Annotated in this window: 50 protein-coding genes, 1 tRNA gene and 1 pseudogene (1 of these 52 running past the window's edge); 30 read left to right on the top strand and 22 right to left on the bottom strand. The window is 73.5% G+C overall.

Annotated features, from left to right (window positions below):
• Window positions 1-168 carry the 3' end of a bifunctional lysylphosphatidylglycerol flippase/synthetase MprF gene (locus ACIGG8_RS16265; RefSeq protein ID WP_396548716.1) on the top strand. Its footprint begins 1,965 nt before the window's first position, so only the last 168 of its 2,133 coding nucleotides appear in the window; the start codon falls outside the window, past its left edge; it ends in the stop codon at window positions 166-168.
• A 77-nt stretch (window positions 169-245) separates the two neighbouring features.
• Here ACIGG8_RS16265 and ACIGG8_RS16260 read toward each other — a convergent pair whose 3' ends face one another.
• The 7 genes and pseudogenes from ACIGG8_RS16260 to ACIGG8_RS16230 form a co-directional block, all read right to left on the bottom strand.
• Window positions 246-665 (bottom strand): arsenate reductase ArsC, encoded by a 420-nt coding sequence (locus ACIGG8_RS16260; RefSeq protein ID WP_396548550.1) that lies wholly within the window; start codon window positions 663-665, stop codon window positions 246-248.
• A gap of 67 nt (window positions 666-732) precedes the next feature.
• Entirely contained in the window at window positions 733-1,476 is a 744-nt protein-coding gene (locus ACIGG8_RS16255) for an aquaporin (RefSeq protein WP_396548548.1), read from the bottom strand.
• A pseudogene (locus ACIGG8_RS16250) lies at window positions 1,473-1,694 on the bottom strand (ArsR/SmtB family transcription factor); the annotation flags it as partial. The pseudogene ACIGG8_RS16250 and the gene ACIGG8_RS16255, both read right to left, overlap by 4 nt.
• A gap of 259 nt (window positions 1,695-1,953) precedes the next feature.
• The gene (locus ACIGG8_RS16245; protein WP_396548546.1) at window positions 1,954-2,274 is read right to left on the bottom strand and encodes a hypothetical protein; all 321 of its coding nucleotides are present in this window, start codon (window positions 2,272-2,274) and stop codon (window positions 1,954-1,956) included.
• A gap of 142 nt (window positions 2,275-2,416) precedes the next feature.
• A complete protein-coding gene (locus tag ACIGG8_RS16240) occupies window positions 2,417-3,136 on the bottom strand; it encodes a hypothetical protein (protein WP_396548545.1) in 720 nt (239 codons plus the stop codon).
• 582 nt (window positions 3,137-3,718) lie between these two features.
• Window positions 3,719-3,892 carry an HIT domain-containing protein gene (locus ACIGG8_RS16235; protein WP_396548543.1) on the bottom strand — a complete coding sequence of 58 codons (174 nt, stop codon included), beginning with the start codon at window positions 3,890-3,892 and terminating at the stop codon, window positions 3,719-3,721.
• 284 nt (window positions 3,893-4,176) lie between these two features.
• Window positions 4,177-4,253 (bottom strand) — tRNA-Met (locus ACIGG8_RS16230).
• A gap of 453 nt (window positions 4,254-4,706) precedes the next feature.
• Between ACIGG8_RS16230 and ACIGG8_RS16225 the strand changes: the two genes are divergently transcribed.
• The 3 genes from ACIGG8_RS16225 (at window position 4,707) to ACIGG8_RS16215 (ending at window position 7,578) form a co-directional block, all read left to right on the top strand.
• Window positions 4,707-5,912 (top strand): hypothetical protein, encoded by a 1,206-nt coding sequence (locus tag ACIGG8_RS16225; RefSeq protein WP_396548541.1) that lies wholly within the window; start codon window positions 4,707-4,709, stop codon window positions 5,910-5,912.
• Window positions 5,913-5,934: 22 nt separating this feature from the next.
• On the top strand, window positions 5,935-6,120 hold the full coding sequence (locus tag ACIGG8_RS16220) for a hypothetical protein (protein WP_396548539.1): 186 nt from the start codon (window positions 5,935-5,937) through the stop codon (window positions 6,118-6,120).
• Between the two features lie 102 nt (window positions 6,121-6,222).
• The gene (locus tag ACIGG8_RS16215; RefSeq protein ID WP_396548537.1) at window positions 6,223-7,578 is read left to right on the top strand and encodes a DUF6895 family protein; all 1,356 of its coding nucleotides are present in this window, start codon (window positions 6,223-6,225) and stop codon (window positions 7,576-7,578) included.
• Between the two features lie 176 nt (window positions 7,579-7,754).
• On the opposite strand, the gene aspA is transcribed toward ACIGG8_RS16215, so the two are convergent.
• From aspA to ACIGG8_RS16190, 5 genes are all read right to left on the bottom strand, one after another.
• Window positions 7,755-9,164 carry an aspartate ammonia-lyase gene (aspA, locus tag ACIGG8_RS16210; RefSeq protein ID WP_396548535.1) on the bottom strand — a complete coding sequence of 470 codons (1,410 nt, stop codon included), beginning with the start codon at window positions 9,162-9,164 and terminating at the stop codon, window positions 7,755-7,757.
• 64 nt (window positions 9,165-9,228) lie between these two features.
• Entirely contained in the window at window positions 9,229-10,245 is a 1,017-nt protein-coding gene (locus ACIGG8_RS16205) for an asparaginase (protein WP_396548534.1), read from the bottom strand.
• 109 nt (window positions 10,246-10,354) lie between these two features.
• Window positions 10,355-11,794 carry an amino acid permease gene (locus tag ACIGG8_RS16200; RefSeq protein WP_396548532.1) on the bottom strand — a complete coding sequence of 480 codons (1,440 nt, stop codon included), beginning with the start codon at window positions 11,792-11,794 and terminating at the stop codon, window positions 10,355-10,357.
• Between the two features lie 20 nt (window positions 11,795-11,814).
• On the bottom strand, window positions 11,815-12,522 hold the full coding sequence (locus ACIGG8_RS16195) for a FadR/GntR family transcriptional regulator (protein WP_396548531.1): 708 nt from the start codon (window positions 12,520-12,522) through the stop codon (window positions 11,815-11,817).
• A gap of 32 nt (window positions 12,523-12,554) precedes the next feature.
• A complete protein-coding gene (locus tag ACIGG8_RS16190; protein WP_396548530.1) occupies window positions 12,555-13,340 on the bottom strand; it encodes a gamma-glutamyl-gamma-aminobutyrate hydrolase family protein in 786 nt (261 codons plus the stop codon).
• A 250-nt stretch (window positions 13,341-13,590) separates the two neighbouring features.
• Between ACIGG8_RS16190 and ACIGG8_RS16185 the strand changes: the two genes are divergently transcribed.
• On the top strand, window positions 13,591-14,499 hold the full coding sequence (locus tag ACIGG8_RS16185; RefSeq protein WP_396548528.1) for a LysR substrate-binding domain-containing protein: 909 nt from the start codon (window positions 13,591-13,593) through the stop codon (window positions 14,497-14,499).
• A gap of 73 nt (window positions 14,500-14,572) precedes the next feature.
• Here ACIGG8_RS16185 and ACIGG8_RS16180 read toward each other — a convergent pair whose 3' ends face one another.
• From ACIGG8_RS16180 to ACIGG8_RS16160, 5 genes are all read right to left on the bottom strand, one after another.
• Window positions 14,573-15,835, bottom strand: a complete 1,263-nt coding sequence (locus ACIGG8_RS16180; RefSeq protein WP_396548526.1) for a hypothetical protein — start codon at window positions 15,833-15,835, stop codon at window positions 14,573-14,575.
• Window positions 15,836-16,384: 549 nt separating this feature from the next.
• Complete coding sequence (locus tag ACIGG8_RS16175; protein ID WP_396548524.1) at window positions 16,385-16,783, bottom strand: DUF2267 domain-containing protein; 399 nt, start codon at window positions 16,781-16,783, stop codon at window positions 16,385-16,387.
• 76 nt (window positions 16,784-16,859) lie between these two features.
• Window positions 16,860-17,264 carry a DUF2267 domain-containing protein gene (locus tag ACIGG8_RS16170; RefSeq protein WP_396548523.1) on the bottom strand — a complete coding sequence of 135 codons (405 nt, stop codon included), beginning with the start codon at window positions 17,262-17,264 and terminating at the stop codon, window positions 16,860-16,862.
• A gap of 47 nt (window positions 17,265-17,311) precedes the next feature.
• Window positions 17,312-17,656 (bottom strand): STAS domain-containing protein, encoded by a 345-nt coding sequence (locus tag ACIGG8_RS16165; protein ID WP_396548522.1) that lies wholly within the window; start codon window positions 17,654-17,656, stop codon window positions 17,312-17,314.
• 96 nt (window positions 17,657-17,752) lie between these two features.
• Window positions 17,753-18,187, bottom strand: coding sequence for an Hsp20/alpha crystallin family protein (locus tag ACIGG8_RS16160; RefSeq protein WP_396548520.1), 435 nt, complete (start codon window positions 18,185-18,187; stop codon window positions 17,753-17,755).
• A 108-nt stretch (window positions 18,188-18,295) separates the two neighbouring features.
• Here ACIGG8_RS16160 and ACIGG8_RS16155 point away from each other — a divergent pair, with 108 nt between their 5' ends.
• From ACIGG8_RS16155 to ACIGG8_RS16035, 25 genes are all read left to right on the top strand, one after another.
• Window positions 18,296-18,988 carry a type III effector protein gene (locus ACIGG8_RS16155; protein ID WP_396548519.1) on the top strand — a complete coding sequence of 231 codons (693 nt, stop codon included), beginning with the start codon at window positions 18,296-18,298 and terminating at the stop codon, window positions 18,986-18,988.
• A 1,776-nt stretch (window positions 18,989-20,764) separates the two neighbouring features.
• Window positions 20,765-22,711: a phage tail sheath family protein gene (locus ACIGG8_RS16150; protein ID WP_396548518.1), complete on the top strand. Its 1,947-nt coding sequence runs from the start codon at window positions 20,765-20,767 to the stop codon at window positions 22,709-22,711.
• A 13-nt stretch (window positions 22,712-22,724) separates the two neighbouring features.
• Window positions 22,725-23,243 (top strand): phage tail protein, encoded by a 519-nt coding sequence (locus tag ACIGG8_RS16145; RefSeq protein ID WP_097239622.1) that lies wholly within the window; start codon window positions 22,725-22,727, stop codon window positions 23,241-23,243.
• Window positions 23,240-24,067, top strand: a complete 828-nt coding sequence (locus tag ACIGG8_RS16140) for a hypothetical protein (protein ID WP_396548517.1) — start codon at window positions 23,240-23,242, stop codon at window positions 24,065-24,067. Before ACIGG8_RS16145 ends, ACIGG8_RS16140 begins: the two co-directional genes overlap by 4 nt.
• On the top strand, window positions 24,064-25,044 hold the full coding sequence (locus ACIGG8_RS16135; RefSeq protein ID WP_396548515.1) for a hypothetical protein: 981 nt from the start codon (window positions 24,064-24,066) through the stop codon (window positions 25,042-25,044). Before ACIGG8_RS16140 ends, ACIGG8_RS16135 begins: the two co-directional genes overlap by 4 nt.
• Window positions 25,041-26,273, top strand: a complete 1,233-nt coding sequence (locus ACIGG8_RS16130; protein WP_396548513.1) for a Pvc16 family protein — start codon at window positions 25,041-25,043, stop codon at window positions 26,271-26,273. Before ACIGG8_RS16135 ends, ACIGG8_RS16130 begins: the two co-directional genes overlap by 4 nt.
• Entirely contained in the window at window positions 26,270-28,321 is a 2,052-nt protein-coding gene (locus tag ACIGG8_RS16125) for an ATP-binding protein (protein WP_396548512.1), read from the top strand. The genes ACIGG8_RS16130 and ACIGG8_RS16125 overlap by 4 nt, the downstream gene beginning before the upstream one ends.
• Window positions 28,318-28,623 carry a hypothetical protein gene (locus tag ACIGG8_RS16120; protein WP_396548511.1) on the top strand — a complete coding sequence of 102 codons (306 nt, stop codon included), beginning with the start codon at window positions 28,318-28,320 and terminating at the stop codon, window positions 28,621-28,623. The genes ACIGG8_RS16125 and ACIGG8_RS16120 overlap by 4 nt, the downstream gene beginning before the upstream one ends.
• Window positions 28,620-31,814, top strand: a complete 3,195-nt coding sequence (locus ACIGG8_RS16115; protein WP_396548509.1) for a DUF4157 domain-containing protein — start codon at window positions 28,620-28,622, stop codon at window positions 31,812-31,814. Before ACIGG8_RS16120 ends, ACIGG8_RS16115 begins: the two co-directional genes overlap by 4 nt.
• A 22-nt stretch (window positions 31,815-31,836) precedes the next feature.
• The gene (locus tag ACIGG8_RS16110; RefSeq protein ID WP_396548508.1) at window positions 31,837-32,505 is read left to right on the top strand and encodes a hypothetical protein; all 669 of its coding nucleotides are present in this window, start codon (window positions 31,837-31,839) and stop codon (window positions 32,503-32,505) included.
• A gap of 32 nt (window positions 32,506-32,537) precedes the next feature.
• Window positions 32,538-32,843, top strand: coding sequence for a tail protein X (locus tag ACIGG8_RS16105; protein ID WP_396548507.1), 306 nt, complete (start codon window positions 32,538-32,540; stop codon window positions 32,841-32,843).
• Window positions 32,840-33,940, top strand: a complete 1,101-nt coding sequence (locus tag ACIGG8_RS16100) for a phage late control D family protein (RefSeq protein ID WP_396548505.1) — start codon at window positions 32,840-32,842, stop codon at window positions 33,938-33,940. The genes ACIGG8_RS16105 and ACIGG8_RS16100 overlap by 4 nt, the downstream gene beginning before the upstream one ends.
• A 6-nt stretch (window positions 33,941-33,946) precedes the next feature.
• A complete protein-coding gene (locus tag ACIGG8_RS16095) occupies window positions 33,947-34,651 on the top strand; it encodes a phage baseplate assembly protein V (protein WP_396548503.1) in 705 nt (234 codons plus the stop codon).
• A gap of 82 nt (window positions 34,652-34,733) precedes the next feature.
• A complete protein-coding gene (locus ACIGG8_RS16090) occupies window positions 34,734-35,099 on the top strand; it encodes a GPW/gp25 family protein (protein ID WP_396548501.1) in 366 nt (121 codons plus the stop codon).
• On the top strand, window positions 35,096-37,660 hold the full coding sequence (locus ACIGG8_RS16085; RefSeq protein ID WP_396548500.1) for a hypothetical protein: 2,565 nt from the start codon (window positions 35,096-35,098) through the stop codon (window positions 37,658-37,660). Before ACIGG8_RS16090 ends, ACIGG8_RS16085 begins: the two co-directional genes overlap by 4 nt.
• A complete protein-coding gene (locus tag ACIGG8_RS16080; protein ID WP_396548498.1) occupies window positions 37,657-40,347 on the top strand; it encodes a hypothetical protein in 2,691 nt (896 codons plus the stop codon). The genes ACIGG8_RS16085 and ACIGG8_RS16080 overlap by 4 nt, the downstream gene beginning before the upstream one ends.
• A 109-nt stretch (window positions 40,348-40,456) precedes the next feature.
• On the top strand, window positions 40,457-42,709 hold the full coding sequence (locus ACIGG8_RS16075) for a hypothetical protein (RefSeq protein ID WP_396548497.1): 2,253 nt from the start codon (window positions 40,457-40,459) through the stop codon (window positions 42,707-42,709).
• A gap of 164 nt (window positions 42,710-42,873) precedes the next feature.
• Window positions 42,874-46,344 (top strand): DUF6519 domain-containing protein, encoded by a 3,471-nt coding sequence (locus tag ACIGG8_RS16070; RefSeq protein ID WP_396548496.1) that lies wholly within the window; start codon window positions 42,874-42,876, stop codon window positions 46,342-46,344.
• 50 nt (window positions 46,345-46,394) lie between these two features.
• Window positions 46,395-46,772, top strand: coding sequence for a hypothetical protein (locus tag ACIGG8_RS16065; RefSeq protein ID WP_396548494.1), 378 nt, complete (start codon window positions 46,395-46,397; stop codon window positions 46,770-46,772).
• 147 nt (window positions 46,773-46,919) lie between these two features.
• Window positions 46,920-47,672, top strand: coding sequence for a BTAD domain-containing putative transcriptional regulator (locus tag ACIGG8_RS16060; RefSeq protein ID WP_396548492.1), 753 nt, complete (start codon window positions 46,920-46,922; stop codon window positions 47,670-47,672).
• A gap of 94 nt (window positions 47,673-47,766) precedes the next feature.
• Window positions 47,767-48,354 (top strand): DinB family protein, encoded by a 588-nt coding sequence (locus ACIGG8_RS16055; RefSeq protein ID WP_396548490.1) that lies wholly within the window; start codon window positions 47,767-47,769, stop codon window positions 48,352-48,354.
• Between the two features lie 163 nt (window positions 48,355-48,517).
• Complete coding sequence (locus tag ACIGG8_RS16050) at window positions 48,518-50,809, top strand: serine/threonine-protein kinase (protein ID WP_396548488.1); 2,292 nt, start codon at window positions 48,518-48,520, stop codon at window positions 50,807-50,809.
• A gap of 536 nt (window positions 50,810-51,345) precedes the next feature.
• Window positions 51,346-51,675 carry a hypothetical protein gene (locus ACIGG8_RS16045; RefSeq protein ID WP_396548487.1) on the top strand — a complete coding sequence of 110 codons (330 nt, stop codon included), beginning with the start codon at window positions 51,346-51,348 and terminating at the stop codon, window positions 51,673-51,675.
• A gap of 100 nt (window positions 51,676-51,775) precedes the next feature.
• Entirely contained in the window at window positions 51,776-52,453 is a 678-nt protein-coding gene (locus ACIGG8_RS16040; RefSeq protein ID WP_396548485.1) for a VC0807 family protein, read from the top strand.
• A gap of 260 nt (window positions 52,454-52,713) precedes the next feature.
• On the top strand, window positions 52,714-53,823 hold the full coding sequence (locus ACIGG8_RS16035) for a mechanosensitive ion channel family protein (protein WP_396548484.1): 1,110 nt from the start codon (window positions 52,714-52,716) through the stop codon (window positions 53,821-53,823).
• Window positions 53,824-53,974: 151 nt separating this feature from the next.
• On the opposite strand, the gene ACIGG8_RS16030 is transcribed toward ACIGG8_RS16035, so the two are convergent.
• The 5 genes from ACIGG8_RS16030 to ACIGG8_RS16010 form a co-directional block, all read right to left on the bottom strand.
• Entirely contained in the window at window positions 53,975-54,292 is a 318-nt protein-coding gene (locus tag ACIGG8_RS16030) for a hypothetical protein (RefSeq protein WP_396548483.1), read from the bottom strand.
• A gap of 220 nt (window positions 54,293-54,512) precedes the next feature.
• A complete protein-coding gene (locus ACIGG8_RS16025; RefSeq protein WP_396548481.1) occupies window positions 54,513-54,677 on the bottom strand; it encodes a hypothetical protein in 165 nt (54 codons plus the stop codon).
• Window positions 54,678-54,781: 104 nt separating this feature from the next.
• The gene (locus tag ACIGG8_RS16020) at window positions 54,782-55,078 is read right to left on the bottom strand and encodes an Ig-like domain-containing protein (protein WP_396548480.1); all 297 of its coding nucleotides are present in this window, start codon (window positions 55,076-55,078) and stop codon (window positions 54,782-54,784) included.
• Between the two features lie 17 nt (window positions 55,079-55,095).
• A complete protein-coding gene (locus tag ACIGG8_RS16015; protein ID WP_396548478.1) occupies window positions 55,096-55,626 on the bottom strand; it encodes a hypothetical protein in 531 nt (176 codons plus the stop codon).
• A gap of 365 nt (window positions 55,627-55,991) precedes the next feature.
• Entirely contained in the window at window positions 55,992-57,467 is a 1,476-nt protein-coding gene (locus tag ACIGG8_RS16010) for an FAD-dependent monooxygenase (RefSeq protein WP_396548476.1), read from the bottom strand.
• Window positions 57,468-57,671: the final 204 nt, after the last annotated feature.

The following is a 57,671-nucleotide window of genomic DNA, read 5'->3' as shown; positions in this document are numbered from 1 at the left end:
CGCTCGCTCCACGCCTTCAAGGCGAAGTTCCAGCCCCGCCACGAACCCATGTTCCTCCTCTACCGCGACGAGGCCGATCTGCCCCGGATCGGCCTCTCCCTGCTCCGCTGCTACATGCCCTCCGCCACGATGCGCGACCTCCTCAAGCTCCCGGCACACCAGGGCTGACCGACGCACTCGACCAGCGCGAGGGCCGTGTGATGAGACCGCCCTGCGCGGCGGACCACGGCCGACGTCGGAGGTGGTCAGGCGGTGGGCTCGATGCCGAGTTCGGTGAGCAGGTGGCGGATACGCTGCTCGATCCGGTCGCGGATGGGGCGCACGGCGTCCACGCCCCGGCCGGCCGGGTCGTCCAGCGTCCAGTCCAGGTACCGCGTGCCGGGGAAGTACGGACAGGCGTCGCCGCAGCCCATGGTGATCACCACGTCGGACGCCTGCACGGCTTCGACGGTCAGCACCTTCGGCACCTCGGCGGAGATGTCGATCCCGGCCTCGGCCATGGCCTCGACCACGGCCGGGTTCACGGTGTCGGCGGGGGCGGAGCCGGCCGAGCGGACCTCGACCCGGCCGTGGCCGAGGTGGGCCAGGAAGGCGGCCGCCATCTGGGAGCGGCCGGCGTTGTGCACGCAGACGAACAGCACGGACGGGACAGCGGGAGAGCTCACGGGTTCTTCCTTCGAACGGAGGCGGGGCGGGGGGACAGGGCGGGGCGGGACGGTTCAGCGCGCCGGTTCAGCGGCCGGTCGGTGCGCTCTGGTGCTCGCCGTGCGGGATCACGACGTCCTCGGCGGCGGGTGCGGAGCGACCGAAGAGCGCGAGGACCAGGGCGCAGCCGACGACCAGGCCGACCAGCTGGGCGACGACGAAGCCGGGAACGGAGGCGGGCGCGATGCCCGCGAAGGTGTCGGTGAACGCGCGGCCGATCGTGACGGCCGGGTTGGCGAACGAGGTGCTGGAGGTGAACCAGTAGGCGGCGCCGATGTAGGAGGCGACCACGACCGGGGCCAGGTGTGCGCGGCCGACCCGGGCGAGTCCGAGGACCAGCAGCACCAGCCCGGCGGTCGCCACGACCTCGCCCAGCCACAGGTGCGGCGCGGATCGGGTGTGGGCGGACAAGCGCACCAGCGGCTCGGCGAACATCGCGTCCGCCAGCACCGCCCCGCCGATCGCCCCGGCGACCTGGGCCGGAACGTAGGCGGCCACCTCGCGTGCTGTCGGCCCGTCGCCGCGGTGCCCGGCCCACCAGGCGGCCAGCGTGACGACCGGGTTGAAGTGCGCGCCGGAGACCGGGCCGAGCAGCGCGATCAGCACGCCGAGCCCGAACACGGTGGCCAGCGAGTTCGCCAGCAGCTGCAACCCGACGTCCTGGGAGAGCTTGCTCGCCTGGATCCCGGAGCCGACGACGACGGCGACCAGCGCGCCGCTCCCGGTGAACTCCACCGCCGCCCGGCGCCCGAGCGGGGCTGTCGCGCTCATCTCGCACCCCCGGCGTCCGTGCCGCACGGGGCCCGCAGCAGGACGGACAGCTTGGCCAGGGCCGCCGGGAGCACCCAGTAGTAGACCCAGGTCCCGCGCCGCTCGGAGCCCACCAGCCCGGCCTCGCGCAGCACCTTCAGATGGTGGGAGATGGTCGGCTGGGACACGTCGAACGGTCCGGTCAGGTCGCAGACGCACGCCTCCCCGCCCTCGTGTGACAACCTCCACTGCAGATCCGATGCATCGTCAGCGCAGGTACCGCCAACGGGACCTTCCGCTTCCACCGCATCCGCGCCGGCCAGCAATGGCACCATCCGGACCTGGACAAGTACACGCTGGAAAAGATGATCGTCATCGACACGGGCTCACCGAGTTCCTGACCTGACCCGCGGGAGCTCCCACCCTCCCGCCGCGTCGAAGACAGCCGGCCCGGCAAGCCGCAGCCCGAACCCGGTCGGGTCGACCACGCTCGTCCCCTCAGAGGTCCGTTGCCTCCGGATAGCGGCGACGGAGCTCGTCGAGTACACGCTCGTCGACAGCCCGGACGTCCCAGAACGAGCTGTCCACCTCGGCCAGGATGACCACCGGCTCGTCCTCGGCGAAGCCACGTGCTTCGGCGTCGATCAGTTGGAGGAATGGCGTCGTCAGCGACAACAGCGTCAACGTGTCCATCCCGCCCTCGGCGGACCGTCTCTCCATCTCGACACAGCGAGGATCGACGATCTCGTCGCATGCGACCCGCCACGTCAGGTCCAGACCGAAGCTGCCGAGCCGGACCAGCAGTTCAGCCAGGGTCACGTAGTGCCTTCCGTGCCAGGCAGGGAACGTGATCCCCTTCATCCCCGCCCCTGCTCCGGCTGTATCGCCCGACACGTGACCCCCTTCGTTCAACGGCAAACACCAGGCTACGGCCGCCGGCTGACGGGCGTGGTCAGCCCGGTCAGCCCGCCGGGGGGAAGGTCAGCTTCGGCCGCGGCTTGAGGCTCGTCAGGCACAGCAGGTACTTGTCGCTCCCCCGCTTGTACGTGAAGTAGCTGTCGGCGTCGGGGTACTTGCGGCACTCCGTCTCACCGTCGGTGGTGTTTTCGGCCCGGCCCACGACGCGGGCGTCCGCCTGCGGGTCGGAGCAGGAGACCACCTTGACGTCCGGGTTGTTGTCGTTCAGGCCGGACATGGCGAGCGGGCTGCTGTTGTGGATGCAGTCGCCGGCCTTGGCGAACTCGGGGTCGTCCTTCAACAGGGCGAAGATCAGCGTGATCAGGACCGCCGGGATCAGCAGGCCGACGATCGTGGGCCGCAGGTAGACCGGCTTGCCGGTGTCCATCGGCGTGCCGGGGGCTCCGGGCACCGGCTCCGCCAGCTTGTTGATCTTCATTCGCTGCGGGATGTTGAACAGCATGACGATCGGGTTGACGATCATCGACGGGATGCCCCACCAGCCCTGCCAGAGGGTGTCGGAGGTCATCTCCCGGTGGGTGGCGATGCCGCAGGTGCGGCAGAACGGGCCCCGTCGCTTGAGGTAGCGCATCACGATGACGAAGCCCTGGTGCCCGCGGATGGTGGCGTTCACGGCTGGGACGGAACCGCAGACGGCGCAGGTGAGCTGTCCCTCGCCGTACCCGGACTCCCCCTGGATCGGGGCGACGGAGGCGGTCTCCACGGGCGCGGTGGTGTCGGGCAGCTCGGCAGACTGAGTGGAAATGGTGAATCCCCCGTGGTGATCAAGAAAGTGTGCTGGGGAAATCTACCGCCCTTCGACATCAGAAACGGGCCATCGATCCCCCAAGGGTCCGAAGGTCACCGAACCGTGATCACAAATCGGTCGTTCGCCGCGGAATCCCGGCAGCCCGGGGCAGCGGCCGAGAGACGGCCGCCAGGCCGGTGGAGCTCCGCCAAGGGCGCCCGCTCACCTGCGAGCCGAGATCGAACGGCTTCGGGCCGGACATCGCGTCCCCGCAGCCTGGCCGGTTCCCGAACGGCAACAGGCCTCCGACACGTCGCTCCTGCAGCTGGCTTCGTTCACGTGAAGTGGTTCTGGATCAACTTCCGTGGTGCTTCTCGGCGGTCAGTGCGTCTGCGAGCTGTGCGGCCGGGTCGCCGGTGAACCGGTGGTGTGACCGCCCGGTCGGCCAGGTGGAGATACCGTCGTCCGGCCACCGCGGAACGACTGGGAAGTGCAGGTGACGCACCGACTGCTCCGATCCTGGACCGCTCGCGTTGAGGATGTTCACGCCGGTCGCGTTCAACGCGGAGCGCATGGCCACGCCACGCGCCGGACCAGTTCGACGGTCTCGGCCAACACGTCGGCGGGAGTGTCGAAGACGTCGGCGTAGTGAGTCGTCGGTACCAGCAGGGTGCGCCCAGGAACGAGGGGGTCTCGGGGTGTGAACGCGCAGACGGACGGTCCACGGGCCACCTACCGGGCGACGTCTTCGCGGATGAGCCGGCAGAGAAAGGGCACGACCTGCGTCTGACACTGCCACACGTACAGAACGCGACTCCACAGGCCTGGCCCTCCACCTGCGGCACCACCGAAGTCGAGCCAGAGCCACGACTCGTGAACAAAGAATGCTGCGAGCCCGAAGGCGACGAGTGGGAGGGCTGATGCCAGCATGGGGCCCGGCGGCAACCCCGCCGGGCTCACGAGTTGGAACGCCGAAGGGGCGGACGCGCGCTGCGTGTCCGCCCCTTCGGCGTGCGTGGTAGCGGGGACAGGATTTGAACCTGCGACCTCTGGGTTATGAGCCCAGCGAGCTACCGAGCTGCTCCACCCCGCGTCGGTGAACCCGACTCTACGGCACGAACTGGTGATCACAAACCGGATTCCCACGCGGCCGATGCCGGAAGACTCGGTGTGCAAGTTGCCCCGGCGAGGGTCGGCGAGGGCTGCGGTACCTCCCCGAGGGGCCACCGGGTCGCTGGGGTGGTGGTGGTGGGGTCGGCCATGACGGCTCCTTGGCGGCGCGGTCTCTCCATGGGAACAGCAGAACAGTCCCGGCACTGGAATCATCGACACGGCAGCCAGGGAATCGGACGAACAGGCCAATCCCAATAGGAACGCTCCGTATTCACGGTGCCGTCGGGCGGCACGGCACCCGAAAGCCGTCACCGTACGTACAACCTCATGGATCAAGCCCCGCGGGATGCACCTTCCCTGCCAGCGAGTAGGATTGTACGTAATCGAATCGATGCACCATCAGGTCTTTGGTGGCTGGACAGGTCGGTCAGTCATGAACGAAAACGACTTGTGGGCGCCCTTCAAGTTGCTGGGTGACAGCATCGCGTCCGAGTGGCGCGCACACGACTATGCGGAAGACGCGTTCAGTGACATCTCCGCGAGGCTTCTGACCGAAGGCGCCTTCCTTTCTGAGGCGGACGCGCTGGAGCTGGCCTCACGAGCCGCGGTCGAGCCCGAGTTCCCCGTTCAGGTTGATCTGGATGCACTCTTCGGCCAACCGCCGCTCACGCTCTACAGCACGAGCCGCTTCCACATCAGCCTGCTGTACTGGCTCGACGCCACGACGTCCATCCACGAGCACGCCTTCCAGGGCGCCTTCCGGGTCGTCTCCGGCTCCAGCCTTCACAGCACGTGGCGCTTCGACGAGCGGACGCGGGTCTGCGGCCGGCTCCGCGTCGGCAGCGCCACCCGGCAAGGGACCGAAGTCCTCACCGTGGGCGACGTTCGCCCCATCCTTCCGGGTGCCCCCGGCGCCCACGCCCTCTTCCACCTCGACGAACCCTCGGCGACACTGGTCGTCCGGACGAGGTCCGACCCGTCCGCACAGCCCCAGTGCGACTACTACCCGCCGTCACTGTCGGTCGCTCCCTTCGCCGACGACGCTTCGCTCACCCGCCGCCTGCAGTTGCTGCACCTCCTGAGACGGACCGACGAGGACAGACTGCGGGAAGCCGTCCGAACCGCCCTCTGCTTCGACGATCTCGGCTCCGCGGTCACGGTGCTGCTCGCGGCGTGCCGGATGGAACTCGGCGAGGCCTTCGCCGAAGAGGCGGCCGGCATTCTGGCGGACCGGGACGAACGACTGGGCAAGTCGCTCCGAGAGGTCACGGTGAGAGTGGTGCGCGACCACCGCCTCATGGCACTGCGCCAGCGGGTGACCGCTGCCGAGCCGCGCCTGGTCCTCGCACTCGCGCTGAACGGCCTGGATCGCCGGAGCGCACTGGGGGCGTTCGCCGAGAGGTACCGGACCGATCCGGTGGATCGACTGGCAGGAGCTGTTGGAGAGTTGCTCACCCATACCGACGGGTCGGAGCCCTGCGAGCCTCTCCTTGAAATCCTCCGCGGCCTGCTCAGCGGACTCCCCCCGGAATCCCTCGTCCGCGATCTCGGTCGGCATTCGGAATACCAGCCCCGACTCATCGAGAAGATCGTGAGTACGCTACTTCAGTCTCCGTCCCTAGGCCAGCTGTTCCAATAGTGGAAATGAGGAGGTGAGAGCAATGGAACAACGCCCGGTGAATTTGGAGAAGCTCGCCGACGAGCTTTCGAGCAGTGAGCTCATCCGCCTGGTGGACAACCTCCGGAGCCAGCTGACGCCCGAGGTCATCGGCAACGAGAGGAAGGCCGCGGCGCACACGCTGTGCAATAACAACTATTGCATCGTGGTCCGCCCGCTTGAGAAGTAGGAGCCGCCGCAGGGCTGCAGGAGCCGGGCTCGTACTGAATTCGACTCCTGCAACCGCCCCGTGCGCCCCGGAGTCAATCATCCACCGCGAAGGTATGTCGCCATGGCCAGTCGCCACAGTCACCTGACGGCGCCGCCCGAGCACGGGCCCCGGGCGGACCAGCTGCGCACCCGGATCAACGAAGTACTGGAGTTCGCCCTTGGGAACCTCCAGCTCATCGACGACTATTCCGAGCACTGGGAGGACGAGGACGGCGCCATCGTCCGCACCGAGGACAAGATCGCCATCGAGACCTCGATGCTCCTGCTGGTGCTGGACCGAGCCGGGGGCGGCCAGGATCGTGCGGTGTGGGACGGGCTCGTGGAGTTCTGTGAGAGCAGGTGCCGGAGCCCGCGCGTCCGATGTGTGATCGCCCGCCACCCCCGGGCGGTGTCAAGCCTGGGCCTGGGACACTACTTCCTTTCCGCGCTCGGCCGCCCCGACGAGGACATGGACGAACTGGTCCGCAACGCGGTCGCGACCGGCCACGCGGGAACCGAGGAACTCGTTCCCTTCCGTCACCTCGAATTCTGCTGGGCCCAGCGGAAGGCCGGACGCGGATCGTCCGAGCAGCTCGGCCAGGTGTCACCGGCGTGGCAGGTCGAGGCATCGGCCATCGCGTCCGACCACGACGGCCTCTACACCACCCGGGAAGACTGCTACGCGCTGACGCACACGCTCATGTACGCCACCGACTTCGGATCGGACCGGATCCCCGGGGCCGACGAGGACCGACTCAGGTCCTCGATCGGATCCGCTCTCTGCTTCGCGGTCGCGATCCGTGACTTCGACCTGCTGGGCGAACTGCTGCTCGCCGACGCGGTGCTGCCGGGAAACGCGTCCGCATTCGCCTGCTGCGGATGGGCACTGAGAACCCGGGTACTGGACAGCAGGGGCTCTCTCCCCGGCCCCGCGTTCCGCGTCGACGAATACCGACGCCGGGGAGCCCTCGGCCGCGCCTCGTACGCGTTCCAGCACTCGTACCACCCTGCCTACGTCGATGCGCTGCTCTGCGCGACACTCCTCCGCCGCCAGGACGAGTGGCCCGAATCCGATCCGCACGGTAGGGCGGCGCATGACCCGGGGACGCTCCGCCGGATCGTCGACCTCGCCTGGCCCGATCCGTCCTCACCGGGGAAGGAAACCGCCCTGGAGCTGTGCGCTCTCCCGATCCCGCTCGCGGACCGCGTCGAAACCCTCATCGAGGTCGCGGCCATCGAGATCGTCCGACACTACGACCTGCTGGCACTGCGCCAACTGCTTCGCGAGGTGCACGGAAGTCCGCTGGAGCGGAGCAGGGGAGTGCAGGTCGGGGCGCGGTTCCTCTCGAACCAGATCGCCCTTTCCAGACAGTTGGAACCGCCACCCGCCCGTCCGGGCATCAACGAGCCGGTACGGTCAGCGCACTACTCAGGTTGAACTCGCGATGCCGGTGTTCAGGGTGGAGTGGTGGTCAGCCCGGTCGCGGCCGAACAACCGTCGATGAGCTGCGACCGGTACTGGATCATCCGTAAGCCGCGCCTGACCGTCCGCACGAGGTGGTCCGGACCGCTCCGGCGGACACCCAGGACGGGTCGGTGGTGTCGACGACGGGTTCAGACCGCGGCCACGCCGCTGCCGGCGATGACCTCGGGCCGCAGCAGGGCCGCGAGCCGCTCGGCCGGGAGCAGCCCCCGCTCCAGCACGAGTTCGGCGACGCCCCGGCCGCCGGCGAGGGCCTCCTTGGCGATGTCGGTGGCGGCCGTGTAGCCGATGTGCGGGTTGAGGGCGGTCACCAGGCCGATGGAGTTCTCGACGGTCGCGCGCAGCACCTCGGTGTTGGCGGTGATGCCGACGACGCAGCGCTCGGCGAGGGTGTGGCAGGCGGCCCGCAGGTGGGTGATCGACTCCGACAGCGAGTGCAGGATGATCGGTTCGAAGGCGTTGAGCTGGAGCTGGCCCGCCTCGGCGGCCATGGTGATCGCGACGTCGTTGCCGATCACCTCGAACGCGACCTGGTTGACGACCTCGGGGATGACCGGGTTGACCTTGCCCGGCATGATGCTCGAACCGGCCTGGACCGGCGGCAGGTTGATTTCGCCGAGGCCCGCGCGCGGCCCGGAGGACAGCAGCCGCAAGTCGTTGCAGGTCTTGGAGAGCTTGACGGCGATGCGCTTGAGGACGCCGGACATCTGGACGAACGCGCCGCAGTCCTGGGTGGCTTCGACGAGGTTGGCTGCGGTGACCAGGGGCAGCCCGGTGATGTCGGCGAGGTGGCGTCGGGCGGATTCGGCGTACCCGGCGGGGGCGTTGAGGCCGGTGCCGATCGCGGTCGCGCCGAGGTTGATCTCGTGGATCAGCTCGGCGGCTTCCGCGAGCCGGCTGCGGTCCTCGTCGAGCATGACGGCGAAGGCGGAGAACTCCTGGCCGAGCGTCATCGGCACGGCGTCCTGCAGCTGGGTGCGGCCCATCTTCAGGACGTCGCGGAACTCGACGGCCTTGCGGGCAAACGCGTCCTGGAGGACGGCCATCGCGTCGAGGAGGCCGTGCACGGCGGACACCGTCGCGATCCGGACGGCGGTCGGGTAGACGTCGTTGGTGGACTGGCCGAGGTTGACGTCCTCGTTGGGGTGCAGGTGGGAGTACTCGCCCTTGGCGTGCCCCAGCAGTTCCAGCGCCCGGTTGGCGAGCACCTCGTTGGCGTTCATGTTGGTGGAGGTGCCGGCGCCGCCCTGGATGACGTCCACGACGAACTGGTCGTGCAGCTTCCCGGCTCGGATCTCGCGGCAGGCGGCGACGATCGCCTCCGCCTTCGCGGGCTCCAGCAGGCCGAGCTCCTCGTTGGCGCGGGCGGCGGCCTCCTTCACCGCGGCCAGTGCGTCGATCAGGTGCGGGTAGGCGGAGATGGGGGTGCCGGTGATGGGGAAGTTCTCGGTGGCGCGCAGGGTGTGGACGCCCCAGTAGGCGTCGGCGGGGACGTCGCGGTCCCCGAGCAGGTCGTGCTCACTGCGGGTGGTGGCGGTCATGGGTGTGCGGGTCCTCTTCCGAAGTGGTGGGCCGGGGTCACGTTCTGGTCGTGGTGGGCCGGGGTCACGCGGGGGCGAGCAGGGCCGACGGGTCCAGCGCGGCGACCGGTCGCACGCCACCGACGGGTCGGCCTCCGCCGGCCACCGGCTCCCCCGCGAACCCGGCCAGCAGCCGCGGGTCGACTCCGGCCAGGACCAGGGCGGCGGCCGTCACCGGGACGCGCGCCCGGTTCGCCCCGTCGGCGATCTTCAGGGCGACGGCGTGGCCGTCCGGCAGCGCAGCGATCTGGACGCCCTCGAAGCCGTCCTTGGCGAGCAGCCCGGGCACCGCGTGCATCAGCCGGGCCACGTCCCGCCCCGCACCGGAGGCCATTTCCGGGTGGCTGCGCAGCGCGTCCGCCACCCGGAACTCCGGTGTCCCGGGCGCGCCGGTGGCGATGCGCGCAGCGGCGCGGGCCAGACCGTGGAGGGAGACGGCGAACAGGGGGGTGCCGCAGCCGTCCACCGTGACGTGGGCGATGCGCTGGCCGGTGAGGTCCTCCACGACGTTCGCGATCATCCGCTGGAGCGGGTGCCCGGGGGCGTCGTAGTCGTGCAGCGGCCATCCGTTGAGCTTGCAGAGGTGGAGCATCGCGGCGTGCTTGCCGGAGCAGTTCTGGGCGATCCGGGAGGGCAGGCGGTCCTGCCGGATCCAGGCGTCGCGGACGGCCGGGTCGTACGGCAGGTCCGGGACGTTGCGCAGGTCGTCCTCGGTGAGGCCGGCGAGCGCCAGGATCCGCCGGGTTCCGGCGAGGTGGCGTTCCTCGCCGGAGTGACTGCCCATCGCGAGGGCGAGCAGTGCGCCGTCGAGGGGCAGTCCGGCGCGGACCATGGCGACGGCCTGGACCGGCTTGAGGGCGGAGCGCGGGTAGCAGGCGGCGTCCACGTCGCCGAGGTGGTGGCGGACCTCACCGCCGGTGCCGAGGACGATGACGGAACCGTAGTGGGTGCTCTCGACCACGCCGCCTCGGGTGACGTGGGCGACGGGTGCGTGGCGGGGCTCGCGGATCGCGGGCGCGTCCGCGAGGGGACTGGTGAGCATGACTGCCTCGATCGTGATGGCTTGGGGCTGCTGACCTGTGTGCCTGACGGCAGCGGGCCGGCCCGGACGGGTGCGCGGTTGGTCCGCGGATCTCCCGGGCCGCCCGCATTCAGTCGTCGGTTCCGGCAGCGGCGCGCGCGATGCGCCCGCGGATCGCGTACCAGCCGGCGACGAGTGCGGCAGCGATGAGCGGCACGCACAACACGGTGGTGCGTCCGGCGCCGCCGTCGGCGTACATCAGGACCAGGACGGTGGCGAGGAAGGCCAGCGTCACGAGTTCGGTCCAGGGCGAGCCGGGCAGTCGGTAGGCGGGGCGGGTCAGTTCGCCGGTCGTGGTCTTCCGCCAGAACAGGAGGTGGCAGACCATGATCATGCCCCAGGTGGAGATGATGCCGATCGCCGCGAGGTTGAGCACGATCTCGAACGCGTCGGCGGGGACGACGAAGTTGAGGCCGACGCCGAGGACGCACATGCCGCTGGTGAGCAGGATGCCGCCGTAGGGCACCTGGGTGCGGCTCATCCGGGCGGTGAAGCGGGGTGCCGATCCGTTGACGGCCATGGAGCGCAGGATGCGGCCGGTGGAGTAGAGGCCGGAGTTGAGCGAGGACATCGCCGCGGTCAGGACGACCAGGTTCATGACGCTGCCCGCGGCCGGGACACCGATGTGGGAGAGCACCGTCACGAAGGGGCTCTGGCCGGAGGTGTACCTGTTCCACGGCATCAGCATCGAGAGCAGGACGACTGAGCCGACGTAGAACAGGCCCACCCGCCACATGATCGAGTTGATCGCCTTCGGCATGATCTTCTCGGGGTTCTCGGTCTCCCCGGCCGTCACGCCGACCAGTTCGACGGAGGCGTAGGCGAAGACGACGCCCTGGATGATCAGCAGCATCGGCAGCAGGCCGTTGGGGAAGATCCCGCCGTTGTCGGTGATCAGGGACGGGCCGGGGACGGCGCCGTCGACGGGGTGCCGGGTGACGAGCAGGAAGATCCCGATGGCCATGAAGACGACCAGGGCGCTGACCTTGACGATGGCGAACCAGAACTCCAGTTCACCGAAGATCCGCACCGAGATCAGGTTCACGGTGAGGACGACGGCCAGGGCTATGAGCGCGATCACCCACTGCGGGACGTCGGAGAACAGGTGCCAGTAGTGGGTGTAGGTGGCGACGGCGGTGATGTCGGCGATGCCGGTGGTCGCCCAGTTGAGGAAGTACATCCAGCCGGCGGTGTAGGCGCCCCTCTCCCCCATGAACTCCCGGGCGTACGAGACGAAGGCGCCGGAGGACGGGCGGTACAGGACGAGCTCGCCGAGTGCGCGCACGACGAGGAACGCGAAGAGGCCGCAGACGGCGTACGCGACGAACAGGGAGGGCCCGGCCTCGGCGAGCCGGCCGCCCGCACCGAGGAACAGCCCGGTGCCGATGGCACCGCCGATGGCGATCATGTTGACGTGCCGGGCTTTCAGGGACTTGCTGTAGCCGGTGTCGCCGGCGTCGACGTGACGGGTCGTGGGGCGCTTCTCGTCCTTGAGGAACTGCTCGCTCACGCCTCGGCTCTGCCTTCTCTTCAGGTGTCCGCCCTCTGGGGGCGCACGATGTCGGTGAGGGTGGCCTCCACGCGGTGGAGGTGGTGGGACATCGCCTCGACGGCGTCGGGCTCGGAACCGTCGATCAGGGCCTCGACGATCGCCCGGTGCTCGCAGTTGGACTGCTCGCGCCGGCCGCCGAGTTCGTTGAGGAAGGTCGACTGACGCGCCAGTGCGTCACGGATCTCCTCGATGACCCGGCGGAAGACCGGGTTGCCGGAGGCCTCGGCCACCGCCAGGTGGAACACGGTGTCCAGGGCGACCCAGGCCGTGGTGTCGGTCTCCCGCTCCATCCGGTCGAGCAGGTGGCCGAGGTGGTCCAGGTCCTCCGGGGTCCGGCGCAGCGCCGCGTACCCGGCGACCGGGATCTCCACGTGCCGGCGCACTTCCAGCAGGTCGCTGGCGGCGTAGTCGCCGAACGTGGGGTCCTCGACCGTGCTCGCCACCACGAAGGTGCCCTTGCCGGTCTTGGAGACGGTCAGGCCCATGGCCTGCAGGGCACGGAGCGCCTCCCGGAGGACGGGCCGGCTGACCTCCAGCATCCGGCACAGCTCTGCTTCCGAGGGGAGCTTGTCCCCCACGGCGTACTGACCGCGCTCGATGGCGCTGCGCAGGTGGCCGAACACCGCTTCCATCGCGCTGACGCGCCGCGGGACCGCTCCACCTGTCTGGCTGTCTGACAGGTTCACGGGTTGATCCTCGGGGGCGAAGCACTCCGGTGTCAAGACACCGCAGTCGTGCCGGTGACGGGCGCACTCCGCCGGTCCCGCACCTTCCGCTCGCGGATTCGATGCGAAGCGGGGGTCGGCACGGACGCGGCCGCGGCCACCAGGGCGTGCACCACCGCCGAGTCGAAGGCCATTTCGGGGTGCCACTGCACGCCGACCACGAAGCGGTGCCGGGTGCTCTCGATCGCCTCGACGGTCCCGTCCGCCGTACGCGCCCCCACGGCCAGACCGGCCCCGAGGGAATCCACCGCCTGGTGGTGGTGCGTGGCGACCTGGCGGGTGCCCGGGAGGAGCGCAGCGATCCGCGTCCCCGGCACCGTGGTGACGGCATGGGGGGAGAAGTGGCCGCCGTGCAGGTTGTGACCGTGGTGGCCCACCGTCTCCGGGAGATGCTGGATCAGGGTGCCGCCCGCGTGCACGTTCATCAGCTGCATGCCCCGGCACACTCCGAGCACCGGAACGTCACGCGCGAGGGCCTCGGCCAGCACGGCCCACTCCCAGCGGTCGCGCTCGCGCACCGGCGGCCCCGTGCACGGATGCGGCTGCGCCCCGTACAGCGCGGGATCAAGGTCCTCACCACCGGTCAGGACGAGACCGTCCAGACCGGCGACGACGTCGAACGCGGCCTCCGGCGCGTCAGGGGGCAGCAGGACCACACGGCCGCCCGCCGCCTGGACGCAGCTGATGTACGCCGCGGGCAGCAGCGCCGCGGGCAACTCCCACTCCCCCCACTGCGCGTGGGCGAGGTAGGTGGTGAGGCCGATCAGCGGCTTGGGCATGCCACTTCCTTTCGGGTGGGGGTCGATCGCCGGCCCGCCGTCTCCTCCGCAGCTCGCCCGTCGGAGGCGGTGCAGGCGGGCTGCGGAGCAGGCGCACGGCCCCACGGGCGCACGGACGCGCCCGACGATGGCGGGGGTGGGCCGCGGGACCCGGGGTTGCACATCCGGGCCGCGAGCAAGAATCCTGCTGCCGTTCACGCTTAAGCACAAGAAAAGACATCTTCGCTACAGATAAGCGAGCGTTAACTCCGTGCAGAGACTCGACCCCCGGCTGCTCGCCACCCTCGAAGCCGTGGTCCGCCACGGCTCCTTCAACGCCGCCGCACGCGAGCTGGGCTACAGTGCGCCCGCCGTCTCGCAGCAGATCGCCGAACTCGAACGCCGCGCCGGCCTCATCGTGATCGAGCGCCGCCCGGTGCGCGCCACCCCGGCCGGCGCCGTCCTCCTCGACGCCGAACAACGCGTCCGGGGCGCCCTCGCGGCGGCGTCCCTGGAACTCGACGCCATACGCGCGGGCACCGCCGGACGGATCAGGCTCGGCGCCTTCGCCTCCTCCGCCGCCGGGATCGTCCCGCAGGCGCTGGCAGAGCTCCACGCGACCTATCCCGACGTCCGGGTCAGCCTCTCCCAGGTGGAACCGGACGCCGGCTACAGCCGGCTCAAGCGGGGCGACATGGATCTGGCCCTCAGCTACGACTACGACTTCATCCCGATGCCACCGCCCCGGACCCTGCGCCGAACGCTGGTCGCCCGGGACCCGGTCGTGGCCGTCCTCCCGGCCGACCACCACCTCGCCCAGCGGGACGTCATCGACCTGGCAGACCTCGCGTCCGAGACGTGGATCGCCGCGCCGGAGGCCGCGCTGCGCCTGGAACTGCTCGCTCAGATGGCCAAGACCCCGGGCTTCCAGGCCCGCCTGGAATACGACGGCGACGACTTCAACACCGTGCTCGGCTTCGTGGCCGCCGGCCTGTGCGTGGCCGTCATGCCCCGGCTGGCCCTGCCCCCGGGAAGTCCGCGGGTCGTGGCACGCCCCCTCGTCGACCCCGAGCTGACGCGCTTCATCTACACCGTACGCATCGACACCCGGCACGCCCCGCGCGCCCTCCTGGCCCTGGAACACATGCTCGCCGAGCAGGCGCTGGCGGCCCTGTCATGAGCGGGGGCCGCACCTCGACCGGCTGCTCGCGACGCCGCCGGACCGCCCGTGCGCAGGCCGTCCGGGCCGGCCCTCACGCCTCCGACCGGACGTTCCCGTCAGCGGTCAGCCGCTCACGCCACTCGGCCACGGCCACGGGGGACATCGCGGCGAGGCGCGCGATCGCCTCGTCGTCCCGGCCGTCGGTCCAGCTCAGGACCCGGGTCAGGACGGTGTTCCGGACCAGGCGGACGTCCTTGAGCAACTCCTCCAGGCGCTGCAGTTCCTCCCCGGTGGCGGCCAGCGTGTCGTCGACCGCCGCCCTTTCCTCGGCCCGCTGTTGCCGCAGGTGGGCCGCCAGTCCGGTGAGGACCACGCCGTCGTCGGCCGCGGCACCGCGGAACGTCTCGGCGAGGTGGTCCAGCACGCAGTCGGGGGCGTCGGCGAGACTCGCTCCGACCACCTTGGCACCCTCCCAGCTGGCCCGTCCGGCATCGCTGCTCTGCAGCCAGAGCCCGGCTTCGACCGGGGTGCGGCCACCGCAGGCGGCCGCACGGTAGGCGTAGAGGGCCGCACGGTGACCGTAGAAGGTGTAACCCTCCTCGATCCGGATGCCCGCGGCCGCGCACACCAGGCCCGGAACGCCGTCGTAACCGGAATCGGCTTCGTAAGCGGCACAGGCGTCCAGCTCGGCGTCGGTGGCTGCGGCCCAGGCCGGGTCGCAGAGCTCGGGGTTGCGGGCGAGGAAGTCCCGCACTTCGACCCGCCACGCCGGAACCGCGCTCATGCGGGGATCGGGCCAGGCCACGGCGCCCGTCGCGTCGAGCGTGAACCGGCAGGCCTGTTCGAGATCGGTCCAGGCCGTAGCGGCCTCGGCGGACCATTCCGAAACCCCGCCCGGGCCCACGCGGTGCAGCGAGTCGATCACCCGCTGGACCAGAGGCAGTACCCGCCGGACGAGCGCATGGAGTTCCTCGACGCTGAAGAAGCGCCAGGTGTCGGAGCCCCGGTCATCGGCGACGCGGTGGGCGAGCGGAACCGCCAACACCGCGGGGGACGGCAGTGCGCCGTCGCCGACCTCGGCCCGGAGACGACCCGGGAGCCAGTCGGCCGCCTCCTCGCCCTGGGTCCGCCAGTCGGTGTCCCCGAACCAGACGGCACCGGTGGCAACATCGACGGCGAGCCATTGCTGGTAGCAGTTGCCCGGCCCGAACCGTTCCCGGCGGTGCTCGGCCTGCCGGTCATGCCACACGTATTCCGCTGGAGGCGGACTGAACTGAACAGCGACGAAAGCATCCTGCGGGGTGTACCCGACGACCACGTGTGCCGTCGGGTTGCTGTGCTCGGTCCCGGACATGCGGCTCCCTCCGTGCCGGACAGTGGCGGCTCCGCCACTGTGCGGCACCGAGCCTGCCCTGCGAGCGCCGTACGATCAAATCCGATCAGTTGTGGACTTCTCGCCCCGCAAGGGTCCGTACACGAGCGGAGTCACCGCAGACCCCGGGCGCCGGCACCGGTACACCGGCGGCCTGAACCGGACCTTGACTCCGGGCCACCGGAGGGCACATGATCGAGCCCGCAAGGCTGTCAGACAGCAAGACAGGCTCTGTTTCCGCCGCCCCGGTGCCGGCAGCCGGATGCCGGGCCGACCGGAGATCAGCAACGCCCTCAGCTCATCCGGCGCGTGGTTCAGCAGCACCCCGGACGCATGCTGCACAGCCGTGCCGCTGCATGTTGCGCGCCGCACCGTGGACTTGCCGCCCCGGCCCCCACCCGGCCTCACCGGTGCGGCGTGACGACCCGGAGCGGGATCATGTTATGACGTAGCGTCATGTCGGTTGCGATGATGGATCATTCGGCTCCCGGGATGTGCCGGACTGCGTTCCGCGCTCACGCGGTGACGAGGTCATGCGGCGGTGGCGAGGTCGGCTCGGCCGAACAGGAGCGCATAGCCGCGGGGCAGGTGGGCGAGGATGCGGTCGGTGAGGTCGTCGCCGGCCAGGGTGACGAGCGCTGCCAGGACGGAGGAGACGTCCCAACGAGCGCCCGCGAGGCTGGTGTTGAGGGTGCGGGCGACGGCTTCGACGAGAGCAGGTGCGGCAACCGGCCGGGGCAGGGGGATCTGGCCGGCGAAGACGGTGCGGGCGCGTTCGGGCAGGGCCCGGGCGAGGTCGCAGCGTTCGTCGCCGGTGAGCTGGGAGCCGAGGACGGCCAGGACGGCGGTGAGGACGCGTTCGGCTTCCTGGTCGGAGGTGTAGCGGCCGAGGTCGCGGACCTGGCGGAGCAGGAGGCGGTACCGGGTCATGGCGGTGGCCTTCCGGGGTCGGGGCCGGCCGGGCGAGCGGCGGCAGGACGGGCGGGTGTCGCAGGACGGGCGGCTGTCAGGGTCGGTGGCCGGGTCGGGGTCGGCCGAACAGGACGTCGTAGCCGGGCGGCAGCTGGAGCAGGACGCGCTCGGTGAGGTCGTCTCCGGCGGCGTCGGCCGCGGTGGACAGGACCGCGCCGATGTCCCACAGGGCCGTGCTCTCGGTGGCGCCTTCGATCCAGGCTGCGGTCGCACGCACGAAGCGCTCGGGTGTGAGCGGTTCGGCGGCCTGCAGCGGGTTGAGCAGGACCAGGGACATGGTCTCGGGCAGGCGCGCGGCCAGTTCGGCCCGCACCGTGCCTACCAGGTGCGCGCCGAGCAGGGCCAGTACCACGCGCGCCGCCCGCTCGGCTTCCTCGGATGTGTCGTACTCCCCGCGCTCCCGGACGGCGTCCAGGAACGCCTCCCATCGCAGAGTCACCGCGGTTCTCCCTTCGTCCCAAGGGCCGACTCAACCAAGGAGTCGGCTCAGCCCAGGGGCCGGCGCATCCCGTGGGCCGACGCGACCGGTGCCTGCTCCACGGCCTCCACGGCCAGGCGCCGGTGCAGGCCCGTGAGCTTGAGCAGCCGCACGACACCGCGGCCGGCCCCGCGCAGGACCAGGCTCCGGCCGCTGCGGTCGGCCTGGTTGCGGGCCCGGACGAGCGCACCCAGGCCCGCGCAGTCCATGAACGTCACCTCCGACAGATCGAGCACCACCTCCCGGTGCGACCGGAGCGCGGCGGCCAGAGCACGGTGCAGTGCGGGGGCGGTGTCGAGGTCGATCTCGCCGTTCGCCCGCACGATGAGGGGTTGGCTGCTCCGGTCGTTCATGGCGTTCAGGCGTCGTTGCGGTCCGGCGGGTGTTCCGGCCGCCTCTTCGATCGAGGGGGGAGATCGGAGGCGGCCGGAACGGCATCGGGAACCGGGTCAGGCCCGGATCTGCTTGCGGTCGCCGCTGTGGCCGACCTCGATCTTGCGGGGCTTGGCCTTCTCGGCGACCGGGATCTTCAGGGTCAGCACGCCCGCGTCGTAGTCGGCGGTGATCCCGGCGGGGTCGAGGGTGTCGGAGAGCATGACCTGGCGGGAGAACACGCCGAGCGGGCGCTCGGAGAGCTCCCACTTCACGTCCTCGCCCTGGTGGCGGGGGCGGCGCTCGGCCTTGACGGTCACCATGTTCCGCTCGACGTCGATGTCGATCGCCTGCGGGTCCACCCCGGGCAGGTCGAAGCAGATGACGTACTCGTCGCCGGCCCGGTAGGCGTCCAGCGGCATGGGAGCCGGACGCGACCAGGTTCCCGTGTTGCCCAGGAACTGCTGGGTCAGCCGGTCCAGCTCGCGGAACGGGTCAGTGCGCAGCAGCATCGCGAAACACCTCCACTGATCGATGGGTGCCAGTGCGCTTGATCTGACACCTTTGTAGCGCGTCATCCATCCGATGACAAGTGGACGCGTCGCCGGTAGAGTGACCGCATGAGCGAGGAGTCCCGAAGAGCAGTCGCAGGTCCGCCCCGGCCGGATGAGCCGGCGTCGTTCCTGGCGGCCGTGGCGGCGCTGGCCGCCATCGACGACGCCGTCCGCGCCGCGCGGGGATCCGCGTCCGGGTCTCCGGGCGTCCCTGACGCGCAGGACGGCCCCGAACCCGCTCTGGCCGCCCTGGTGCTGCTGCGCGAACTGCGCAGCGAGCTGGCGGGCTGGGAAGCCGGCCTGGTGGAGTCCGCGCGGCAGGCCGGTGCCACCTGGGCCGACCTCGCCCGGCCCATGGGCGTCGCCAGCCGCCAGGCCGCCGAGAACCGCTACCTGCGCCTCAAGCCCGCCACCGGTGGCACGACGCAGGGCGGTACCGGTGCCGAACGCGTCAAGGCGGTCCGCGACCGTCGCGCCGCCGACCGCGCCGTCACTGCCTGGGCCCGGGACAACGCCGCCGACCTGCGCGTCCTCGCCGCCCGCATCTCCACCGTCCCCGGACTGAGCCGCCGCGCCGGTCCCGCACTGACCGCACTCACCACGGCCCTCGGCGCCCCCGACCCCGCGGACCTGATAGAGCCCCTCGCCGCCATACGCCCCCACCTCGGCACCGGCCACGGCGACCTCGCCACCCGCCTCGACGACCTCACCCACCGCACCGAACGCCTGCGCCATGACAGCGACCAACGACGCACCTGACCCCACCACCTCGCCCGCCCACGACCCCTGGCAGCACATCGAAGACCGGCTCACCGCCATAGAACACCGCGTCCGCCTACAGGGCAGCGCCACCACCGCCGCGATCGACGCCTGCCTGGCCCGCCTCGATTCCCTCCGCAACCAGCTCACCCACGGACCCTGGCCACCCTCGGACCTTCCGGCACCCCCGCAACCGGAATCAGCACCCACGCCGGCAGTCCGCCCGGACACCCGGCGCCGCACCACGGTGCGGGCTTCCGCGTGACGCAGGGCGCCGTCCCCGTGCCCTGACGCAGCCCGGTGGGTCACATGGCGCCGGCAAACCTGTGCTGGGGCGACGCCGGGTTCGGGGGCCGTTCGCGCACCGCGGTCCTGCGCAGGGCAGGTAGCCGGACCGACGAACGACCCCGGCCGACGTCACCACCCGCTGCCTCAGCCGGGCAGCGCGTCGCGGGCACGGGCCGCCCTGAAGGTGTCGCGCCCCAGGACTGGCAAGGCGCAAAACACCGGCTCCCCCAGGTGAGGACGAGGCACCATGGCCTCCAGGAAACCAGTCGCCCACCACGCCATGGACGAAGGCCGGGCCAGCCGCCACGAAAGGCGCCAGCACGGCTGGTCCGGCGACATCGACGCCGTGGTTCACCGGAAGACTCATGGTGATCATCTCCCCTGGTTGTCTGGCCCGTGGCCCCAAGGGGCTTCCCACGGGCCAAGCGGAACGATGTCGAGGAAGGCCGGACGTTCTGCCGCTCCAGGCCGGTCGGCACCTCCACGACCAGGCGTTTCGAGGGTGTACGCCTCGACCGCAATCGCCATCGCACTCACCCGGCCGAACCCGGGCTGCCACACCACGCGGTTCTGCGCACCGACGAAGAGATGCAGACTGCCGCGCCCGTGGGAGCACACGGCCAGGGCCCGATTGCGCATGGGACGCCCCCAGCATGTGGACGGCGACGGTTGGTGTCGAGTCGTGCGGCAAGCGCCCGCCTCAGTCCTTTCAGGATATTCCGGCTTTGATTGCGTATCAATTGCGGTGACCATTGCAGGGGAAGCTTCCGGAACCCACCCGCCCCGTCGGGGGCGAAGCCGCAACGGGCACCCTTTCTTGCCTCCTCCGGACGCCGCCGTGGACGCTCGACGGCCGGATACGCGCCCGCAGCCACCGCGACCTGCCCGGCCGATCGGGACGAATGTCATGGAATTCGCCTGATACTGACGGTTGTCTGCCGGCCTGGGCCCGAGGGAAATCCCGTCCTGCCCAGACGTCCGTCGTGACGCTACGTGAAAGAACCTTCATCCCTGGGACGGTTTCGCATCGAACCGTCAGACCCGACGGGGACTCCGGCGACCGACGAGTCTGAAATCAGGGCGACGCTTGGACGCACCCAAGCAGGGCCTGGTGCGTCAGGGAGGGGAACGGTCCCGCCCCGGCCACGCGTGGGGCGAGTTGCTCACACACGGCAACCGGCCGCCCGGAGTTTCGCGCCAGGCTCTGGTCGCGCCCGGTCCGCACCTCCCCCCTTGCCCTTCACGATCGATTTGTTGATCATGCAGCTCGGATTCGATCGATCCGGCTGTCCCGGCAGCGCGCGATACCGCCGCCTCGCCGGCGACCACGCAGCAGGTGGCGAGGCCGAGGAAGCCTGCGTGGGTGGCGTCCCGCATGCGGCATCCGGGTGAACCGGGCCGATGTGACGCCACTGTGACGCCGGATCGGACGGCGCGGTGACAGGCCGTCGCGAGACTGCGGGGGATCCACTGACGAAAGGAGCGCCCATGCCCACCGCACCCACGTTCCCGGGCATGTACGTCGAGGAGGTGCCCAGTGGTGTGCATCCGATCGTCGGTGTGCCCACCGCGATCGCGGCCTTCATCGGCTGGTTCCCACGCGGTCCGATGAACAGCCCGGAGGAGGTCCTCTCCTTCGCCGACGTCGAGCGGACGTTCGGCGGCCTGCACAAGGACAGCGACACGTCCTTCGCACTCCAGCAGTACTTCCTCAACGGCGGCGCGCGGGCCTACGTGGTCCGGGTGGCCGCCCCCGGAGCCGGCGCCGCCGCACTCGGCCGGGCCCACGTCGACGTCCTGCAGGCCGACGGCGCAGGCGCGTTCACCGTCAGGGCCCGGGACGAGGGGGCGTGGGGCAACGACCTGCGCGTCCAGGTCCTCGTTGCGACCGACCCCGCCCGGTTCGACCTGGTGATCAGCCTGCTGGGCGGGGACGCCGGCAACCCGACCGTCCTGCGGCAGGAGACCTACCGGGGGTTGACCGCCGACAGCACCAAGACGGACGACCCCCTCTACCTCACGACGGCCGTCAACGCGGCCTCCGAGCTGGTCACCGTCGGCCCCGTGACGGGAGCGAACACTCCCTCGCAGCCCGCCGCCAGCGGGCTGGTCTCCTCCGCCGTGGTCGACAAGGGGGCACTCCCCGACACGAACACCCTGGGTGTCACGGTGACGATCCAGGGACTCCCCCCGAGGCCGATCACCTTCCCCGGCAAGCCCGACTCCGTCGAGACGCTGGCCGCCGCCTTCCAGTCGGCCCTGCGAACGGCCGTGGCGAACAAGCCCGTCTGGTCCCAGGCCGTCGTGCGGGTGGTCCCCGACAACGCCGACCCCACCAAGAGCCGGCTCCAGGTCCTGCCCGGTGCCGCCTCCGGGCTCACCGTCACCGTCGAGAACCTCGGCGACGACCACACCGCGACCGCCCTCAACCTGAACGGCGCGACAACCCACGCCGGGGCCGTCGCGCTGGCGGGCGGCGGCGACGGCGCCCATCCCGGCGCGGACGAGCTCGTGGGCAGCGAGGTCGGCACCGGATCGGGCATGTTCGCCCTGGAGAACACCGACTTCACGCTCCTGTGCCTGCCGAGCCTCGGCAACCAGAGCGCCTCGGACAACGACCCGTTCGCCTCGGCCGGCACGCTGGACGCCGAGTACAGCAAAGCCGTCGGCAACGCCATCGCCTACTGCCGCCGCAAGCGCGCCCTGCTGCTCCTCGACCCCCCGGACAGCCTGCCGAGCCCGACCGCGCTGCGCAACTGGCTCCAGAGCCACAGCTACGTCCGCGACGAGTACAGCGCCCTCTACTACCCCCGTCTCGCCATCGCCGACCCGACCCGCAACTACCTTCCGCGCTCGGTGGGGCCGAGCGGCACGATCGCCGGCCTGATGGCCCGGATCGACGCGGCGCGCGGTGTCTGGAAGGCCCCGGCCGGGACGGAGGCCAAGCTCTTCGGCGTCCAGGACCTGGGCTACGACCTGACCGACCCCGAGAACGGCACCCTCAACCCGATCGCGGTCAACTGCCTGCGCAGCTTCCCCGCCTACGGCCAGGTCTCCTGGGGCGCGCGGACCCTGGCCGGCGGTGACGCCGCCTCCTCGGACTACAAGTACGTCCCGGTGCGGCGGCTGGCCAACTTCCTGGAGTCGAGCCTGCTGATCGGGCTCAAGTGGGCGGTGTTCGAGCCCAACGACGAGCCGCTCTGGTCGCAGATCCGGCTGAACATCGGGTCGTTCATGCACGGCCTGTTCGTGCAGGGCGCCTTCGCGGGGCGCACCCCGAAGGAGGCCTACCTCGTCCGCTGCGACTCCACCACGACGACGACCACGGACCAGGGGCTCGGCGTGGTGAACGTCCTGGTGGGCTTCGCGCCGGTGCGGCCCGCCGAGTTCGTGATCATCCGGCTTCAGCAGCTCGCCGGCCAGACGCAGAGTTGAGGGGAGCCCACTCATGGCCCAGTTCGCCGTCAACACCAATCGCTTCGACCCGTACAAGAACTTCAAGTTCAGGGTCAAGTGGGACGGCCGCTACGTCGCGGGCGTCAGCAAGGTCAGCAGCCTCAAACGCACCACCGAGGTGGTCGAGTTCCGTGAGGGCGGCGACCCGTCCAGTGCGCGCCGCTCGCCCGGCCGGACGAAGTACGAGGCGATCACGCTCGAACGCGGAGTCACCCACGACCTGGAGTTCGAGGCGTGGGCGTCCAAGGTCTGGCAGCACGGCGCCGCCCTCGGCGCGGAGGTGAGCCTCGCGGACTTCCGCAAGGACATCGTGATCGAGCTCTACAACGAGGCCGGCCAACTCGTCATCGCCTACAACGTGTTCCGCTGCTGGGTGAGCGAGTACCAGTCGCTGCCGGACCTCGACGCCAATGCCAACGCGGTGGCGCTCGCCCACATCAAGCTCGAAAACGAGGGCTGGGAGCGGGATCCGGCCGTGGTCGAGCCCAAGGAGGTCTCGTTCTCCGTATGATCCCCGGACTCGACATCGGCCCGGCGCGCCCGGTACGGCTTCGGCACGGCCTGGCGACGCGCCCCGCGACGACGGCCGCCGTGCGCGTGCTCACCGGCGCCGACGAGGCGGCCCTCGGCGGGAACGGCCCCGGCGGCGAGCACTGGGTCACCCTGGTGCTCGCCACCGTGGTCGCGGAGCTCGGCGGCAGCCGCCCCGAGCCCGACGAGCTGCGGGCGCTCAGCGTCGGCGACCGCAACGCGCTGCTGCTCGCCCTCGTGGCGTCGACGTACGGCTCGCTGGTCGAGTGGGTGCTCGACTGCCCGTCCTGCGGTGAACGGCTGGACGCCGCCGTCGACCTGGTGGAGCTGCTGGGCGACGCGGCCCACGCCCCCTCCGGGCCCCGCCCGCCGGAGGGCCTGCCCGCCTTCCGGCTGCCCACCGGCGCGGACCTGGAGGCGCTCGCCGAGCTGGCGCCGACCGCACCGGACCCGGCCGAGCAGGCCCGACGGCTGCTGCTGGACCGCTGTGTGACGGCCTGGCACACCGTGGACGACGCGACCCTCGCGGCCGTCGAGACCACCATGGCGGCCGCCGACCCGCTCGCCGACATCGAGCTGCTGCTCTCCTGCGCCGCCTGCGCCACCCCGGTGCCGGCCGTGCTCGACCCGGCGGCCGAACTGGCCGCGCGGCTCACCCCGCACCGCCGCCTGATGACCGACGTCCACGCCCTCGCCCTGGCGTACGGCTGGACCGAACCGGAGGTGCTGGCACTTCCCGCACCGCGCCGGGCCGGCTACCTGACGCTGGTCGCGGACGGCGGAGCCTGGGACGGTGACCGGTGACGGCGCCGGCCCCGGTGGGCCTCCTGCGCCGCCTCGTCGCCCGCGCGATGACGGCCGGCCCAGCCGCCCCGAGCCCGGAACACCCCCGGCCGGAGCCGGGCACCGGCCGGGACGCCTCCGCCGCGCTGCTGCTGCGCAGCGCCGCGGAGTCCCACCTCTCCTGGTTCGCCGCGGCCGCGGCCGCCTCCCGCCCTCGCAGCGCCCGGACGCCCCACCCGGCCGACCCGGCCCATCCCGCCGGGCTCCCGGCCGGGCCGGACGCCGACCGGGGCCGCCCGGCGGACCGTCAGGCCGAGCCCGCCTCCTGGGGGTCGCACCCCGAGGCCGGTGGGCGGCCGGTGCCCACCGCACTCGACGCGGCGAGCTCCGAAGTTCCGGCACCGCCGAACCGGTCCCCGCGGGCGGCCGGCCCGCCGACCGCCGACCGGAGGGTGTCGCTCGGCCCGCTCCGGGCGGAGCAGCGTGCTGCGGCGGCACGGCCGGACGGGCCCGAGCAGAGCGCCGCCGTGCCTCCGGCGGCGGCCCCGGCACACCCGGCGCCGCGCCGCCGCGCACCGGGCGCCGACCTCGGCCCGGTCGCCGGACCGGAGGGCGAACCCGGCTCCGGGCCGCAGGCCCCCGGCCGCGCCACCCGGCCCGCCGGGCCCGGGCCGCACCCCGCCGACCGGGCGGCCGACACCGCGGCCGCCGCCCCGCCGCTGCCGCCTGCGGTGGTGCTGCTCCCCCGACCGGGAGATCCGGCGCACGGTGCGCCGTCCCCGGCGGCGCACGGCCGGGCGGGCCGGCGCGGGCGGGCCGCCGAGGCGCCCGCACCGGCTCCGGTGGTCGTCCGGATCGGCCGGGTGGAGCTGGTCGTGGCGCCCGCCGCGGCGGCGCCGGCCCCGGCCGCACCGTCCGCACCGGCTGCGCCGGCCGCCGATCGGCATCCCGACCTGCTCGCCGCGCACCGTCGGCACGGCGGGGGGTGGCCCGGATGAGCAACGCGCTCGCCGTACCGACCGTCACCGCCTGCCTGGTGACCCTGCTGCAGACGCGCATCGACGCCGCGAACGTCGCTACGCGCACGACCGTCAAGGCCGGATCGCTGGACGACGACACCAACCTGCCGCTGGTCGGCGTCCACCTGTACCGGATCGACCGCAACGCCTCGCTGGCCGCGGACGACCTGCCGACCCGCCCCCCGTTCGGCGGAGCGCTGCGTCAAGTCCCCCGGACGGTGCTGGAGCTGCACTACCTGCTCACCTTCCGGGGCCAGAGCTCCTACCAGAGCGAGCAGCTGCTGGCCCTCTGCGCGGCCGCCCTGCACGCCACCCCCGAGGTGTTCCCCGACCTGATCGACCTCGCCACCGCGGGCCACCCCGACATCACCGGCAACGACCTGGCCCGGGCCCAGGAGCGGGTGCGGATCCGCCCGGAGTCGCTGAGCATCGACGAGCTGACCCGGATCTGGGCGCTGTACCAGCCCGGAGCCTTCGCCCTCAGCCTGGCGTTCGTCGCCGGGCCCGTCGTGGTGGAGTCCCCCGAGGTCGCGGGCACCGTCCTGCCGGTGCTCCGGACCGGCCTCGGCGCCCGGGTGCTGAACGGCCCCCGGCTGGACACCGCGGCCGGCCCGGACGGCGTCGGCGCGCCCGTCAGAGCAACCTCCCCGATGCCGGATCTGCGGCTGTTCGGCTCGGCCCTCGCACCACTGCCCGGCGAGACGCTCAAGGTGCTGGTCGACGGCGCCCCCGCCCCGGCCACGGTGCTGGACGCAGGGCAGTTGACCGTCTCGCTGACCGGGGTACGGCCCGGCGTCCACACCGTGCAGGTTCTGCGGCTGACCGCGCCGCTCGACCCCACCGTGACCCTCACCGCTCCCGCCCTGGCGAGCGCGCCGGTCGCGTTCACGGTCCTGCCGACCCTCGGCGCGGTGACCGCCACGCCCGCCCCCGGGGCGGGCGACTACCAGGGCACCCTCGCCGCCGACGTCCTCCCGGCGCTCACCGGATCGGAGCGGCGGGTGCGGCTGCTGCTCGACCGGGTGCACCCGGACGCGACCGTCGCGCTCGCGCTCGACGTGACACCCGCGCCGCAGTCCTCGATCAGCGTCCCGCTGACGGACACGCCGCGCGGCGACTACCGGGTGACGCTGGAGGTCGACGGCGCCCGGAGCCTCCCGCCGCTCGACCTCCACGGCCTCTTCCTGCCGCAGGAGGTGACCCTGTGACCACCACCGAGGACGACCGGCCGGCCACCGGCGCCGGCACCGCCGGCCCACCGCCGCAGGCCGCACCGACCGCCGTCTGGGCCCGGGACAACCAGCGGCACCTCGTCCTGCACGCCGAGGCCGTCGCAGCCCGGCTGGACGGCCGCCCGGCCGACGCCGAACGGCCCGAGCGGGCCGCGGCGCTGCTGGCCGCCGAGGTGGCCGCGGACACCGGCACACCCGTCGCGCTGCACCGGATCGCGCGGCTCTTCGGCCTCACCCGCTTCGAACAGGACGTCCTGCTGGCCGCCGCGGCGCCCGAACTCGGCCTGCCCTGCGCCGCCGGCCCGGCGACCTTCTCCCGGGCGCTCGCCGCGCTCCCGGACCCGCACTGGAGCGCGCTGCTGCCCGACGCGCCGCTGCGCCACTGGCGGCTGGCCGACCTGCCCCCGGAGCCCGCGCCCGGCCGGTACGGCGGCCTGGCCCAGCTGCCGCTCGCGGTGGACGAGCGGGTGCTGCACGCCCTGGTCGGGGCCGTCACCCTGGACGAACGGCTGCGCGGACGGGCGCGGACGGCCGAGGACCTCTGCCGGCTGGCCCCGGGACAGCTGGCGGCCGTCGGACAGCTCGCCGCCCTGGCGGCTCCCGGGCCGGCCGCGCTCCCCCGCCCGGTCTCACTCGTCGGCGAGGACCGTCTGACGCGGCGCCAGGCCGCGGTGCGGGCGGCCCGCGCACTGGGGCTGACCACGCTGGTGACCGAGGCCGGGGACGTACCGCCCGACGCCCCCACCGCCGAGCTGTACGGGCGGCTGCTCGCCCGTGAGACGGCGCTGGGCGGCCGGCTGCTGCTGATCGAGGCGCCGGACCGGCCGGCCGGACCGGACCACGGCCCCGACGGGGGCCCGGCCGCCTTCGCCGGGCCGGCGCCCGCGGTGCTGCGCCTCGCCGTGGACGTGGGCTCGTACGGCGTCCCGGTGGTCCTCTCGCTCTCCGAGCCGACGGCCGGCGCCGGCGCGCAGCCCGTCCTGCGGCTGCCCGCCGCGGGCCCGGGCGAGCGGCGGGAGCTGTTCGCCGCCGCCCTGGCGGACGTGGGCCTGTCGGCCGGCCCGGCCGAACTCGCCGAGCTGGCGCAGTGCACCCCGCTCACCCCGGCCGCGATCGCGCTGGGGGTCGAGCGGGGCGTCCGGCTCGCCGCCCCCGCGTCGGGGGCCGTCCCGGTGCCGGACCTCGTGGCCGCCTGCCGCGCCACTGCCGACCAACCGCTGCACGGCCTCGCCCGGCTGCACCGCCCGGTGCGCGGACTCGACTCGCTGGTGCTCGCCGAGCCCGCCGAGCGGGCGCTGCGGGCGCTGCTGGCGCAGGTCCGCCAGCGGGGCCGGGTGCACGACGAGTGGGGGCACCCCGGGCCGGGCCACCGGGGTCTGGCGGTCACCGCCCTGTTCAGCGGGCCGAGCGGGACGGGGAAGACCACCGCGGCGGAGGCGGTGGCGGCCGAGCTCGGGCGCGACCTGGTCTGCGCCGACCTCGGCCAGCTGGTCAGCAAGTACCTCGGCGAGACCGAGAAGAACCTCTCCCGGCTCTTCGCCGCCGCCGAGGCGGGGGCCGTCCTGCTCTTCGACGAGGGCGAGGCGCTGTTCGGCCGGCGCACGGCCGTCCACGACAGCCGCGACCGGTACGCGAACCTGGAGGTCAGCTTCCTGCTCCAGCGGCTGGAGACCTTCGGCGGGATCTGCATCGTGACCACCAACACCCGGGAGGCGCTGGACTCGGCGTTCCTGCGGCGGATGCGGTTCGTGGTCACCTTCCCCTTCCCGGACGCCGAGCAGCGGGCCCGGCTCTGGGAGCGGGCGTTCCCGGCCGGCGTCCCGGTCGACGGGCTGGACCCGGCACGGCTGGCTCAGGTCGCCGTGGCGGGCGGAACGATCGCCCAACTCGCGCTGCACGCCGCCTTCCTGGCCGCCGACGCGGACGAGCCGGTACGGATGGCGCACGTGCGCGAGGCCGTGCGGATCGAGTGCGAGAAGCTGGAGCGCCCAGTGTCCTCGCACGAGTTGCGGGGGTGGGGATGAGTTCCCCGGCCGGACCGTGGACGGGCGGACCGTGGACGGGCGCCGGCGCCACCGCGCCGGTCGAGGTGGAGATCGAGCACCTGGTGCTGCGCGGCGTCCGGGAGGCGGACGTACCGCAGGTCCTGGAGGTCTTCCGCCGCCGGCTTGCCCAGCTGCTGGCCGATCCGGCGAGCCCGCGCACACCGGTGACCGACGCCCGGGTGCCGGGCCCGGACGACCCGGAGTCCCCGGTCCGGGGCCCGGGCGGCGAGCGGCTGGGGCGGGAACTGGCGGAGGCCGTGGCGAGGGTGGTGCGGCGATGAGCAGCCCGTCCGCCGCCACCGGCCTCGCCGGGCCCGGTCGGCCGCTGGAGGCGGGCACCCGCGACCGGCTGTCCGCCAACTTCCGGCACGACTTCACGCCCGTCCGGGTGCACACCGGCCCCGAGGCCGACGCCGCTGCCCGCACGCTGGGGGCCCGCGCGTACACCGTCGGCCACGACATCGTCTTCGCGCACGGCTCCTACGACCCGCTCACCGCTCCGGGTCGCGCGCTGATCGCCCATGAACTCGCCCACGTGGCCCAGCACGGCGGCGTCGCACACGCCCCGAACCTCCTCGCCGGGGACGGCACCCACCTGCCCGCCGCATCGGGCGCGCTGGAGCGGCAGGCCGAGCACGCCGCGGCGCTCTCGCACCGCCCGCTGCCGCACGGCTGGTCCTGGCAGCGGGCGACGGCGCCCTTCCTCGGCCGGGCCGGGGAGGCCCCGCCGCCCGCCACGGTCTGGCAGCCCTTCACGATCACGTACGCGGGCGAGGAGCGCACCGTCGAGACGGTGCGGCAGCTCCAGGAGGACCCGACCGTCGTCCTCGTCGAGCTGGGCGCCTTCGTCCTCCCGCAGGAGAAGGGCCCGTGGAAGGAGGAGTACCAGGCCCTGGCCGCGAAGAACGCCGAGGGCGGCGGCGCCCTGCAGGCCGTCACCGACGTCAGCGGCAGCCACATCAGGGCGGAGCTGTGGCAGAAGCGTGCACCGGCCGACGAACTGCGCCAGCTCTGGCTCCAGCGCGTCAGGTGGCCCGCGGAGGCGGCCCGCCAGTGGTGGTACGAGGCGGGCGGGAAGGAGCAGAAGTCCGGGGAGTTCCGGCCTGAGTCGCGGGCCGACAGGACCCAGATCGACCACGTCGTCGAGCTCCAGCTGGGCGGCACCAACGTGCCGGCCAACCTCGCCCCGCACGATGCCGAGGCCAACATGGCGAGCGGGCGCAGGATCTGGAACGATCTGAGCAGCGCCGCGAACCAGGTCGTGAAGGCGCTCGGCCAGCAGAACCCCGCCTTCGAGCCCCGCAGTCTGACCCTGCGCTTCTCCAGCGCCGTCCAGCGGGGGACCTACGTCGCGCCGGCCCTGGAGACCCTGCCCGTCGAACCGGAGCAGCAGGACGCGGTGATCGCGAAGCGCCGCGGCCAGGCGACGAACTCCATCGCCGTGCACCGCACCGCCCTCGCCGACCTGGCAGCGGGCAGCCGGCCGAACCAGGCGGAGCGGGCCAAGCTGGAAAAGGCCTTCGCCGACCGGACCCCCTACCCGGTCTCGGCCGGGGCCGCCTCCCACGTGCTGAGGGTGGCGCCCGAGATCCGGCCCACCGTGCCGGACCCGATCGCCGGCGACCAGGCCAACCACCCGGCGCGCGAGCTGATCCCGGGCATGGTGCTGAAGTCGCTGCACCGGACCGTGGAGCACCGCCACGACACCGTCACCGCGAGCTTCGAGGGCACCCGGGCCGGCACCCGGCAGCCACTGGAGGTCAGCCTGCTCAAGGGCGGCGGCGACTTCCCCCTGAAGGTGGTGGACCCGGGCGCCACCGGCCGGCTGGAGTTCCCGGACAGGACCAAGCGGATCGAGTTCACGTACCCGTACCTGAGCACCGGCCACCTCGACCTGCGGATGGCCGAGGAGGGCCTGGTCGGGAAGGGCGCGATCACCCCGAGCATCCCCCTGCTGAACCGGGGACCGATCGCCGTGACCCTGGACCGCGAGGGGCTGCACGCCTCGGTGAGCCCGGACCGCAGCAGACTCTCGCTGCCGCCGTTCAGGATCACCGACGCCTCACTGGCGATCACCCTCGGGCCGGGCTTCACGGCCGGCGGCCACCTGGGCTTCGAACTCGCCCGGGTCCTCACCGGCGACCTGAACGTGGGGGCGGACGGCGCGGGGCTGTTCGCGACCGGCGCCCTGCACGCCGCCGTACCCGGCCTGGACCGGGCCGAGGCCGCGGTGACGTACCGCCCGCACACCGGGCTGACCGGCCGACTGGACCTGCGGGCCACGCCCCGGGCCGGGCTGGTGACCGGCGGCGCGGTGGCGGTCGACTTCGCGGGCGGCCGCTGGGGCGCGACCGGGGAGGTCACGCTGTCGGTGCTGGGCACCCCGATCGGCCTCAACGTGGCCAGGCGCGACGACCGCCTGGTCTACTCCGGGCAGGGCACCGTCACCGTGCCCGGCCTGCGCCCGTTCGAGCTGCGGCTCTCCTACGACGGCGAGCAGGTCACCGGCTCGGGGCACACCACCTTCACCGTGCTCGGCCTCGACGGCACGATGGACCTCGCCTACGCCGAGGGCCACTTCACCGGCAAGGGCACCGTCAAGCTCAAGCGCGACCGGGTGAGCGGCCAGCTCGTCGCCGTGCTCGACCGGGAGGGCCGGATCTCGGGCAAGGGCGAGGTCGAGGTGGCGATCCGGCCCGGCCTGGTCGGCCGGGCCGCCGTGCTGCTCTCCCCCGACCGGAAGCTGCGCGTCGAGGGCGAGCTGCGCTTCCCGCCGTACCGGTTCCTGGAGCCGCGGGGCAACCGCTACCAGATCTTCGACATCCCGTTCCCGGAGATCCCGCTCTTCGCCGTGCCGCTCGGCCCGGTCTCGCTCGGCCTGGTGGCGCAGCTGAGCGCCGCCGCGGCATTCAGGTACAGCTTCGGGCCGGGCGAGATCCGTGACCTGGTGATCTCGGCGGCCTTCGACCCGCTGGAGCAGGACACCGGCCTGGAGGTCGGGGCGAAGGCCCGGCTGGTGCTCCCCGCCGAGGCGGGCCTGGAGCTGCGGTTGCGGGCGGCGGCCGGGCTCTCGGCGGGCGTGGCCAGCGTCACCGGGGGCATCAGCGTCACCGGCGGGGTGCTGCTGAAGGGCGGTCTGAACGCCGAGGCGGCCCTGGTGTACGCCCGGAACGTGCTCTCCTTCGACGCGAAGGCCGAGATCAAGGTGCAGCCGGTGCTCACCCTGCGCATCGCGGCGGACATCACGGCCAAGGCACGGCTGTTGGGGGAGACGAGCTGGCCGTACGAGCTGGCCGCCTACGCGTACGAGACCGGTCTGGAGTTCGGTCTGATCGCGCCGTTCCACTACGAGTCCGACCAGCCGCTACGGCTGCCGGAGGCGAAGGACATCCAGTGGGTCACCCCGAAGATCGACGTGATGGCGCTGGCCGGGCAGATCACCGACCGGGTCCGGAGCGGGCTGAAGTTGTAGATGCACGGGATTGGGGTTGTCGATGAGCGAGTTTCCCGGCCGGCCGAGGGTCACCAAGGGGGCGCTGCTGGTGTTCGGGTCGGTCGTGCCCGTCCCCGTGCAGATGATCGTGTTCCCGCTGAACCCGGACTCCCTCGCGCGGCGCTTCGACCTGGGGCAGGCCGCCGGGGCGAAGCCGCCCGCCGGGGCGGGCGAGTCGCAGACCCCCGCCACCACGCCCGTCGAGACGCTGACCGTGTCGCTCGCCCTGGACGCCGCCGACCGGCTGGAGCACCCGGACGCCAATCCGATCACGGTGGTCAGCGGGCTGCTGCCGGTGATCTCGGCGATCGAGCAGCTGGTCCATCCCTCCACCGTGCTGGCCAAGTTGACGAAACTGCAGGCGCAGATCGGGCTGGCCGTCATCACGCCGCAGGGGCTGAACTGGACGGTCCTGGTCTGGGGCGCGGGCCGGGTCCTGCCGGTCAAGGTGGCCGGCCTGTCCGTCACCGAGCAGGCCTTCGACGCCAGGCTGAACCCGATCAGCGCCCGCGCGGAACTCCAGCTCACCACGCTCAGCCAGGACGAGCTCAAGGCCGCGCCCGTGTTCATCAGCGCACTCGCCGACGTGCACGCGGTGGCCCGGGAGGTGTTCTCGGCGGTGAACACCGCGCAGTCCGCCGCGCAGGCGCCGTCCGTCCTGCCGCTCTGACCGCCCCTCACCCGCCCTGCACAGGAGGCCCGATGTTCGACCCCGCAAGCCGCTACCGGGACGTTCCGGTGGCGGTGCACGTCGACGATCGGGGCCGGCCCCGGCCGTGGGTGACCCTGCGCGTGCCACCGGCCACGGGCCCGACCGTCACCGGCGCGACCCGGCCGCACGACCGGCTGGACCTGCTCGCGTACCGGGCCTACGGCGACCCCGGCGCCTGGTGGCGGATCGTGGACGCCAACCCCGCCGCCGCGGCCGCCGGCCCGGCCGCGGTGCTGGAGCCGCCCGGCACGCCGATCGAGCTGCCGCAGCCCGTCTCCCCGGAGGCGCTGTCGTGACGGCCGTCACCGTCGTCCTGCTGGTCGACGACGCCCCCGCCCCGGGCGAGGTGCTGGACGCGCTCCAGGAGCTGGTCGTCGAGACCACCCTGGACGCGCCCGGCACCTTCCGGCTGCGGCTGGGCACCGGGCTGTCCCCGCGCGGCGAGTGGCCGCTGCTCGAACCCGACCGGTTCACCGCCGGGCAGAGCGTGCGGATCGGGGCCGTCATCGGCACCGTCCCGCTGCCGGTCTTCCTCTTCGCCGGGTACGCGGCGACCCGCTCCGTGGTGTACGGCGAGAGCGCCGGGGACTCCTCCGTCGAGGTCGGCGGCCTCGACGCCACCGGCCTGATGAACCTCCAGGACCGCACCCAGGCCTGGCCCAACCTGCCGGACGCCGTGATCGCGGCCCAGATCTTCGCCGGCTACCGGCTCGTCCCCCAGGTCTCGCCGACCGGGCCGGTGCTGATCGAGCCCGAGGGCACCACCGTGCAGCGCGGCAGCGACATCCGCTTCCTGCGCCGGCTCGCCCGGCGCAACGGCTTCGAGGTGTACACCCTGCCGCAGGCCAACACCGGCATCGAGGTCGGCCACTTCCACGAGGTCTCCGCCGAGGGCCTGCCCGTCGCCACGCTCGCCGTCCGGGCCGGCACCGCCAGCGGCGTCACCGACCTGCGGATCGGCCACGACATGCTGCGCGCCACGACCGTCACCGCGGACGCGATGGACCTGCGGCACAGCGGGCAGAACGCCGAGGTGACGGCCGTCAGCGCCACGATCGGCGGCACCAGCGTGCTCTCCGGGCTGAGCCCGACCCCGGTGACCCGGCTCACCGGCTCCGCCCTGACCGGCGCGGGCGACCTGCGCAAGGCAGCCCAGGCGCTGGTCGACCGGGCGGCCCTGGCGATCGTCGCCGAGGGGACGGTGGACGCCTCGGTCGGCCCGCTGCGCCCCGGTGACCCGATCCGGCTGGCCGGAGCCGGCCCCGCCTACAGCGGCCCGTGGCTGGTCCGCAAGGTCGTGCACCGGATCACCCCCAGGGCCTACAGCCAACGCTTCACCGCGGTGCGCAACGCGGTGGGCGATTCCGGACTGCTCGGCGCACTGGGAGGCTGAACGAACGTGCTGGACCACGCACTGCTGGCGATCGGGGCGAGCACCGACCGCTACTTCGGCAAGTACCGGGGGGAGGTCACGAGCGTCGACGACCCGCTGAAGTCGGGGCGGCTCAAGGCCAAGGTGCCCGAGGTGCTCGGCGACGTCGAGACCGGCTGGGCCCTGCCGTGCACCCCGTACGCGGGGCAGCGCTCGGGCCTGTACACCGTGCCGCCGGTCGGCTCCGCGCTGTGGGTCGAGTTCGAGGCGGGCGACCCGTCCCGCCCGATCTGGACCGGCTGCTGGTGGGGGCCGCTGGAGGCGCCCGGCGCGCCGACCTCGCCGCTGCCCAGCCCGGGGCGGCGCGAACTGACCAGCGAGACCGGCCTGACCGTGGCCCTGGACGACGACGGCCACACCCTGACGGTCAGCGACATGACCGGGCAGAACCTGCTGGAGATCAAGGCGGACTCCGGCCAGGTGACGCTGCAGGCGCTCACCCACGTCACCCTGGAGGCGCCGCTGGTCAACCACGGCCGGCAGGCCTCCGAGCCGGCCGTCCTCGGCACCCAGCTGCTGAGCTACCTGACCCAGCTGGCCACCCTCTTCAACACCCACATCCACCCGGGCATGGTCGCGGGGCCGGCACTGCCCGTCGTACCGACCCCTCCGGTCGCCCAGGTGCCCCCGCCCACGCCCGCCCTGCTCAGCGTCAAGAACCTGGTGGAGTAGCGCAGATGACCCCAACCCGGCCCGGAGTCCGCCCGGGCGCAGGACCGGCGCGACCACGCCCCGGCACCACCGCGGAGCCGTCGTGACCGGGCCGCTCTCCTTCCCGCTGCGCGTCGACGGCACCGGGCGCACCGCGAGCGCCGACCCGGACCGCCACGTCCGCGAGCTGATCGAACTGGTGCTGCTGACCGAGCCGGGCGAGCGGGTGATGCGGCCCGACTTCGGCTGCGGGCTGCGCGCGCTCGTCTTCGCGCCGCTCGGGGACGTCCTGGCGACGGCCACCCAGGCGCTGGTCAAGGCCCAGCTGCACACCTGGGTGGACGACGTCGTCGCCGTGGACCGGGTGGACACCGTGGCCGGCGAGGACGGCTCCCTGGTGGTCACCGTCGCCTACCGCCGCCGCGTCGACCGCGGGGCCGGAGTCGTCCAGGTGGTGGTGCCGGCATGAGCGAGGCGATCCTGCCGCCCGACCCGCTCTCCCGGCGCCGGGCCGAACTCCTCGACGAGGAGGAGCGCGGCAACGGCATCGACTACGTCGAGGTGGACGCCGCCGACCACAGCCGGCTCACCGTCGGCCTGCTGCGCGACCTGCCTCCAGGCGCGGACCCGTGGAAGCTGGTCAGCCGCCCCGACCAGGTGCTGGTCAAGGGCGGCGAGCGGGTCCGCGGCATCCGGGTGCGGGTGGTCGCCGTCGCCGACGCGCGGACCCTGCTGGTGCGGACCGACAGGCCCGGCGACTTCAGCCGGTACGAGCTGGAGCTGACCGTCCCGGACCTCGACCCGGTACTGCGCCGGATCGGCTTCTCCTTCATGGCCGCCTGCCCCTCCGACCTGGACTGCCGCACCCCCGGCTCGGGCCCGGCCGACCCGGGCGGGCCCGAGCCGCTGCTCGACGGCGCGGCCAAGGACTTCGCGGGCTTCCGCCGGATGCTGCTGGACCTCGCGGCGCAGCGCCACCCCTCGCTCTCGGACCGGCACCCGGCCGACCCCGCCGTCACCCTGCTGGAACTGCTGGCCTTCCACGCGGACCAGCTGTCCTACGCCCAGGACGCGGCCCTCCTGGAGGGCTACCTCGGGCTCGCCCGCCGCCGGGTGTCGGTACGCCGGCACGTCCGGCTGGTCGACTACGCGCTGCACCAGGGCCGCAACGCCGCCACCGCGGTGCACCTGGCCGTCGACGCGCCGGTCACCGTGCCGCGCGGCACCCCGCTGCTGACCGCGGTCCCGAACCCCCTGCCCGGCGAGCGCAGCGCCCCGCGGCCCGGGATCCGCGCCGACCTGGTCGACCGCACGGCCCTAACCGCGCCCCCGCTCGACGGTTCGGTGGTGTTCGAGACCGCCCACGAGCTGACGGCCGATCCGCTCGGCAACCTGCTGCACCTGCACCACTGGGGCGAGGACGCCTACTGGCTCCCGGCCGGCGCCACCACCGCCTGGCTCTGGGCCGAGAACCCGGCGCAGCCCGGCACCGCCGCCGAGCCGGTGCTGAAGGCCGGCGACCTGCTCGTCCTGGAGCAGGTCCGCTCGCCGCGGACGGGGCTGGCGGCCGACGCCGACCCGACCGCCCGCTGGGTCGTGCGGCTGACCGACGTCCAACCCGGCACCGACCCGGCCTACCTGCCGGCCGTCGCCCTGGACGCCGACGGCCAGGTGCAGCTGACCGAGCGCACCCACGACGCCGACCCGCAACTGCCGCTGCTCGCGGTCCGGTGGGCCGCCGCCGAGGCGCCCGACCGGCCGGTCTGCGTCCGCGCCGTGCAGACCGACGGCGACGTGCTGGAGGACGTCTCGCTCGCCCGGGGCAACACCGTGCTCGCCGACCACGGCGCCACCGTCGACGGCGTCGACATCACCCCGGACGGCTGGGACCCGACGGCCGCCGGGCCGCTCGGCGGACCGCTCGACCCCCGGCTGCGGCTGCCGGACGCCCCGCTGACCCATCAGGCGGGCGCGCCGGGCACCGAGCGGACCGACCTGTCCGGCGGCCCGCAGACGGCCGTCCCGGCCCTGACCGTCACCGCCCGGCCGCGCTCGGGCCCGGCCGAGGTGTACTCGCCGGTGCCGGACCTCTTCGACAGCGGGCCGAACGACCTGCACCTGGTGGTCGAGGTGGACGACACCGGGCACGGACTGATCCGGTTCGGCCGGCCCCCGCTGGGCCGGCCGCCGCTGCAGGCCGAGACCTTCGAGGCCCGCTACCGGATCGGCAACGGCACGGCCGGCAACATCGGCGCCGAGGCGCTGGCGCACATCGTCCTGCCCGCGGCCGACGCCGACCGCGTGCGGACCGTCCGCAACCCCGTGTCGGCCACCGGCGGCACCGAGCCGGAGAGCATCGAGCACGCCCGGCGCCTCGCCCCCGACGCCTTCCGGGCCCGCCAGGAGCGCGCCGTCACCGAACGGGACGCCGTCGACGCCGTCCTGCGGCTGCCCGCCGTACGCGCGGCGGTGGCCGCGCTGCGCTGGACGGGCAGCTGGTACACCTGGCTGGTCTCCGTCCTGCCGGTCGACCCCGCCGCGCTGGTGGACACCGGTGGCAGCCACCAGGAGCTCTCCGCCGGCCTGCGGGCCGAGGTGGTCGCCGCCCTGGACGCCGTCCGGCTCGCCGGGCAGGACGTGGACGTCCGGCCGCCGCAGTTCGTCGCGGTCGAACTCGCGCTGCACGTGTGCGCAGCCCCGGGGCACAGCCGGGCCGTGGTGCGCCGCGCCGTACGGGACGCCCTGCTCGCCGGCCGGCTGCCAGACGGGCGAGCGGGCCTGCTCGCCGGGCCGTCGCTCGGCTTCGGCCGTCCGCTGCTCCTCGGCGAGGTGTACGCGGCGGCGGCCGCCGTCCCCGGGGTGGACTCGGTCAAGGCCCTGGCGCTGCGCCGCTACGACGCGCCCGACAACGGGGAACTCGCCGCCGGGCGCCTGGACGTGGCGCCCTGGCAGGTGCTCCGGCTGGACGACGACCCGAGCCTGCCGGAGCACGGCGTGCTGCGCCTGGAGATCGACGGAGGTACCCCTTGAGCGCTCCCGGCACCTGCCCCGGCGGCCGGCCCGACACCCCGCTGCCGGTCGACAACCCTCCGGGCCTGCCTGCGCTGCGCGCCCGGATCGGCGGCTTCGCCTCGTTCCGGCGGACCATGCTGGAGCGGATCGCCGCGCAGCCGGGGCTCGCCGCGCTCACCACGCGGGACCAGGACGACCACGCGATCACGCTGCTGGAACAGTGGGCCGCGCTCGGCGACGTCCTGACGTTCCATCAGGAGCGGTACGTCAACGAGCACTTCCTCGGCACCGCGGTGCTCGACGAGAGCGTGCACCGCCTGGTCGAACTGATCGGCTACCGGCCTCGGCCGGGCGTCTCCGCCACCACCACGCTCGCGTTCACGCTCGCCGCCGGCGCCTCGCTCACCGTGCCGGCCGGCTTCCCGGTGCAGAGCGTGCCCGGCCCCGGCGAGCAGCCGCAGACCTTCGAGACGCTGGAGGGGTGCGCGGCCGACTGGCGGCTCAACGCCCTGCCCGCGTACGGACGGCCGACGGCCGTCGATCCGCTCACCCGGCCCGGCGGCGCGCTGGTCCACCCGGCCGACGCCCCGCGCTGGGCCGCTCTGCTGCGGCCGGGCGACCCGATGCTCGTCGTGGTCGAGGGATCGGGCGCGGCCGACGCCGGGAGCGCCTCCGAGGCGACCGGCCCCGGCTCGGTCGTCCGCACCACCGTCGCCGCCCTGGACGCCGGGCCGGACGGGCTGCGGCTGCGGCTCGCCGCCCAGCCTCCCGCGGCGGGCGCGGCCGCGTACCGGCCGGCCCGGCCGCTGCTGGTCAACGGGCACGACGCCCCCGACACCACGCCGCCGACGCCCTCCGAGGACAGCGCGGGCAAGGTCACCTGGAACCTCGGGGCCGCGGTCGACCTGACGATCGCGGCCGGCGCGCCGCTGCCGCTGGACCGCAAGCACGAGTCACTGGCCGTCGGGACGCCGCTGCTGGTCGTCGACCCCGGGGCGTTCATCCGAGTCGTCCGGGTGAAGGAGACCGCGCCCGGCACCGAGAAGCTCCTGGGCAGCGCCGGGCCGACCGGCCAGGTCGTCCTGGTCACCGTCGAGCCCGATCTGCCGGAGATCGCGGACCGGCGCGCACTCCAGGTCGTCGAACTCGACGGGGAGGCGGTGCGGTGGCTCGGCCAGGACTACCCGGACCGGCTCGGGAACGAACTCTGGATCCCCGGCCTGGCCGTGGCCGCCCCGCACCCGCCGACCGCAGCCGGGGCCGGGGCCGCCGACGCCGTACAGGTGCTCGGCCCGCCCGGCACCGACCGGGCCGCGGCGCCCGTCGTGGCACCCGCCGACCTGCCCCGGGGCCGGCGGCTGGTGCTCGCGGCCCCGGGCGGACGGGCCGTCACCAGCACCGTCCGGGGCGCCGTCCGGCTTGAACCGGCCGGGGCGAACCCGCCCGCCGGAGGCGTCCGGGCCGGCGACGCCTGCTACCTGGTGGTGCCGCTCGCCGCACAGCCGGAGGACACCGCACCGCTGGACGCCGCCGCCACCACACTGCTCGGCAACGCCGCGACCGCGAGCCACGGCGCCACCGTCCCCCACGAGGTACTCGGCTCCGGTGACGCCTCCTCCGCCTTCCAGCGCTTCACGCTCGCCCACGTCCCGCTGACCCGGGTGCCCGCGGCCACGCCCGAGGGCAGCGTCGCGGCACTGACCGTCCGGGTCGGCGGGCTCGCCTCCCGGGAGGTGCCGCAGCTGCTCGGCGCCGGGCCGGACGACGACGTGTACGAGCTGCGCACCGAGGCCGACGGCTCGACCGCCGTGCAGTACGGCGACGGGACGACCGGCGCCCGCCCGCGCAGCGGCACCGCCAACGTCGTCGCCGGCTACCGGTACGGCGCCGGGCTGGCCGGCCGGGTCGGCGCCGGCACCCTCACCCAGCCGCTGCACCGCCTGCCCGGGCTCGAAGCCGTCGCCAACCCGGCCGCCGCGCAGGGCGGGGCCGACCGGGAGGACGGCAGCGCCCTGCGCGAACGGGCCCCCGGGACGGTCCGGGTGCTCGGCCGGGCCGTCAGCGCGGCGGACTGCGCGGACCTGCTCGTCGCCACCGGCCAGGTGGCCAAGGCCAGGGCCGCCACCGTGTGGGACGGCCGCGGCCTGCTGATCGCAGTGACGGCGGCCGGGCCCGCCGGCGGCACCTTCGACGCCGCCGGGCGCCGGCTGCTGGCCCGTACCGTCGCCTCGGCGAGCCCGCCCTACCGCCGGGTCGTGGTGGAGGACTTCGCCCCGGTACCGCTCGTGGTCGCCGCCGCCGTCACCCCGGACCCGGCGGCCGAGGCCGACACCGTCCTCGCCGGGGTGCGCGCCGCCCTGGCCGAGCGGCTCGGCTTCGACCGCACCGAACTCGCCCGCGCGGTGCACCTGTCCGACCTCTACCTCGCCGCCTCCGCGGTGCCGGGAGCGGCGGCGGTCACCGTCACGCGCTTCGGCTTCGCCCGCCCGCCCGGCCTCCCGGACGCCGTCTGGGCGGCGTTCCTGGCCGACCACGGTGCCGACCCCGCCGACGGCCCGCTGCCCGAGCGGCTGCGCCTGCTGGACGTCCGGGCCGGCGCGGGCGGCGGGGTGCTGCCGGCCGAACTGCCGGTGCTCGCCCCCGGGGAGCTCACCGTCACCCTGGCGGCGGCGCCGCCCGCCCCGGCCACCGGCGGCCTGGCATGACGCCCCCGCACCACCCGCCCCGACCGCACCGCCCGCCTCCTCGGCCCGCCCGCCGCCCCGCGGACGGGAGTCCGACAACCAGCCCCGACACCCCCCGGAGGTGGCCCGCATGACTGCCGCAGACCAGCTCTACGCCCAGCTCCCGGCCGTGATCAGGGCCAGGGACGCCGAGGCGGGAGAGCCGCTGCGGGCCCTGCTCGCCGTCATCGGCGAGCAGGCCGACGCCATCGCCGCCGACATCGCGCGCGGCTACGAGGACCACTTCATCGAGACCTGCCAGGACCAGTACGTCCCGTACCTGGCCCGGCTGGTCGGCACCGTCCCGCTGTACGACGCCTCGACCGCGCAGGACGACGCCACCGCCCTCGTCGAGTTCGACGACCTGCGCGGACCGCGCCTGCTCCCGTCCGCCGGGGCGAGCGCGCGTGCCGACGTGGCCCGGACCATCGCCGTACGGCGGCGCAAGGGGACCGTCTCGGCACTCGCCGACGTCGCCCAGCACGCCTGCGGCTTCCCGGTGCGGCTGGTCGAGGGCCTCGCCCGGACGGCCTGGACGCAGCACCTGCGGCACACCCGCCCCGACCTGACCACCACCCGGCTGCCCACCCGGCTGGACAGCGCACTGGCCGGCACGCCCTTCGACCGCACCACCCGGCTGGTCGACGTGCGCCGCCCGGACGGCCCCGTCGGCTGGTACCACCCGGCACACCTGACCGTCACCGTCCACCGCGAGCGCGCCGCCGCCCACCAGCAGGTGCCGGCCCGCCGGGCCGACCAGCCGTGGCGCTACCGGCTGGACCCGCTCGGGCTCGACCGCCCGCTCTTCACCCGGGGAAGCCGCACCGCCGACCTGCCGCCAGGCCTCGAAGCCGCGGCCGTCCCGGCACCGCTGCGGCCCGCACTGTTCGAGGCCGACCTGCTCGCCCACCCCGACACCTCGGCGGCGGGAGGCCCGCCGCCCTCGCCCACCGCGCTGTACGGCCCGGTCGGCGACCAGGCCGACGCCCCGGCGGCGAGCCTCGGCGTCTGGTTCGACGACCGCCTCGCCGCCCCCACCGCCGACCCGGCCGACCCCGGGCAGCTCCACGCCACCGTGGTCAGCCGCCGGCTCGACCCCTGGCCGGCGGCCCGACCGGACGGCGCGGTGCTCGCCGTCGACGTGCGCAACGGGCGGGTGGCGGTGGGCTCCGGGCTCCCGCTGCCCGCCCTGCTGCGCGGGTCCTTCTTCCACGGCGCGGCCGGAGTGGTCGGCGGCGGGGACTACGACCGCTCCGGCTGGCTCGCCGCCGGCGAGCCCGACCAAGTGCTCACCGTCGCCGCGCACGGGGCCGACCACACCACGCTGACCGCCGCGCTGACCGCCTGGTCCACCGGCCCCGCCCGGCACACCGTCATCCGGATCCTGGACAGCGAGGACTACGCGCTGCCCGCCGGAGTCACCGTCACCGGACGCAGCCTGCTCGTCGAGGCGGCCGACCTGCAGCGGCCGGTGCTGCGCCCCGCGCCCGCCGACGGCACCCTCGCCGTCCGGGGCGACGGCACGCTGACGCTGTCCGGGGTGGCCCTGGACGGCCGGATCGCCACCGGGCCCGCGCTCGCCCGGCTGCGGCTGATGCACTGCACGCTGCTGCCCGGCGGCCCGCGCGACCAGACCGGCGCCCCGGTCGCGGACGGGCCGAGCATCACGGTGGGCGGCCCCTCCCCCACGCTCCGGATCCAGCTCGCCTTCTGCCTGCTCGGGCCCGTCCGCCTGGACACCCCGGCGGACGAGGTGCTGCTGCTGGACTCGGTGGTCGCCGGACCGGCCACCGGCCCGACCGCGGCCGCCGAGGCCGTCACCGGCGCGGGCGCGTCCGGGACCGGGCTGCGGGCCGAGCGGACCACCTTCCTCGGCACCGTCGCCGCCCGGACGGTCGACGCGAGCGAATGCCTGTTCACGGCCCGTCTGACGGCCGCCCGCACCCAGCAGGGCTGCCTGCGGTACAGCTACCTGCCGCCGGACGACCCGGCCCACCCGGCCCAGGCCGGCCGAACGCCCCGCCGCTTCGCCTGCCAGCCCGACCTCGCCGTCGCCCGGGTGCTGGCCGCCCACCCCCACGCCACCGGCGCCGACCGCGACGCCCTGGTGGACGCCGAGCAGCGCCGGGTGCGCCCGGTGGTGGTCTCCCGCACCTACGGCGACCCGGGCTTCGCGGAGCTGGACCCGCGCTGCCCGGCGGAGATCGCCACCGGCGCAGAGGACGGCAGCGAGATGGGCGCCTACTGCCACGTCAAGGAGCCCCAGCGGCTGGACAACCTGCGGCGGCGACTGGACGAGTACCTGCCGGCGGGCGTCACCGCCGGCATCACCGTCATCGTCTGACCGCCACCGTCCGAGGGAACCCCCGAGGGCTCCCGAGGGCTCCCGCCGGCTCACGAGGCCACCCGGGGACCCGGGAGCCCGGGAACCCGGAGGAGCCCGACCCGCGCCCGCCGCGCCCCGCGCGCGCACCGGGCAACCCATGCAGCGATCTGAAGGAGCCGTACATGCCGGGCGACTACACCCGCCTCAGCTTCGACCCAGCCGAGGACTACAGCCGGCCCCGGGCCGAGCAGGGCCGGATGCTGCGGGACGCCTACCTCAACGAGCTGGCGGACGGCCTGGACCACCGCCTGCGGGCGCTCGCCCTGGACGTCCTCGGCCCGTGCACCGCGCCGCTCGACCTCGACACCGGCGGCACCCCCGGCTCGACCGGGTTCCGGATCGAGGCCACGGCCGACGGCACGTCCTTCACCATCGGCCTCGGCCGCCTCTACCTGCACGGGCTGGCGCTCGACAACCACGGCGAGGTCGGCCCGCAGGCCCCGCAACCCCCGCACCTCGAACCGGGGTTGCAGGACCTTCGGGCCGCGGCGCCCGTCCGGTACACCGAGCAGCCGTACCTGCCGAAGGCCCCGGACCTGACGCCCGGCCGTCACGTGGTGTACGTCGAGGCCTGGGAGCGCGAGGTCACCGCGGTCGAACGGCCCGACCTGATCGATCCCGCCATCGGGGTGGAGACCGACGCCCGGATGCAGACCGTCTGGCAGGTGAAGGTGCTGCCGGAACCCGCCGACGGCGTCGACTGCGGCACGCCGGACGCCGACGTCCCGGGCTGGGCGACGGCCACCGCCCCCTCCGCCGGCCGCCTCTCCACCCGGGGCGTGGCCGTTCCCGCTTCCACCGACCCGTGCAGCGTGCCGCCCGACGCCGACTACCTGGGCTGGGAGAACCGCCTCTACCGGGTGGAGGTGCACGGCGGCGGCACGCTCGCCCAGGCCGGCTTCAAGTGGTCCCGCGACAACGCGAGCGTGGCCGCCGCCGTGCTCGGCGTGGACGACACCCGGACGGTGCTGACCGTCTCCCGCACCGGGCGCGACGACGTCCAGCGGATCCGGGAGGGCGCCTGGGTGGAGGTCCTGGACGAGACCCGGGAGCTGTCCGGCACCCCGGGCTTCCTCGCCCGGGTGGTCACCGTCGACCGGGTCGACGACCCCACGCAGCAGGTGACGCTCTCGGCCGCCCTGCCGGCGGACCTCGACCCGACCGACGCCTCGCTGCGGACCAGGCTGCGGCAGTGGGACCAGAGCGGCGCACTGGTCGGCGCCGACGGAACCGTCCCGGTCTCCGCCGCCACCGGCGGTCTCGTCCTGGAGGACGGCGTCCAGATCACCTTCGCCGACGACCCGGCCGGCGGCACGCTGCGCACCGGCGACCACTGGACCTTCACCGCCCGCGCGGCCGACGGCAGGGTCGAGGAGCTGAAACAGGCACCGCCTCAGGGCCCCCGCCGCTTCTACGGCCGCCTGGCCGTGATCGACCTCCCGAACGAGGTGGCGGACTGCCGGGGCACGTGGCCGCCGACCTGCTCGGAGTGCGGGGACTGCACGGTCTGTGTCACCCCCGAATCGCACGCCGACGGCACCCTGACCGTGCAGGAGGCCGTCGACCGGATCCGCCGGACCGGCGGCCGGGTCTGCCTGGCGGTGGGCGAGTACGAGCTCGACGAGCCGGTGGTCCTGGACGCGGCCCAGACGGTTACCCTCTCCGGGCACGGCTGGCGGACGGTGCTCAGGCACCAGGGGGCCGGCCCGGCGCTGGTGCTGCGTGGATGCCGCGGAGTGACGGTCAGTGATCTGACGGTCCTGTGCGACCCGGCCATTCCCCAGGAGCCGGACGATGGAGGCGGAGCGGACGACGGGGACGGAGCGGAAGGCGGGGGCGGGGGCCGGTTCTCCACGAGCGGCATCGCGGTGACGCGCTCGTCCGGTGTCGACCTGCTCCGGTGCGCCGTCGCCCGGACCTCACTGCTGCGCAACGGCGGCCCTCGGATCCTGCGCTCCCTGATCAGCGGCGGGGGCGTGGTCGGCAACCGGGACCCGCTGGGAGGCGACGCCACCGTGACGGCGATCACGCTGTCCGGAACGGTCGTCGGGCTCACCGTGCGCGACTGCGCGCTGCTCGCCGATCTCGCCATCGCGCCGCCCTTCCAGCAGAACACGCTCGCCGCCGGCGGTCGGAGGCAGTTCGACGGAGGCCGGTTCCTCCTGCTGGCCGGCTTCGAGCTCGCCGACTCGCTGGTCTACGGCGTGGAGGGCGGCCTGCTGCTGGACGAGCGCGTCCAGCTCGCGCTCGGCGCCACCCTGCACGACTGCCTGATCGTCGGTGACGACGGCGCCGCCGTGACCTGGCAGGCCACACCCATGAACGCCTCCCTGACCATCCGGCACTGCCGGATCGACGGCGGCGGCGCGGGGATCGAACTCGCCTCCCCCGACAGCGAGATCCGCCACTGCCGGATCAGCGCGCGCCCCGTCGGCGACTTCGCTCCGGGCGGGGGCCGCGACGCGGAACAGCCCCCGCCCCGGCTGGACGGCACCGGGATCGCCCTCACCGCCCCCCTCCTGGCCGGCGTCCTGTCCGCGGTGACGGTCACCGGCTGCACCCTGGCCACGGCAGCGCACGCCATCGCCCTGCAACTCGCGCAGCAGGACGTCGTGATCGCCGACAACCGGCTGGACGGCGGCACCGGCGGCGTCATCATGCGGCCGGGGTCGAGCGGTACGCGCGTGGTCGTCCGCGGCAACGAGGTGACCCGGACCGAGCGGCCCGACTCCCGGTTCGACCCGGGCGAGGCGATGGTCGGCGTCTGGCTGACCGGCGTGACCGACGGCGAGGTACGCGGAAACCGGATCCACGACCTCTACCCCGTACCGGCCATCGACCCGGAACGGCTGGGGGTCGTCGCCGTCGCCCTCCAGGAGTGCCGCTCCGTCACCGTCGCGGACAACACCCTCGACGTGCCGCTCCCGGCCGGGAGCACGGCCCGCCTGGTCGCCGGGGTGGTCGGCCTGACCAGCTCCGGCCGGATCGACGTCCTGGACAACGTCATCACCAGCGGCGGAAGGCCCGACCAGGCCGGCCGCGGCGCCCCCGTCCTGCCCGCCATGCTGCTCTCCCTCGGCCGGACCCACATCGACACCACCCTCTTCGCCGCACCGGCTGCCCGGGAACCGCTCGACCCGGACGTCGACGCGGCGACGGTGTTCGCCCGCATGGGCAGCACCGGCTGGTACGCCGAGCAGGGGGAGGAACTGGCCTGGGTGACCGCCGCCCGGGTGTTCGCCGCGGACGCCTCCGTCCTGCCCGCCGCGACCGTCCGGGGCAACCGGATCGAGGCGGACGGGGACTCCAGCGTCATCCAGACCGTCCTGGAGGGGCCGCTGCTGGTCAACGACAACCTCGTCCGCCGGACCGACCAACACAAGGGTGACGGGAACCAGTTGGTCCTGCTGAACGCCTCCGCGAGCAGCATGGTCGTCTCCGCGAACCACCTGGAGACGAAGGCCCTCACCGCTGTTCGGCTGGACATCCCGCTCAACCGCGTGGCCGTCACCGGCAACGTCGTCAAGGGCGCGCTCCTGCTCAACGGCGATGTTCTGCCGGCGCCCTGGGCCGCGATCAACGTCGTGCTGTAGCGACGTGTTCGCGGTTCCCCTCCCCCACCCGCCCACCATGGAAGGACGCCATGGACGCCATGGACCACATCGGCACCGCCACCGCCCTCCAGCAGTTGTTCCAGCAGGAGAACGACAGGATCGACGAGATCCTGGCGCGACGCGTCGCGGAGCTGGAGGCGCAGCTGAGACTCGCCCAGGAGATCACCGCCGGCGCCACGCGTGGCCCGCGGAAGGCGATCGCCGGCCAGGCCCTGAACGCCGCCAAGGCAGCGCTGCGCGACGTCGAGAAGCTTGCCGGGGACCGCCGGGAGGCACTCACCCTGGCGGTCGAGGAACTGGCGGAGCTGCTGTTCCCGCAGGGCAGCGGCGGGCCCCCGCCCACACCGTCGGGGCCGGGCGGAGCGGGCGGCCCGGGCGGAGCGGGACATCCGACCGGGCCGGCCTAGCCGTTCGCATTCGGATGACCCGGGCGTCCACCGGAGAACGGCGCACAACCCCGTACGGGTCACCGCTCGTCGACGCGCGGCGGCGAACGTTGACAGCACGTCGGCCGACCGACAGGGTCGGCAGCGTCCGTCCGTGGGGAGCAACAGATGACGCCTGACCACTCCGGGGCGCACCTCCGGCCACCCGGAGCCGACCTGCGACTGCTCGGTTGCTGGCAGCTCGTGCTGGGCGGTCGGACCGTCGAGATGCCGCCCACCGCCCGCCGGATCCTCACGGTGCTGGCCCTGCGGGGACCGACCGCCAGGGCGGCGGTCTCCTGCATGCTCTGGCCCGAGGCCGACGAGGCCGCGGCGGCCGGGCGGCTACGCACCGCGCTCTGGCGGCTCTCCGCCGGTCAGCAGCTCGTCGAGACGCGCAGCGAGGTGCTGGCGCTCGCCGCGGCCGTCCGGGTCGACGTCCAACGGATGCTCACCGCCGCACTGGCACTGCGCGACGGCGTGGAGGCCGTCGAGCCGCCGGTGGCGCTGTTCACCCAGGACCTGCTGCCGAACTGGTACGAGGACTGGTTGGTGGTGGAACGGGAGCGGGTCCGGCAGGTCCGGCTGCACGCCCTGGAGACCCTCTCCGCCCGGATGAGCCGTCAGAAGCGCCACGTGGAGGCGGTCGACGCCGCCCTGGTCGCCGTCCTGGCCGAGCCGCTGCGGGAGAGCTCGCACCGGGCGGTGATCCGGGCGCACCTGGCCGAGGGCAACGTGGGAGAGGCCGTGCGGCAGTACGAGACGTGCCGGACGGCCCTGCGTGAGCAGCTGGGTGTCGAGCCCAGCGCCGAACTCGCCGGGCTGCTGCCGCTGCGCAACCGCGTCCTGCCCGCCCGGCGGAGACCGGCGCCGACGCACTGAGCGGCCCTGCCGTGGGCCTGCGCAGGAACCCGCATGCGCACTGCCACGTACGGGATCTTGAGAGCACGAGCGGCCCGTGGCAGGCTCATGCCGCATGATCGATGAGTTCGCGAAGGACAACCTGCACGAGCGACTGCGGCGGGACCGCACGGCGCTGCTCTGGAAGCTCGACGGCTTGTCCGAATACGACGCCCGCCGACCTTTGACAGCGACCGGGACCAACCTCCTCGGCCTGGTGAAACACGTGGCCACCGTCGAGGCCAGGTACTTCGGCGAGGTCTTCGGCCGCCCTTCCCCGGAACCGCTGCCCCGGTGGCAGGACCACTCCGCGGGCAGCGATCTGTGGGCCACCGAGGACGAGACCCGCGATCAGATCATCGGGTTCTACCAGCGCACATGGGAGCACTCGGACGCGACGATCAACGAGCTTCCCCTCGACGCCCCCGGCCACGTGCCGTGGTGGTCGGAGCCATATCCGAACACCAACCTGTTCGCCGTCATGGTCCATGTCCTCAGCGAGTCCGTCCGGCATGCCGGACACGCCGACATCCTGCGCGAGGGCCTCGACGGCCGGACCGGGTTGCGCGCCGAACACGAGAAGCAGATCGACGCGGAAGCCCGGGCAGCCTACTGCGCGAAGATCGAGCAGGCCGCCAGGTCGGCCGCACCGATCAAGGGATGACGCGCCACAGGCGGTCGGCGGCGCGAGAAGTTCGGCCTCGACGGGGTCGCGCAGCGGATGGACCTGCGGTTTCCGAGGGCTGCCGTCGGTTCGTGAACAGGTGCCCCACTAGGCTGGGCCGGTCGGCCGGGTGGCCGCTCATGCCTGGGGGAGGGGTCGGAACGTGACCTTGCTGGAGAACGATCCGCGAGAGATCGGCGGGTACCTCCTGGAGGGCAGGCTCGGCGCGGGCGGGATGGGCGTGGTGTACCGCGCCCGGTCGGTGTCCGGGCGCCAGGTGGCGGTGAAGGTGATCCGGCCCGAGCTGGCCGCGGACGCCGAGTTCCGGGCCCGGTTCCGGCAGGAGGTCACGGCCGCGCGCAAGGTCAGCGGGGCGTTCACCGCACCCGTGCTCGACGCGGACGCCGACGCGCCGGCGCCCTGGCTGGCGACGCTCTTCATCGCCGGTCCCTCGCTGGGAGAACGGGTCGCCGGCCAGGGCCCGTTGACCCCGCCCGAGGTGCGCAGGCTGGCCGCCGGGCTGGCCGAGGCGCTGCGGGAGATCCACCGCGTCGGGCTGGTACACCGCGACCTCAAGCCCGGCAACGTGCTGCTCGCCGAGGACGGCCCGCGCGTCATCGACTTCGGCATCGCCAAGGCGGCCGGCGAGACCCAGCTGACCAGCACCGGAGTGGCCGTCGGCACCCCGCCGTTCATGGCGCCCGAGCAGTACCGCAGCGGTACGGCGACGGCGGCCACCGACGTGTTCGCGCTGGGCTCGGTGCTCGCCTTCGCGGCCACCGGGCGCGGGCCGTTCGGTGCGGACTCCTCGCATGCGGTGGGCTTCCGGGTGGTGTACGAGGAGCCGGACCTGACCGGACTCGCGGCGGAGCTGCGTCCGCTGGTCGTTGCCTGCCTGACGAAGGACCCTGAGCAACGTCCCACGGTGGAGCGGCTGTTGGGGCTTGCTTCGCAGGTTGAGCGGGAACGGACGGTTCAGTTTCGGACCGGGCTGGTGACGCCGACGGCCGCGGGTCCGGTGACGCCGACACCGACGGCCGCGGGTTCGGTGACGCCGACACCGACGGTCCTGGCGGCTCCGCCCGCGGCGGCGGCTCCGCCGGCTCCGGTGACCGCGCCGCCGGCCGCGCCGCCCGCCACGCCGACGACCGCTCCGCCCGCCGGGGCCACAGCGCCGACGGGCCCGGTCCCACCGGCCGTCCCCTCGTACGTGGCGGCCCCCTCCTACCTGGCAGCCCCCTCCACTCGCCCGTCCCTCGCCGACGCCGCCCCGCGCCCGCGGAGGCGCAAGGGTGTGCTGATCGGCTCGGCGGTGTCCGCGGTGGTCGTTGCCACGGCGGGCACCCTGGGCTTCCTCGCCTGGCAGAACCGCGTCCCGGACGAGCCCGGGTCCCACGGCTCGAACCCCGGCCCGTCCTCCTCGGTGACGGCGACGGCTCCGACCGCCGCCTCCGCCTGCGGCCCCGACGGCAAGCAGGCGGTCGGCGCGGACGGTCTGCAGGTCGCCCTCGTCAAGCAGTGGCAGGCGGATTATGCCAAGGAGTGCCCGGGTGCCGCGATCACCTTCAACGGCCCCGCGAGCGGCACCGTGATGGACCAGTTCGCGACCTTCAAGTCCGACGGCGTCGCCCTGGACTCCCCGATGACGGCCGATCAGCGGGCCGTCGTCGGCCGCCACTGCCCCACCGGCTACGCCTCCCAGATCCCGGTCACCGTGCTGCCGATCGCCGTGGTCTACAACGCGCCCGGGTTGAAGGGGCTGGAGTTCGACGCCCCGACGCTCGCCAAGATCTTCACCGGCAAGATCACCAAGTGGAACGACCCGGCGATCAAGGCCCTCAACTCGATCTGGAACCTGCCGGACTCGCCGATCGACGTGCGGATCCCGAGCAACGAGTCGGCGGCCACCGCCATCTTCACCCAGTACCTCGCCAAGGCTGCGCCCGCCGACTTCCCGTACCAGCCCGGCCGGGCGTGGCCCGACAAGTCGCGCCCCGCGTCCGGCACGAACGCGTCCGACCTGCCCGCCTACGTCGCCGGGGGCCAGTGGTCGATGTCCTTCGTGCCACTCCCGGACGCCGGCGCCCTCCAGAAGGCCAAGGTGAAGTCCGGCGGCTCCCAGGCGGTGGAACTCACCCCCCGCTCCGCCGGCTTGATGGCCGCCGGGGGCTCGGTGCAGGGCACGGGCACCAACGTGACGGTCACGATCGACTACACGAAGCCCGGCTCGGGCAGCTACCCCATCGTCGACGTCGGCTACATCGGCTTCTGCGACCACGGCGGGGCCGACCGCGCCTTCGCCGGCACCGCCGTCCTGACGAACTTCCTGGCCCACGGACTGAGCACGACGGGCCAGGCCGCCGGCGAGAACCTCATGTACGGCCCGCTGCCGGAGGCCATGGCCAAGCGCGTGCTGGACTCCCTGGCCCCCCTGCGGGTGAAGCCCGGTAATTGATCGAGGAGCAGCCCTGCACGGATCGAGCGTCACCGGGCAGGGCGAGGCGCTGGTCCCGGCGACGTGCGAGGACTTTCAGAACAGGACCCGCACCGTCGCCCACGTCCTCACCACCCGTCGCAGCACCGGACCCGCCGGGCGGCGCGCCGCCTCGGCCGCATCACCCCCTGACACACGTTGCACGGCGGGCGGGGGCGCGACCGATCGACCTCCGTGTGGTAGACCGGTGCGCAGGTGCGGGATCACTCACCCGCGCCGGCAGCCACCGGCTGCCACAGACATCGGGGGGATGTATGAGGGTTCGCCGTACCCTGGCCAGATGCCTGGCCGTTGCCACCGTCGCCGCACTAGGCGCGGCCTGCAGCAGCTCCGGCACACCATCGGGCGGTACCGGGGATGCCGGGAGTGGCGGGAGTGGCGGCGGCGCCGTCGCCACTGCGTCCCGACCGGGCCAGGGCGCGGCCGTGCCGCCCCCGGTGGCACCGTCTTCCAGCCGGGCCGGGGGGCTCGCCGGGCGCGGGCCGGTGATGCACGGGGTGTTCGGCGAAACCGGGTTCACCGCCCAGGTGGTCAGCGCCGCCACCAGCGCCTCGCTGCCCGGGATCGCCCCGCCCCTCGGCAGGACCACCCTGCTGGTCCGCCTCAAGGTCGCCTCGGACCCGATCGACCGGACGAGCAAGGCCCCGAACCACATCATCATGGCCGTCAAGTACCCGGTCTGCGGGCCGGTCCCCGACTGCTGGCACACCGAGGGCGGGGCACGCGCCCTCCAGCAGAGCGACGGCAAGCCGGACGTCTGTGTCCCCCTCGGCCAGGTCGAGCCCTTCCACGGCCAGATGGACCGCGCCGACCTGGAATCGTCCTAGCCACGGCAGGACCCGGCGTGCGTGGGGCGCCCTCGTGAGATCACCATCCTGGCCCTTCTCTCGATCCGGAGGACACCATGACACCCAGCAGGTTCCGGCGGTGACGGCCCCCGAGACGCCGCCGCGGCCGAGCGGCCGACGTCTGCTGCTCGGTGTCGCGTGGGACGTCGTCGTCCCGATCGCCTTGTACTACGGCCTGCGCGCCGCCGGCGTCAGTGTCTTCGTCGCGCTGCTGGCGGGCGCCTTCCTGCCCGCGCTCACCACGGCGGTGCAGTGGCTGCGCACCCGCAGCCTGGAGGGCATGGCGGGTTTCATCGCCGGAACCATGCTGCTCGGCGTTGCAGCCGCGCTGGTCAGCGGCAGCCCCCGGTTCCTGCTGGCCAAGGACGGTTGGCTGACCGCCGTGGCCGGGCTCTGGTTCCTGGTCTCGATCAGGGCCAGGCGCCCGCTGCTCTTCCACGGCGGCCGTCCCCTGCTGGAGGGGCGGTTCCGCTCCGACGGCACCTCCTGGGACGTGCTGTGGGAACGCGAGCCGGCGTTCCGCCGGATCTGGCGGGTCTCGACGGCGATCTGGGGTGTGGCGATGCTGCTCGACGCCGCCGTGCGGGTCGTGATGGCCTACACCCTGCCGGTGGACGTGGTGCCCGGCCTCGGCGCGCTGCTCTGGCCGGTCACGCTCGTGCTGTTGCAAGTGGTGAACGGCATCTACTACGAGGTGGCCGGGCTCTGGCGGCTGACCGCCGGCACGGCCGGGCGCTCGCCGGCCGGCCGGGACTGACGCCGATCATCGGGCCGGCCGCCACCGGCGTGCTCCTCACCGGAAGGTGACGGCCCGCCTGCCGAGCGGACGGAACGCCGAGGTCCGGCTGTGGTGGCGGCCGGGCCATGGGGCAGGATGGCAGTCCGTTCGGAATGCGCACATCCGTTCCGACGTGGCTGCGCACAACACGACCCGACAGGCGACAAGGTGACCAAACAGCACATACAGCGGCCGGCGACGGCCCGTTCCATCGACCTCCACGCCGCGGGGGCGGGACGGTGACCCGGGACCTGGTCCTGCACGACTGGGTGGTGGCCGGCATCGCGCTGACCTCCGGCTGTGTCGCCGGCCTGGTGCTACGGGCCCTGATGAAGTGGCTGGGCAAGCACGCGAGCAGGACGAAGTGGAGCGGGGACGACATCATCGTCGACGCACTGCGCACCATCGTCCCCTGGGCGGCCGTGATCGCCGGGGCCGCGGTGGCCGCTTCGGCCCTGCCGCTCACCGCGCGGGTCGGGGGGCTGGTCGACCAGTCGCTGACGGCCGTGCTCATCGTCATCGCGACGTTCAGCGCGGCCCGGGTCGTGGCCGGGCTGGTGCAGTCGGTGGCCGCGTCCCGGACCGGCGTCGCGGCGTCCGCGTCGATCTTCGTCAACATCACCCGGATCGTGGTGCTGTCGATGGGCGTCCTCGTGGCCCTGGAGACCCTCGGGGTGTCCATCGCCCCGCTGGTCACCGCCCTCGGGGTGGGTGGTCTCGCCGTCGCGCTGGCGTTGCAGGACACCCTCGCCAACCTCTTCGCGGGTGTGCACATCCTCGCCTCGAAGACGGTCCAGCCGGGTGACTACATCCGGCTCACCAGCGGGGAGGAGGGGTACGTCGTCGACATCAACTGGCGCAACAGCGTGGTGCGCAACCTGTCGAACAACCTGGTGATCATCCCCAACGGCCGCCTGGCGCGGACGAACATGACGAACTACTCCCAGCCCGAGCAGAAGCTGTCGATCCTGGTCCAGGTCGGGGTCGGCTACGACAGCGACCTGGAGCACGTGGAGCGGGTCACCCTCGACGTCGTCGACAGCGTGATGGCCGACATCAGCGGCGGCGTGCCCGACCACGCGGCCGCCGTCCGCTTCCACACCTTCGCGGACTCCAGGATCAACTTCACGGTCATCCTGGGCGTCGGCGAGTTCAGCGACCAGTACCGGATCAAGCACGAGTTCATCAAGCGCCTGCACCGCCGGTACCGGACGGAGGGCATCTCGATCCCCGCGCCCACGCGCACGGTCTCGCTCCAGCAGGACGGGGCGGACGCACCCTCGTCCCTCCCACCGGTGCCGCACCAATGGGACGCGTCGTCCGAGGCGCTGACGGACCGACGGCGGTAGCCGGGCGCGGCGGCGCCACCCGGCGGACCGAGCCGAGGCGAGGCGAGGCCTGCAGCCCGTACGCCGCGCACGCCATGAGCGGCGGCGCCGGCACGACAAGTGCCGACGCCGCCCGTCAGGCGTGCCTGGCCCGGGCTCAGGGCCGGTGCGGTCAGCTGGTCCAGAACGACGACAGGTTCTGGTAGGTGCCGTGGTCGGCGATGGCGCCCTGGTAGGACAGCGAGTTGCCGTTCTGGGTGTCGATGACCACGAGCTGGTCGCCGCGGTACAGGCGGTAGTCGCTGTAGCCGAAGAACGTGGCGGCGTCGATGCCCAGCTTGAAGTCCTCCGGGATGTTGCGATAGGTGCCGTGGTCTGCGAGCTTCCCGTCGAAGGTGACGGCGTTGCTCTTCTGGGTGTCGATGACAGCCAGGCGTCCCTGCTTGAACAGCCGGTAGTCGTTCCGTGCGATGAGCGTGGTGGCGTCCATGGGATGGTCCTTTCGCTGACGTTCGGTCGGACAGGCCGTCCCCGTACGCTGCGGTTGTGCGCTGCGGTTGTGCGGGACGGCCCGCTGCGTCGCCCTCTGGCCGATCGGATTCCGCATATGACAACGACAAGCAGCATCCACACAGTCACCCGCTGCTGTCGACAGCGCATCGCGCACCGAGAGCCGGAACCGGCCACAATCCCCAGGCGGCTCCTGCACCTCAGATCGGTACGACCGTGTCGAAGCGCCGCCCGCAGCCCACCCCGGACAGCAGGCCGGGCCCGACGTGCCAGCCCATCGGGACGCGTAGCAGGAGCAAACCCCAGTCCTCGGAAACAGCCGCGGCCAGCGGGGATTGAGGCGAAGGCCCGAAGATCGCGTCCATGTGCCGTCAGCATGGTCGGCCGGGAGAAGCGGGCGCAGCACCACGCGGCACCGCGCGGCAATCCCGGGAAGGCACGCGGGCCTTGGGCGAGGCGGCGGGTGGTTCTATCGGGGGTTCACGGTCACGGTGATGCTCTCGGGGTTGCCGCTGTTGCCCTGGTAGACGGTGTCGCCGCTGTAGACGGCGGTGATGGTGTGGGTGCCGGTGGTGCGGAAGGCGGTGACGAGGCCGGCGGCGGCGCAGTTGCCGAGGGAGAGGACGAGGCGGGAGCGGCCGAGGGTGGTCTGGGTGGTGGTGTCGGTGAAGGCGACGGTTCCGGTGGGCGTGGTGGTGGAACCGCGACCGGGGCAGCTCAGGTCGCTGAGGACGACCGGCACGCCGGTGCGGGTGCGCTGGGGCATGGCGGTCAGGACCGTGGTCACCGGCTTGCCCGGGGTGAGGTAGCTGATGGTGATGCCCGCGGCGGCGCTGGTCGCCGTGGGGCCGGTGCGCCGGCAGGCACGAGGGACGAGCCACCGCCTCCACCGCCCGCGCTCCCGGCCGGGGTGGTCAGGGGGTTGATGGTGCCGCCTCCGCCGCCGAAGCGGGAACTGCCACCGCCGTTGAAGCCGCCGACGCACAGCGAGTTGGGGTAGCAGGATCCGTCGGTGGCGGTGCCGCCGACTTCGACGTAGAGCGTCTGTCCGCCGGACAGCCCGGCGAGAGTGCCCGACACCTGGGCGCCACGGCCGCCGCTCGCGCCACCGAGCGCCTCCAGGCCGCCGGCCGCGCCGATCGCCGTGACGTCGACCTGCGTGACACCGGCCGGGACGGTGAACGTCTGCTCGGCGCCGGTGAAGGCGAACGTGCAGGTGGTGGTGGGACCCGTGGTCGTGCAGGTGCCTTGCGCGTGCGCGGGCGCGGACAGGGCCACCGGGGCCACGGCCGCGCAGAACACCCCGGCGGTCACGGCCAGGACCCGGCCCCGGCGCCCTCGCGGACCGGTGCGGTGCCTGTGTGTGGAGCCCGGCCGGTCGGCAGCAGGCGACAGTGAGAACGTCACGATCCACTCCAGGAGGGGCAAGGGCCGGTCGGCCCGGTCTTTCCGCCACTGTGGATCACGCAGTCCGAGCCCCGGCCGCCCTCCGATCTGACACACCGACGGTTCACGCCGCCGGTCCCCCGGGACCGGCCTTCGCCGGCGACCCCGGATCGGGAGCACAACTGCGGCTCGGAGCAAGCACCCAGGCGCTGACACCGCGCCGACGGTTCCTGCCGCCCCCGGCAGGCAGGTGCCCCGGAGCGGAAAGCGGCGGCGGTCCCGCCGAGCGGCGTTCAGCGACACAGGGTGCGCAGGGTGGCGAGGCAGTCCGCGGCCCGGCGCCGCCGGTCGGTGTCGGTACTGACCCAGGCGATCCGGGCGTCCGGCCGGATGAGCACGGCAGTGACGTCCCGCCAGATCGCCTGCGCTGCTTCGGTGTTGACGGTTCCCGCACGCTGCTCCAGGCCGTCAGTCGGGCACGGCGTCCGAGTCCCGCCGAGGTCCAGCAGCAGCGGTCGGCCGTGGTGCATCAACGGGTGGGCGGTGGGCGCACCGGCCGGGGTGTTCAGGGCGAGGCCGGCCAGCCGGGTGCCGTTCAGCGGGTGCCCGCCGGGCTGGGTGTCGGCCGGTATCGGGTCGTCGAAGCCGGCGATCCGGCGGGCCCACTGGTGGTTGGTCCGTGGTTCGGTGAGTGCGGCGGACCAGACCTCGCGCAGGGCTATCTGCTCCGGGTTCGCCGCGGCGAACAGGGCGAGTTGCGCGCGGGTGTTGTCGATGACGGCGCGGCCGGCCGGCCGGCGCTCCGTCTCGTAACTGTCGAGCAGTCCGTCGGGCGCCCGGCCCTGGAGGGTGGCGGCCAGCTTCCAGCCCAGGTTGGTGGCGTCCTGGATGCCGAGGTTCATGCCCTGCCCGCCGGCCGGGAAGAACATGTGCGCAGCGTCCCCGGCCACCAGCACCCGTCCGGCCCGGTACCGCGCGGCCTGGCGCGTGGCGTTGCCGTAGCGCGAGAGCCACCGGGGGTTGCGGATGCCCAGGTCCCGTCCCAGCAGTGCGCGGGCCTGCTCGCGCACCTCGTCCAGGGTCAGCGGTTCCCCGGTGCCGTGGTGCATGGTGGCCGTGGAGAGGCCCGCCAGCCGGTGGACGCCGTCGCCGATCGGGGCCGCCAGGAACGAGCCGGCCGGTCCGGTGGCGGAGAGCGGCCCGGTGGGCGGATCGTCGAGTTCGACGTCGGCGAGCCACCCGGTCATGGTGGTGTCCTGACCGGGGAAGTCGATGCCGGCGGCCTGGCGCACGGCGCTGCGGGTGCCGTCGCACCCCACGACCCAACGGGCCTGCACGGTCCGGTGGGTGCCGCCGGCCCGGATCACCACCTCGACGGCGTCCGGCCCCTGCGTGAGCGAGACGACTTCCTGCCCGCGCAGCACCCGGGCGCCCACGGCGACCGCGTGCTCCTCCAGGAGTTGTTCGGTGACGGACTGACCGAGCGCCAGCATGAAGGGGTGCACCGCCCCGGTCGTGGAGAAGTCCAGCCGGGTGGTCGCCGCGCCGAAGTGGCCGGTCGGCACCGGGGTGCCGCGTTCGATGAACCGCTCCGCGAGGCCGCGGGTGGCGAAGGTGTCCAGTGTGCCGGCCTGCATGCCGACCGCGCGCGACCGTCCGTCCGGTGCCGCCCGGCGTTCCACGACGGTCACCTCCACCCCGTGCAGGCGCAACTCCGCGGCGAGCCAGAGCCCCACCGGGCCGGCCCCGGCGATGAGCACGTCGAGCATGACAACCACTTCCTCTCACTTTTCGAGCGCCTTTCCGAACGATGCGCTGGGGCGACGGCGGGCCGATGCGCCGGGACGGCGGCGAACCGCTGCCCCCGGGCCAGCCTCCGGCCGTCGGGCGGGGCCGGGCACCGGGCGTGGTGCCCGGCCGTGGTCGGGTGGTTCAGCGGGCGCTGCCGAGGTTTCGGTCGCCGTCGGTGCCTT

Source organism: Kitasatospora sp. NPDC085464 (assembly GCF_044541955.1).
Lineage (GTDB): Bacteria > Actinomycetota > Actinomycetes > Streptomycetales > Streptomycetaceae > Kitasatospora.
This window is presented reverse-complemented; position numbering and strand designations above follow the sequence as displayed.

Excerpts from the sequence above, each read along its gene's own strand:
- ACIGG8_RS16255 (WP_396548548.1), bottom strand. The coding sequence starts at position 1,476 with ATGAGCGCGACAGCCCCGCTCGGGCGCCGGGCGGCGGTGGAGTTCACC.
- ACIGG8_RS16225 (WP_396548541.1), top strand. The coding sequence starts at position 4,707 with ATGAACGAAAACGACTTGTGGGCGCCCTTCAAGTTGCTGGGTGACAGC.
- ACIGG8_RS16220 (WP_396548539.1), top strand. The coding sequence starts at position 5,935 with ATGGAACAACGCCCGGTGAATTTGGAGAAGCTCGCCGACGAGCTTTCG.
- ACIGG8_RS16215 (WP_396548537.1), top strand. The coding sequence starts at position 6,223 with ATGGCCAGTCGCCACAGTCACCTGACGGCGCCGCCCGAGCACGGGCCC.
- aspA (WP_396548535.1), bottom strand. The coding sequence starts at position 9,164 with ATGACCGCCACCACCCGCAGTGAGCACGACCTGCTCGGGGACCGCGAC.
- ACIGG8_RS16205 (WP_396548534.1), bottom strand. The coding sequence starts at position 10,245 with ATGCTCACCAGTCCCCTCGCGGACGCGCCCGCGATCCGCGAGCCCCGC.
- ACIGG8_RS16190 (WP_396548530.1), bottom strand. The coding sequence starts at position 13,340 with ATGCCCAAGCCGCTGATCGGCCTCACCACCTACCTCGCCCACGCGCAG.
- ACIGG8_RS16180 (WP_396548526.1), bottom strand. The coding sequence starts at position 15,835 with ATGTCCGGGACCGAGCACAGCAACCCGACGGCACACGTGGTCGTCGGG.
- ACIGG8_RS16175 (WP_396548524.1), bottom strand. The coding sequence starts at position 16,783 with ATGACCCGGTACCGCCTCCTGCTCCGCCAGGTCCGCGACCTCGGCCGC.
- ACIGG8_RS16165 (WP_396548522.1), bottom strand. The coding sequence starts at position 17,656 with ATGAACGACCGGAGCAGCCAACCCCTCATCGTGCGGGCGAACGGCGAG.
- ACIGG8_RS16160 (WP_396548520.1), bottom strand. The coding sequence starts at position 18,187 with ATGCTGCTGCGCACTGACCCGTTCCGCGAGCTGGACCGGCTGACCCAG.
- ACIGG8_RS16155 (WP_396548519.1), top strand. The coding sequence starts at position 18,296 with ATGAGCGAGGAGTCCCGAAGAGCAGTCGCAGGTCCGCCCCGGCCGGAT.
- ACIGG8_RS16150 (WP_396548518.1), top strand. The coding sequence starts at position 20,765 with ATGCCCACCGCACCCACGTTCCCGGGCATGTACGTCGAGGAGGTGCCC.
- ACIGG8_RS16145 (WP_097239622.1), top strand. The coding sequence starts at position 22,725 with ATGGCCCAGTTCGCCGTCAACACCAATCGCTTCGACCCGTACAAGAAC.
- ACIGG8_RS16140 (WP_396548517.1), top strand. The coding sequence starts at position 23,240 with ATGATCCCCGGACTCGACATCGGCCCGGCGCGCCCGGTACGGCTTCGG.
- ACIGG8_RS16130 (WP_396548513.1), top strand. The coding sequence starts at position 25,041 with ATGAGCAACGCGCTCGCCGTACCGACCGTCACCGCCTGCCTGGTGACC.
- ACIGG8_RS16120 (WP_396548511.1), top strand. The coding sequence starts at position 28,318 with ATGAGTTCCCCGGCCGGACCGTGGACGGGCGGACCGTGGACGGGCGCC.
- ACIGG8_RS16115 (WP_396548509.1), top strand. The coding sequence starts at position 28,620 with ATGAGCAGCCCGTCCGCCGCCACCGGCCTCGCCGGGCCCGGTCGGCCG.
- ACIGG8_RS16110 (WP_396548508.1), top strand. The coding sequence starts at position 31,837 with ATGAGCGAGTTTCCCGGCCGGCCGAGGGTCACCAAGGGGGCGCTGCTG.
- ACIGG8_RS16105 (WP_396548507.1), top strand. The coding sequence starts at position 32,538 with ATGTTCGACCCCGCAAGCCGCTACCGGGACGTTCCGGTGGCGGTGCAC.
- ACIGG8_RS16085 (WP_396548500.1), top strand. The coding sequence starts at position 35,096 with ATGAGCGAGGCGATCCTGCCGCCCGACCCGCTCTCCCGGCGCCGGGCC.
- ACIGG8_RS16075 (WP_396548497.1), top strand. The coding sequence starts at position 40,457 with ATGACTGCCGCAGACCAGCTCTACGCCCAGCTCCCGGCCGTGATCAGG.
- ACIGG8_RS16070 (WP_396548496.1), top strand. The coding sequence starts at position 42,874 with ATGCCGGGCGACTACACCCGCCTCAGCTTCGACCCAGCCGAGGACTAC.
- ACIGG8_RS16065 (WP_396548494.1), top strand. The coding sequence starts at position 46,395 with ATGGACGCCATGGACCACATCGGCACCGCCACCGCCCTCCAGCAGTTG.
- ACIGG8_RS16060 (WP_396548492.1), top strand. The coding sequence starts at position 46,920 with ATGACGCCTGACCACTCCGGGGCGCACCTCCGGCCACCCGGAGCCGAC.
- ACIGG8_RS16055 (WP_396548490.1), top strand. The coding sequence starts at position 47,767 with ATGATCGATGAGTTCGCGAAGGACAACCTGCACGAGCGACTGCGGCGG.
- ACIGG8_RS16030 (WP_396548483.1), bottom strand. The coding sequence starts at position 54,292 with ATGGACGCCACCACGCTCATCGCACGGAACGACTACCGGCTGTTCAAG.
- ACIGG8_RS16025 (WP_396548481.1), bottom strand. The coding sequence starts at position 54,677 with ATGGACGCGATCTTCGGGCCTTCGCCTCAATCCCCGCTGGCCGCGGCT.
- ACIGG8_RS16020 (WP_396548480.1), bottom strand. The coding sequence starts at position 55,078 with ATGCCCCAGCGCACCCGCACCGGCGTGCCGGTCGTCCTCAGCGACCTG.
- ACIGG8_RS16010 (WP_396548476.1), bottom strand. The coding sequence starts at position 57,467 with ATGCTCGACGTGCTCATCGCCGGGGCCGGCCCGGTGGGGCTCTGGCTC.